Annotated in this window: 45 protein-coding genes (1 of these 45 running past the window's edge); 14 read left to right on the top strand and 31 right to left on the bottom strand. The window is 70.5% G+C overall.

Annotated features, from left to right (window positions below; translation table 11 throughout):
- Positions 1-389: 389 nt before the first annotated feature.
- Both AB0B94_RS32095 and AB0B94_RS32100 read right to left on the bottom strand, forming a co-directional pair.
- Positions 390-1,229 (bottom strand): DUF4081 domain-containing GNAT family N-acetyltransferase, encoded by an 840-nt coding sequence (locus AB0B94_RS32095; RefSeq protein WP_196921561.1) that lies wholly within the window; start codon positions 1,227-1,229, stop codon positions 390-392.
- Positions 1,230-1,234: 5 nt separating this feature from the next.
- Positions 1,235-2,488: an MFS transporter gene (locus AB0B94_RS32100; RefSeq protein ID WP_357289385.1), complete on the bottom strand. Its 1,254-nt coding sequence runs from the start codon at positions 2,486-2,488 to the stop codon at positions 1,235-1,237.
- A 112-nt stretch (positions 2,489-2,600) separates the two neighbouring features.
- Here AB0B94_RS32100 and AB0B94_RS32105 point away from each other — a divergent pair, with 112 nt between their 5' ends.
- Entirely contained in the window at positions 2,601-3,194 is a 594-nt protein-coding gene (locus AB0B94_RS32105) for a PadR family transcriptional regulator (protein WP_357289388.1), read from the top strand.
- A 178-nt stretch (positions 3,195-3,372) separates the two neighbouring features.
- Here the strand turns inward: AB0B94_RS32105 and ispG are convergent, their stop codons facing one another.
- The 6 genes from ispG to AB0B94_RS32135 form a co-directional block, all read right to left on the bottom strand.
- The gene (gene ispG / locus AB0B94_RS32110; RefSeq protein ID WP_112588507.1) at positions 3,373-4,545 is read right to left on the bottom strand and encodes a flavodoxin-dependent (E)-4-hydroxy-3-methylbut-2-enyl-diphosphate synthase; all 1,173 of its coding nucleotides are present in this window, start codon (positions 4,543-4,545) and stop codon (positions 3,373-3,375) included.
- A gap of 9 nt (positions 4,546-4,554) precedes the next feature.
- The gene (locus tag AB0B94_RS32115) at positions 4,555-5,805 is read right to left on the bottom strand and encodes a site-2 protease family protein (protein WP_357289392.1); all 1,251 of its coding nucleotides are present in this window, start codon (positions 5,803-5,805) and stop codon (positions 4,555-4,557) included.
- Positions 5,805-7,016 carry a 1-deoxy-D-xylulose-5-phosphate reductoisomerase gene (dxr, locus tag AB0B94_RS32120; RefSeq protein ID WP_357289395.1) on the bottom strand — a complete coding sequence of 404 codons (1,212 nt, stop codon included), beginning with the start codon at positions 7,014-7,016 and terminating at the stop codon, positions 5,805-5,807. Before dxr ends, AB0B94_RS32115 begins: the two co-directional genes overlap by 1 nt.
- 89 nt (positions 7,017-7,105) lie before the next feature.
- Positions 7,106-7,333: a hypothetical protein gene (locus tag AB0B94_RS32125; protein ID WP_357289398.1), complete on the bottom strand. Its 228-nt coding sequence runs from the start codon at positions 7,331-7,333 to the stop codon at positions 7,106-7,108.
- Between the two features lie 12 nt (positions 7,334-7,345).
- On the bottom strand, positions 7,346-7,918 hold the full coding sequence (locus AB0B94_RS32130; RefSeq protein WP_357289401.1) for a hypothetical protein: 573 nt from the start codon (positions 7,916-7,918) through the stop codon (positions 7,346-7,348).
- Positions 7,919-7,928: 10 nt separating this feature from the next.
- Complete coding sequence (locus AB0B94_RS32135) at positions 7,929-15,710, bottom strand: ricin-type beta-trefoil lectin domain protein (RefSeq protein WP_357289405.1); 7,782 nt, start codon at positions 15,708-15,710, stop codon at positions 7,929-7,931.
- 446 nt (positions 15,711-16,156) lie between these two features.
- Here AB0B94_RS32135 and AB0B94_RS32140 point away from each other — a divergent pair, with 446 nt between their 5' ends.
- Positions 16,157-19,270 carry a DNRLRE domain-containing protein gene (locus tag AB0B94_RS32140; RefSeq protein WP_357289408.1) on the top strand — a complete coding sequence of 1,038 codons (3,114 nt, stop codon included), beginning with the start codon at positions 16,157-16,159 and terminating at the stop codon, positions 19,268-19,270.
- 194 nt (positions 19,271-19,464) lie between these two features.
- Here AB0B94_RS32140 and AB0B94_RS32145 read toward each other — a convergent pair whose 3' ends face one another.
- Together AB0B94_RS32145 and AB0B94_RS32150 are read right to left on the bottom strand one after the other, a co-directional pair.
- Positions 19,465-23,436 carry a CARDB domain-containing protein gene (locus AB0B94_RS32145; RefSeq protein ID WP_357289411.1) on the bottom strand — a complete coding sequence of 1,324 codons (3,972 nt, stop codon included), beginning with the start codon at positions 23,434-23,436 and terminating at the stop codon, positions 19,465-19,467.
- Between the two features lie 449 nt (positions 23,437-23,885).
- Positions 23,886-24,437, bottom strand: coding sequence for a GNAT family N-acetyltransferase (locus AB0B94_RS32150; RefSeq protein WP_357289414.1), 552 nt, complete (start codon positions 24,435-24,437; stop codon positions 23,886-23,888).
- Between the two features lie 51 nt (positions 24,438-24,488).
- On the opposite strand from AB0B94_RS32150, the gene AB0B94_RS32155 reads away from it, so the two are divergent.
- Entirely contained in the window at positions 24,489-25,331 is an 843-nt protein-coding gene (locus tag AB0B94_RS32155) for a YhjD/YihY/BrkB family envelope integrity protein (RefSeq protein WP_357289417.1), read from the top strand.
- Positions 25,332-25,444: 113 nt separating this feature from the next.
- Here AB0B94_RS32155 and AB0B94_RS32160 read toward each other — a convergent pair whose 3' ends face one another.
- Genes AB0B94_RS32160 through AB0B94_RS32175 form a run of 4 tightly spaced genes read right to left on the bottom strand, consistent with a single transcriptional unit; the run spans position 25,445 to position 29,076 of the window.
- Positions 25,445-26,656, bottom strand: coding sequence for an ABC transporter permease (locus AB0B94_RS32160; protein WP_357289420.1), 1,212 nt, complete (start codon positions 26,654-26,656; stop codon positions 25,445-25,447).
- Positions 26,653-27,330: an ABC transporter ATP-binding protein gene (locus AB0B94_RS32165; protein ID WP_357289513.1), complete on the bottom strand. Its 678-nt coding sequence runs from the start codon at positions 27,328-27,330 to the stop codon at positions 26,653-26,655. Before AB0B94_RS32165 ends, AB0B94_RS32160 begins: the two co-directional genes overlap by 4 nt.
- Positions 27,331-27,341: 11 nt before the next feature.
- Positions 27,342-28,475, bottom strand: coding sequence for a hypothetical protein (locus AB0B94_RS32170; RefSeq protein ID WP_357289424.1), 1,134 nt, complete (start codon positions 28,473-28,475; stop codon positions 27,342-27,344).
- Positions 28,462-29,076 (bottom strand): hypothetical protein, encoded by a 615-nt coding sequence (locus tag AB0B94_RS32175; protein ID WP_357289427.1) that lies wholly within the window; start codon positions 29,074-29,076, stop codon positions 28,462-28,464. Before AB0B94_RS32175 ends, AB0B94_RS32170 begins: the two co-directional genes overlap by 14 nt.
- Before the next feature lie 113 nt (positions 29,077-29,189).
- Here AB0B94_RS32175 and AB0B94_RS32180 point away from each other — a divergent pair, with 113 nt between their 5' ends.
- From AB0B94_RS32180 to AB0B94_RS32190, 3 genes are all read left to right on the top strand, one after another.
- Positions 29,190-29,885, top strand: a complete 696-nt coding sequence (locus AB0B94_RS32180; protein ID WP_357289432.1) for a response regulator transcription factor — start codon at positions 29,190-29,192, stop codon at positions 29,883-29,885.
- Positions 29,875-31,833 carry a HAMP domain-containing sensor histidine kinase gene (locus AB0B94_RS32185; RefSeq protein ID WP_357289435.1) on the top strand — a complete coding sequence of 653 codons (1,959 nt, stop codon included), beginning with the start codon at positions 29,875-29,877 and terminating at the stop codon, positions 31,831-31,833. The genes AB0B94_RS32180 and AB0B94_RS32185 overlap by 11 nt, the downstream gene beginning before the upstream one ends.
- Positions 31,834-31,948: 115 nt before the next feature.
- Positions 31,949-33,544 (top strand): NAD(P)/FAD-dependent oxidoreductase, encoded by a 1,596-nt coding sequence (locus AB0B94_RS32190; RefSeq protein ID WP_357289438.1) that lies wholly within the window; start codon positions 31,949-31,951, stop codon positions 33,542-33,544.
- A 96-nt stretch (positions 33,545-33,640) separates the two neighbouring features.
- Here the strand turns inward: AB0B94_RS32190 and AB0B94_RS32195 are convergent, their stop codons facing one another.
- On the bottom strand, positions 33,641-35,221 hold the full coding sequence (locus AB0B94_RS32195) for a Rieske 2Fe-2S domain-containing protein (RefSeq protein WP_091400310.1): 1,581 nt from the start codon (positions 35,219-35,221) through the stop codon (positions 33,641-33,643).
- A gap of 198 nt (positions 35,222-35,419) precedes the next feature.
- On the opposite strand from AB0B94_RS32195, the gene AB0B94_RS32200 reads away from it, so the two are divergent.
- Positions 35,420-35,641: a DUF2631 domain-containing protein gene (locus tag AB0B94_RS32200; RefSeq protein ID WP_036412111.1), complete on the top strand. Its 222-nt coding sequence runs from the start codon at positions 35,420-35,422 to the stop codon at positions 35,639-35,641.
- An 88-nt stretch (positions 35,642-35,729) separates the two neighbouring features.
- Here AB0B94_RS32200 and AB0B94_RS32205 read toward each other — a convergent pair whose 3' ends face one another.
- From AB0B94_RS32205 to AB0B94_RS32215, 3 genes are all read right to left on the bottom strand, one after another.
- Complete coding sequence (locus tag AB0B94_RS32205) at positions 35,730-36,908, bottom strand: DivIVA domain-containing protein (RefSeq protein ID WP_357289442.1); 1,179 nt, start codon at positions 36,906-36,908, stop codon at positions 35,730-35,732.
- A gap of 31 nt (positions 36,909-36,939) precedes the next feature.
- On the bottom strand, positions 36,940-38,097 hold the full coding sequence (rlmN, locus tag AB0B94_RS32210; RefSeq protein WP_091400305.1) for a 23S rRNA (adenine(2503)-C(2))-methyltransferase RlmN: 1,158 nt from the start codon (positions 38,095-38,097) through the stop codon (positions 36,940-36,942).
- A gap of 104 nt (positions 38,098-38,201) precedes the next feature.
- The gene (locus AB0B94_RS32215) at positions 38,202-39,593 is read right to left on the bottom strand and encodes a phosphatidate cytidylyltransferase (RefSeq protein ID WP_357289447.1); all 1,392 of its coding nucleotides are present in this window, start codon (positions 39,591-39,593) and stop codon (positions 38,202-38,204) included.
- 382 nt (positions 39,594-39,975) lie between these two features.
- Between AB0B94_RS32215 and AB0B94_RS32220 the strand changes: the two genes are divergently transcribed.
- Positions 39,976-40,419: a hypothetical protein gene (locus AB0B94_RS32220; protein ID WP_357289451.1), complete on the top strand. Its 444-nt coding sequence runs from the start codon at positions 39,976-39,978 to the stop codon at positions 40,417-40,419.
- Between the two features lie 52 nt (positions 40,420-40,471).
- Here the strand turns inward: AB0B94_RS32220 and frr are convergent, their stop codons facing one another.
- From frr to AB0B94_RS32245, 5 genes are all read right to left on the bottom strand, one after another.
- Entirely contained in the window at positions 40,472-41,029 is a 558-nt protein-coding gene (gene frr, locus AB0B94_RS32225) for a ribosome recycling factor (RefSeq protein ID WP_088946658.1), read from the bottom strand.
- 83 nt (positions 41,030-41,112) lie between these two features.
- Entirely contained in the window at positions 41,113-41,880 is a 768-nt protein-coding gene (pyrH, locus tag AB0B94_RS32230) for a UMP kinase (RefSeq protein ID WP_030487501.1), read from the bottom strand.
- Between the two features lie 161 nt (positions 41,881-42,041).
- Positions 42,042-42,869 (bottom strand): translation elongation factor Ts, encoded by an 828-nt coding sequence (gene tsf / locus AB0B94_RS32235; protein WP_357289456.1) that lies wholly within the window; start codon positions 42,867-42,869, stop codon positions 42,042-42,044.
- A 134-nt stretch (positions 42,870-43,003) separates the two neighbouring features.
- Positions 43,004-43,906 carry a 30S ribosomal protein S2 gene (rpsB, locus tag AB0B94_RS32240; protein WP_357289459.1) on the bottom strand — a complete coding sequence of 301 codons (903 nt, stop codon included), beginning with the start codon at positions 43,904-43,906 and terminating at the stop codon, positions 43,004-43,006.
- A 409-nt stretch (positions 43,907-44,315) separates the two neighbouring features.
- The gene (locus tag AB0B94_RS32245; RefSeq protein ID WP_357289462.1) at positions 44,316-45,440 is read right to left on the bottom strand and encodes a hypothetical protein; all 1,125 of its coding nucleotides are present in this window, start codon (positions 45,438-45,440) and stop codon (positions 44,316-44,318) included.
- Between the two features lie 340 nt (positions 45,441-45,780).
- Between AB0B94_RS32245 and AB0B94_RS32250 the strand changes: the two genes are divergently transcribed.
- The 5 genes from AB0B94_RS32250 to AB0B94_RS32270 all read left to right on the top strand — a co-directional run bounded on the left by AB0B94_RS32250 (position 45,781) and on the right by AB0B94_RS32270 (position 51,573).
- Positions 45,781-46,140 (top strand): YraN family protein, encoded by a 360-nt coding sequence (locus AB0B94_RS32250; protein ID WP_357289465.1) that lies wholly within the window; start codon positions 45,781-45,783, stop codon positions 46,138-46,140.
- 30 nt (positions 46,141-46,170) lie between these two features.
- A complete protein-coding gene (locus AB0B94_RS32255; protein WP_357289468.1) occupies positions 46,171-47,691 on the top strand; it encodes a YifB family Mg chelatase-like AAA ATPase in 1,521 nt (506 codons plus the stop codon).
- On the top strand, positions 47,688-48,902 hold the full coding sequence (gene dprA / locus AB0B94_RS32260; protein WP_357289472.1) for a DNA-processing protein DprA: 1,215 nt from the start codon (positions 47,688-47,690) through the stop codon (positions 48,900-48,902). Before AB0B94_RS32255 ends, dprA begins: the two co-directional genes overlap by 4 nt.
- Before the next feature lie 339 nt (positions 48,903-49,241).
- Positions 49,242-50,324 (top strand): tyrosine recombinase XerC, encoded by a 1,083-nt coding sequence (locus AB0B94_RS32265; protein WP_357289475.1) that lies wholly within the window; start codon positions 49,242-49,244, stop codon positions 50,322-50,324.
- A gap of 67 nt (positions 50,325-50,391) precedes the next feature.
- Positions 50,392-51,573, top strand: a complete 1,182-nt coding sequence (locus AB0B94_RS32270; RefSeq protein ID WP_357289477.1) for an aminotransferase class V-fold PLP-dependent enzyme — start codon at positions 50,392-50,394, stop codon at positions 51,571-51,573.
- Here AB0B94_RS32270 and AB0B94_RS32275 read toward each other — a convergent pair.
- Positions 51,494-52,195 carry a M23 family metallopeptidase gene (locus AB0B94_RS32275; RefSeq protein WP_357289481.1) on the bottom strand — a complete coding sequence of 234 codons (702 nt, stop codon included), beginning with the start codon at positions 52,193-52,195 and terminating at the stop codon, positions 51,494-51,496. The genes AB0B94_RS32270 and AB0B94_RS32275 overlap by 80 nt on opposite strands.
- A 244-nt stretch (positions 52,196-52,439) precedes the next feature.
- On the opposite strand from AB0B94_RS32275, the gene AB0B94_RS32280 reads away from it, so the two are divergent.
- The gene (locus AB0B94_RS32280; RefSeq protein WP_357289484.1) at positions 52,440-53,582 is read left to right on the top strand and encodes a sulfite oxidase; all 1,143 of its coding nucleotides are present in this window, start codon (positions 52,440-52,442) and stop codon (positions 53,580-53,582) included.
- 62 nt (positions 53,583-53,644) lie between these two features.
- On the opposite strand, the gene AB0B94_RS32285 is transcribed toward AB0B94_RS32280, so the two are convergent.
- The 7 genes from AB0B94_RS32285 to trmD all read right to left on the bottom strand — a co-directional run.
- A complete protein-coding gene (locus AB0B94_RS32285; RefSeq protein ID WP_007075222.1) occupies positions 53,645-53,968 on the bottom strand; it encodes a DUF2469 domain-containing protein in 324 nt (107 codons plus the stop codon).
- The gene (locus tag AB0B94_RS32290; RefSeq protein WP_238671691.1) at positions 53,965-54,777 is read right to left on the bottom strand and encodes a ribonuclease HII; all 813 of its coding nucleotides are present in this window, start codon (positions 54,775-54,777) and stop codon (positions 53,965-53,967) included. The genes AB0B94_RS32285 and AB0B94_RS32290 overlap by 4 nt, the downstream gene beginning before the upstream one ends.
- Complete coding sequence (locus AB0B94_RS32295) at positions 54,771-55,256, bottom strand: NUDIX domain-containing protein (RefSeq protein ID WP_357289516.1); 486 nt, start codon at positions 55,254-55,256, stop codon at positions 54,771-54,773. The genes AB0B94_RS32290 and AB0B94_RS32295 overlap by 7 nt, the downstream gene beginning before the upstream one ends.
- A gap of 47 nt (positions 55,257-55,303) precedes the next feature.
- Entirely contained in the window at positions 55,304-55,939 is a 636-nt protein-coding gene (gene lepB, locus AB0B94_RS32300) for a signal peptidase I (protein ID WP_357289487.1), read from the bottom strand.
- 10 nt (positions 55,940-55,949) lie between these two features.
- Positions 55,950-56,819, bottom strand: coding sequence for a signal peptidase I (gene lepB, locus AB0B94_RS32305; RefSeq protein WP_357289492.1), 870 nt, complete (start codon positions 56,817-56,819; stop codon positions 55,950-55,952).
- Between the two features lie 182 nt (positions 56,820-57,001).
- On the bottom strand, positions 57,002-57,358 hold the full coding sequence (gene rplS / locus AB0B94_RS32310; protein WP_030335223.1) for a 50S ribosomal protein L19: 357 nt from the start codon (positions 57,356-57,358) through the stop codon (positions 57,002-57,004).
- Between the two features lie 143 nt (positions 57,359-57,501).
- Positions 57,502-57,671: the final stretch of a tRNA (guanosine(37)-N1)-methyltransferase TrmD gene (gene trmD / locus AB0B94_RS32315; protein ID WP_124817732.1), read on the bottom strand. The gene runs 604 nt beyond the window's last position; only the last 170 of its 774 coding nucleotides appear in the window; its start codon lies off the right edge, out of view; its stop codon occupies positions 57,502-57,504.

Genomic DNA, 57,671 nt, shown 5'->3' on the forward strand with positions numbered 1-57,671 from the left:
TTGAAGCAGGTCGACGGGTGGCAGGACATGCCCCTGACCGACGCCGCGCAGACCGTGCAGGTGTCGGCCTACCCGGACGCCTACGCCCAGTGGGAGCAGCAGGCCACCGACCTGGTTGGCCAGTACTGGAACAGCTGACCCGCACAACAGCACCACCGCGCGACACCGACCGCTGGCCGGCACCCGCAACCGGGGTGTCGGCCAGCGGTGTTTCCGTTACGTCCGACCGCCGGATCGTCGGGCCCGCAAGGCCGACGACCAGCCACCCACCGCCGGCCGCCGGTGCCGAGCGCCGGTCCCGAACGCCGGTCCCGAACGCCGGTGCCGAACGCCGGTGCCGGACTGGCGCGCGTCGGTAACGCGGACCGCCCGCAGCCAACCCGCAGCGGTCAGAAGAGGACGGTGGCCAGGGTGCCGATCGGCTGGAAGCCGCAGCGCTCGTAGACACGGCGGGCCGGGAGGTTGAAATCGTTGACGTACAGGCTGACGGTGGGGGCGACCCGTAGCAGCGCGTCGCGGACCACTGCTGCCATGGCGGCGGTGGCGATCCCCCGGCCTCGCCACTCCGGTGCCACCCAGACGCCCTGGATCTGCGCCGTCCGTTTGGTGACCACTGCCAGTTCGGCCTTGAACACGACCTTGCCGTCGATGATGCGGGCGTACGCGCGGCCGGTCCGGACCAGGTCGTTGACCCGCCGGCGGTAGCTGCGTCCGCCGTCCTCGGCCAGCGGGGAGACGCCGACTTCTTCGGTGTACATGGCCACCGCCGCCGGGAAGAGCCGGTCGACTTCGCCGGAGCGAACCTGGCGCACCTCCGGGTCGGCCGGTACGGGTGGCAGCGTGTCGGTGACCAGCAACGGCTGATTGGGGCGAACGTCTCGTGCTGGCCCCCACGTGTCGGAGAGGCGGTCCCACAGCCCGAGGACGGCATCGGCCCGGCCGACGATGGAGGAGCAGAGCCGCTCCTCGCCCGCGAGCAGGTCGGCGAAGGCAGCCACCGCTGCGTCACTGGCCAGCACGGGAGTGAGGTTGCCGCCGAGCCAGCAGAGTGACTCGAGGTTGCGGCGAGCCCCGTACCCCAGGATTCTGCCCTCGGCCCGCCACCACGAGAGTCCGCGCGCGGCGATCCGCTCGGCGACCTGCGCGCCCGCGAACGGGTCATGGTCGAGCAGTCGCTCGACCGCGCGCCGCTCCGATTCCCCCAGTTGGCGTACCGGCACCGTCAGCACGACTATCAGCCTGCCAGATCGGCACCCTGCTTCGCCGGTCGAGTGACAAGGCCGGCACCGGCTCCCTGCGGCCGGGTCCGTCCGGCCCACCGGACGACCGGGGGCACCAGGGCTCCGAGCAGGAGAAACAGGGCACCGAGTACGAGCCAGCCAGGTACGCCCCAGCCGAGCGCGAGGGTGGTCACCACCACCGGGGCGAGCATCTTGCCCAGTTCGTAGCCCATGCCGTACGCCCCCTGGTACTGCCCCTGGGCGTCCGCCGGTGCCAGCCCGAAGGAGATCCCCCAGCCGGCGGCGGAGTGCCACAACTCCCCGGTGACGTGCGCGAGCGACCCGAGGCCGAGCAGGCCCACCGCGCCGACGGTGGGCAGCGCACCGCTGGCGGCGAAGAGTACGCAGGCCAGGGCGATGGCCACGCCTGCTCGGCGGGCGGCGCGGGCGGCTCCGGGCAGGGTGGCGGCGGTACCCGCGGCGCGTACCTGAAGGAGCACCACCAGCACTGTGTTGACAAGCGTCAACGCGGAGATCATCCAGGCGGGTGCCCGGGTGTGGTCGGCGATCCACAGCGGCAGGGCGATGGTGAGCAGGCTGAAGTGCATCGACATCAGCCCGTCGACCAGTGTGAAGGCGAGGAACGGGCGGTCCCGTAGGGCGACCAGCCGGGGGCCGTGCGTCGGGGCGGCGACCGGGGCGACGGTGGGCAGTCGAAGGAAGAGCACCGCCGCGGCCAGTGATGTCGCCGCCGAGGCCAGGATCAGCGCGACGTACCCGGTTCGGGTGTCGGCCGCGATGGCGAAGCCGCCGAGGACTGCGCCGACGGAGATCCCGACGTTGGTGGTGGCTCGCAGGTAGGCGCGGGTGCGGACCCGCTGGTCGGCTGGGATCGCTCCGGCGATCAGCGCGCCGCGGGCACCTCGCTCGACCGCGTCGGCAAGCGCGGTGGCCGCTCCCACCAGCACGAACGTGGGGAACGACCGGACGGCGATCAGGCCGATGGTCAGGCTGCCGGCGACGAACAGCGCGCCTACCTGCACGCCGCGGGGGCCGACGCGGTCGGCCAGGTAGCCGCTCGGGGCGCTGGCCAGGACACCGACCAGGGCCGAGATGGTCAGCCCGATGCCGACCTGGGTGGCCGACAGGCCGACCGACCGGGTGAGGAAGAGCGCGCTGGCGACGAGCCAGAGACCCCGCCCGACGGTCTTGACCAGAGTGCCGAGGGTGAGGACCCGGGCTGGGCCCGGCGGGGGAAGCAGGCGCATGACCGACACCTTAGCAAGACGTACGTACGGTTTGGTAGATGCGGGTTGTCGGCGATGCATTGCCGATATATCGTTGATGCATCAGCGATAGTCCAAGGAAGGGAAGAACGCGATGAGGTTCCACCGACAGCACCACCCGATGCACGAGGCCCGGATGCGGGGATTCGGCTTCCCGCCGGTCCCGCCCGGTCCGCACGGTCATGGCCACGAGCACGGACACGGCGGCCCCTGGGGCGGCCGGGGCCGTGGACGGGGTCGGGGCCGACGCCCCAACGTCCGAGCCTCCGTGTTGGCCCTGCTCACCGAGCGGCCGATGCACGGCTACGAGATGATCCAGGAGATCGACTCGCGCACCGGCGGTGCGTGGCGGCCCAGCCCTGGTTCGATCTACCCCACCCTTCAGCTATTGGAGGACGAGGGCGTGATCGTCGCCAGCACCGAGGAGTCCGGTGGTGGGCGGAAGCGGTTCACTGTCACCGAGGCCGGTCAGGCCGAGGCCACCGAGGCCGCGCGGACCCCGCCGTGGGCGGACGTCGCCCAGGGCACGGTGAGCAGCTGGCACGACATCCGTGACTCCGGCGCGCAGGCGATGAACGCGCTGCGCCAGGTGATGATGAACGGCACCGACGACCAGCGTGAGCGGGCCGCCCAGGTGCTCGACGAGACCCGGCGCAAGCTGTACGCGATCCTCGCCGAATCCGAGTGACGCCAGCCGCACCACAGCGCACGTGCGCCAAAGCGCGCCAGGCCGCACCACAGCGCACGAGCACCAAGGGCGCCAGGCCGCACCAGCTACGGGCACCACATCGTACAAGCGCACGATCAGCACAAACGCACAGCGGCCGTTCCCCGCACGGGGAACGGCCGCTTTTCCAGATGGAAGGTCAGTGCACGGTGACGGTCGGGCCGGTGACCAGCCCGCGCAGCTCCTCGGGAAGCTCGGCACCCATCTCGTCGGCGATCCGCAGCGCCTCTTCGATCAGGGTCTCGACGATCTGGGCCTCGGGCACCGTCTTGACGACCTGCCCCTTGACGAAGATCTGGCCCTTGCCGTTGCCGGAGGCGACGCCGAGGTCGGCTTCCCGGGCCTCGCCCGGACCGTTCACCACGCAGCCCATGACGGCGACCCGCAGCGGCACCGGCAGCCCTTCCAGGCCGGCGGTGACCTCCTCGGCGAGCTTGTAGACGTCCACCTGGGCCCGGCCGCAGGACGGGCACGAGACGATCTCCAGGCCCCGCTCGCGCAGACCGAGGGACTCCAGGATCTGGTTGCCGACCTTGATCTCCTCGACCGGCGGGGCGGACAGCGACACCCGGATCGTGTCGCCGATCCCCTCGGCCAGCAGCGCGCCGAAGGCGACCGCCGACTTGATGGTGCCCTGGAACGCCGGGCCGGCCTCGGTGACGCCGAGGTGCAGCGGGTAGTCGCACTGCTCGGCGAGCTGCCGGTACGCCCGGATCATCACGACCGGGTCGTTGTGCTTGACCGAGATCTTGATGTCGCGGAAGCCGTGCTCCTCGAAGAGCGAGCACTCCCACAGCGCCGACTCGACAAGCGCTTCGGCGGTGGCCTTGCCGTACTTGCTCAGCAGGCGCTTGTCCAGCGACCCGGCGTTGACGCCGATCCGGATCGGCACGCCCGCCGCCCCCGCGGCGCGGGCGATCTCCTTGACCTTGTCGTCGAACTGCCGGATGTTGCCCGGGTTGACGCGGACCGCCGCGCAGCCGGCGTCGATCGCGGCGAAGACGTACTTGGGCTGGAAGTGGATGTCGGCGATCACCGGGATCTGCGACTTCTTGGCGATCGCGGGCAGCGCCTCGACGTCGTCCTGGGACGGCACCGCCACCCGGACGATCTGGCAGCCGGACGCGGTCAGCTCGGCGATCTGCTGAAGGGTCGCGTTGATGTCGGAGGTGAGGGTCGTGGTCATCGACTGCACTGACACCGGCGCACCGCCACCGACCGGAACCGAACCGACCATGATCTGGCGGCTGGCCCGACGGGGAGCGAGCGGCGGGGGCGGCACGGCGGGCATACCGAGACTGATAGCTGTCACTTCAGGCACTCACCTTGAGAAGAGCGTGATGGGGTTGACGACGTCCGCGGCGATGGTGAGCAGCGTGAACGCGCCACCGATCAGGATCACCACGTACGTGAAGGGCATCAGTTTGAGGTAGTCCACCCGGCCGGGGTCGGTCCGGCCGATCCGCGCGTAGACCCAGGAGCGGGCTCGTTCGAACCAGGCGATGGCGATGTGGCCGCCGTCCACCGGGAGCAGCGGCAGCAGGTTGAACACGCCGATGAAGAAGTTCAGCGACACGAAGAGCATGAAGAAGACCAGCCAGGCGTTGTTCTCCACCGCTTCCCCGCCGAGTCGGCTGGCGCCGACCACGCTGATCGGGGTGTCGACGTCCCGCTCGCCGCCGGTGAGGGCGGTCCACAGGGCGGGGACCTTCTGCGGGAGGCGCTGGAGCGCCTGGGCGGTGCCGACAGCCAGGTCGCCGGTGAAGTCGGCGGTGGCGCCGAAGGCGCCGACCGGGCCGTACGTCACGCGGGTGGGCGTGCTGGGGACGAGCCCGACGCCGAGCGCGGCCACCGGCACGGCGGTGCCGTTGGGGTCGTCGAGCGGCGGACGCTGGGTCTGCGCGAGCACGGTGCTGGTGGTGCCCGACTGCCCGTCGCGGACGTAGGCGATCTGCGCGGTGTCGCCCGGCTTGAGCCCGCGCAGCGTGGTGAGCAGGTCACCGTAGGAGTTGATCTGGGCGCCGTTGACCGAGGTGATCCGGTCGCCGTTCTTCAACTGCGCCTGGGCGGCCGGGCTGGCCGCGTCGGCGGGCGTGCATGCTCGCAGCGAGTTTTCCGGCACCACGCACTCACTGAGCCGGATGACGGCGGGCTCCTGGCGGGCCTGCGCGTCGGTGGTCGGGAAGTCGGGGTTGGGCAGGCCGGCGGAGACGGCGAGGATCCAGATCGTGACCAGGGCGAGCGCGAAGTGCGTGATCGACCCGGCGGCCATCACGATTGTCCGCTTCCAGACCGGGTAGCGCCACATCACCCGCGACTCGTCGCCCGGCTCGACGTCGTCGTCCTGCGGCGTCATCCCGACGATCTTGCAAAAACCGCCGAGCGGGATGCCCTTGAGGCCGTACTCGGTCTCGCCGCGCTTGAAAGACCAGATGGTGGGGCCGAAACCGACGAAGAACCTCGTGACCTTCATCCCGAACGCCTTGGCGGTCACCATGTGACCCGCCTCGTGCAGGCTCACCGAGATGAGAATGGCCAGGGCGAAGAGGACCACCCCGAGCAGGTACGACATCAAGCTCCTTCCACCGAACCCGCGATGATCTCCTGCGCGTGCGCGCGTGCCCACGACTCGGCCGCGAGCACGTCCTCGACGGTACCTGGTTCGTCGAAGTCCGGAGCCTCCTCCAACACCCGTTCGAGGGTGTCGACGATGCCGAGGAACGGCAGTCGGCCCGCCACGAACGCGGCCACGCACTCCTCGTTCGCCGCGTTGTAGATCGCCGGCCGGCAGCGCCCGGTCTCCCCGGCGGCCTTCGCGAGGGCGACGGCCGGGAACGCCTCGTCGTCGAGCGGCGCGAACTCCCAGCTGTGCGCGGCCGTCCAGTCCACCGCCGTGGCCGCCTCGGGCACCCGGTCCGGCCAGCCGATGCCGAGCGCGATCGGCAGCCGCATGTCCGGTGGGCTGGCCTGGGCGATCGTCGACCCGTCGACGAACTCGACCATCGAGTGGATCACCGACTGCGGGTGCACCATCACGGCGATGTCGGCGTAGGGCACGTCGAACAGCTCGTGCGCCTCGATCACCTCAAGCGCCTTGTTGACCATCGTGGCGGAGTTGATCGTGACGACCGGCCCCATGTTCCAGGTCGGATGCGCGAGCGCCTGATCGGGTGTGACCTGCGTCAACTCGTCGCGCCGCCGACCCCGGAACGGGCCGCCGCTGGCCGTGACGATCAGCCGACGCACCTCGCCGCGCGAACCGGAACGCAGACACTGGGCCAACGCCGAGTGCTCCGAGTCGACCGGGACGATCTGCCCCGGCCGCGTCACAGCGGCCTTGACCAGCGGGCCGCCAGCAACCAGCGACTCCTTGTTGGCAAGCGCGAGGGTACGACCACCGCGCAGCGCGGCCAGCGTAGGAGCGAGGCCCAGCGAGCCGACCACCCCGTTGAGCACGATGTCGCACTGCCACTGGGCCAGCTCGGTCATGGCGTCCGGCCCGGCCACGATCTTGGGAAGCTTGAAGTCACCGGTGGCCCACCCACGCCGGCTCGCCTCCGCGTAGAACGCGAGTTGCAGATCCTGCGCCGCGGACGCCTTGGCCACACCGACCGCCTCGACGCCCAGTTCGAGGGCCTGCGCGGCGAGCAGCTCGACGTTGCCACCGCCGGCACCCACGGCGACCACCCGGAACCGGTCCGGGTTGCGCCGGACGATGTCGATGGCCTGGGTGCCGATCGAGCCGGTGGATCCGAGCAGGACGAGGTCGCGGGGGGAAGTCACAGGCCCATTCTCCCCCACCCCCGCCGCACGCCCGCTGGGAGCCTCAGCCCACCCCCGCCGCTGCCGCCCGCCCTCGCTCCCGCCCTTGATCAACACCACCTCGCCGATCTGGCGGTGACACCGCTCCCCGATACCCCCACCTCGCCGACCTCGTGTCGATCAAGGGGTGACTCAGCCCTCCTCGCCCGGCTCCTCTCGTCCAGCAACTCGGCCGGGTCGATGGAGAACTCGAAGGGCTCCCGCATCGCGAAGGTGCTCCCCGCCGCAGCGGCGGCCAACGGCCGGTACTCGCCGTCGGACAGCTCGAGCAGGGCCATGGTCGGCAGTTTTCAGCGGGTTCCAAGAGCCTTCATGCCATTGCGGTAAAACATGGACTGCATTCCCGCCTCCTCTCGCACGTTGTCAATGAATTGAGGGCTGAAGCCTGCGGTCGACCCTGCCACAAGCTCAAAGACACGCGCTTGAGCGCGGAGCTCAAATGCGGCCCAAGATTGTTGGGAATCAGGCAAAGGCGCAGAGGCTCGATCCATCTCCATTGCAATCCGCAACGCCTGGCCGGCAATCGTGCAACACCGTTCGACATCGTCAACCGATCGATCAAGGAGGGTTGAAATTACATCGATGGCCGCCGCTGCTGCCTGAAACCCGGGGCGACTCGACGCTCGAATGCGTTCGGTGAACAGCCGGAAACTGTCCTTCAGGTGCATTTCTAGTGCACCGGACTGCGCAAACCCTGTCAACTCGCGCCATCTCAATTCCACCCCTTGCTTAGGGTCAAGGGTGTCAGTGGCGAATGGCCTGTCCAAACGCTCAAGAAAAATGGGAAGCAGAGAGGTGACCCTTGTAGCAGCCGCCACAGAAACAAGGAGCTCTTCGTTAGGTATAGACATAGCATCCCTCACGATCGTTCCTTCACCACCTAGCTCGAGTGGGGGTCACAATGCGCCCGCCAAGCCGTTCGATCAGCGGCGCACAGTAATCATCACAGAAGTCGCGACTGGCAATCAGAAGCTTCGGCTCGACTCCCAGATTCATCGCCTCAGTCAACAGCTTCCCTTCTGCATGATTACGGCCCAGCAGGTGAGGGTTGTCGCTCACTCGAGGCAGTCCTGGGTAGATACGGAACGCTTCATCTGCATCATCAAGTAAATCGATCTGACGATTGGAAATGTTGGATCTCGCCCCAACTGCGAAGAGGTCCACACCTTCGACGACGTGCAAGCCGCCTACAGTCCGGAACCCGGCTCCGGCTCCCATCTGTTCGGTGAGGGCATCGACCCTACCCTGCAGCGCGGCCGGGTCTTCGTCGCCTGAGGTGCCACAGTTGTGAACCAGGACCGGCATGGTCCCGGCGAGCACGTAGTACGTGTGGGTGTTGGCAACGGTGAGGTTGTGGACGGTGGCCGACGCGGTGCTCCAGCGCTCGATCGCCGTGATCTGCACGAGGGTTCCGGCGCTGGTTCGCAGCATCTGGCCGGATCGCAGGTCGGTGGCGTCGACCCACTCGTTCAGCTCCGGCACCCAGAACGGGTGCCCGTCGGTCGCGGTGACCTCGGCCGTGTCCGAACCCTGCTCACCGTCGGTGTCAATGGTGACCTTCACCAGGTGTTTGACACCCTCACCCTTGATCGAGGCGGCGACCGTCTCCACCTCGACCCGACCCGTCTCCGGATCAGTCACCTGGACCTTGTCGCCCGGCTTGACGTCCTCGACCGGCTTGGCCGACCCGTCGGCCATGAGCACCTTGGTACCGGGTACGAAGCTGTTTCCAGAAGTCTTGCAGGAGCCACCGCTGGAGCCGCCGTTACTACGTTCCGAGGCACCTGCTTTTCCGCCGGGCTTGGAGTCGCCCTTGCCGGCACCGGACTTCCCAGCACCGCTCGATTTGGCCGACGATCCCTTCGGGTTGCTCTTGGCCTGGGCCTGTTTCTGCGCCGGGTTGCCCGTCTTCTTCGAGGCGCTCGTCGCCTTGTTACTCGTCGTGTTGAGCTTGTCGGCGGCTTTTTTCTTTGCTGCCTGCGCGGCCTTCTTCGCCCGCTCGATCGCCAACTTCTTGGCGTTCAGCGCCGCTGTCTCCGCCGCTCGGACGGCCGCCAGAACCGCCTCAGCCGCCCGTTTCGCTGTCTTCCACGCCTGGATCGCCGCGATCGTCCGGTCGATCGCCCGGATCACGGCCGGGATCTTGCCGATCTTGCCCCAGGGGATCGCGCCGATGATCAGGCTGCCGCACGCCCACATGTCACCGCCGAAGCAGTTGATGGCGTCGTTGATCCCGATGAAGTCCTTCAGCATGTACCAGGCCGAATCGAGGATCACCGACATCAGCGACCGGCCCATGTTCGCCTGCGCCTGGGAGACCATCGCCGCCGACAGGCCCGCGCCAGCCAGCGCCGCAGCCGTCTCCGACGCGGTCAGCGCCACCGACAGACCCGACGGGTCCGAGTGGGTGACCGGGTTGTTGTGGGCGTACGCGTACCCGTTGGACTGGGCCGGGTCGGTCAGGTCCAGGACCGGGTCGGCGGAGAGGAACCGTCCCACTGTCGGGTCGTACAGGCGCGCGCCGAGCGGGGTGTAGCCGGAGGCGTCGTCGCGGACCGCACCGAGGAAGCCGGTGTTGCTCTGCATGTTGACGCTGAGCGGGGTGGTGCCACGCTGGTTGCCGAACGGGTCCTGCTTACGGATCCGCACCGGCATCGTCGTGTCGTGCATGCCGATCTCGGCGTACGTGCTGCCCTGGTGGTCGCCGGCGAGGGCCAGCAGGTTGGAGCCGGCGACGGCGCGGTTCGCGTAGCGGACCACGGTGCCACCCGGCGTGGCGTACGAGCGTTGGACGGAGATCTGCACCCCGCCCTGCTGCACGGTGAGCTGCGCGTCGCCCAGGTTCAGGGTCGCCTGGCGCTGTTGGATCGTCAGGAGACGGGTGCCGCCCGGCCCGTAGATGTGCCGGGTCTCGTCCTGCGCCTCCCACTGCTGGGCGGGCACGTTGGCACACGTGGCCAACACGATCGGCGTGCCATCGGCGGTCGCCGCGTCCTTGACGGCGACGCACAGCCCGGACGCGGTGTGCTTGAGCTGGCCGGTCGACAGGCGTTCCAGCTGCTGGCCCGCCGAGCTGTTGCAGGTCTGCACCGCGAGGACCGAGCCTGCGGTGGTGGCGGCCGGCTGGACACACCAGTTGTCGTACGCGGCCAGCGTGCCCAGGTTGGCGTTGCTCTGGTTCGGGGTAGCAGCGAACGCGAACTTCTGGGCGGGCGACTCGTTGCACGGGTAGAGCATGAGGGGCTGGTTGGGGGCGGCCAGTCCGTTGGTGAGGTCGAGGCACTTGTTGGCCAGACCGACGTACGGGCTCCTGCCCTTGGTGCCCGCACCGGCGATCCGATCGATCTGGCCGTCGTAGGTCCAGGACAGCGTCTGCTGGTCACCGTTCTGGATCGAGGTGACGGACTTCGTCTCGCCGGTCAGCTCGTACAGTCGCTCGGCCGCCGCGGTGACCGCGGCACCGGCCGGGGTGACGTAGTTCTTGGTCACCTTGGTGAGGGTCCGCGGCTGGCTGCCGTCGGTCTTGCCATAGGTGTACGAGGTGGTGGCGTCCTTGGCGGTGGCGCCGGTCAGGTCCTTCTCCACCAGCTTGGTGCGGTTACCGAGCAGGTCGTACTCGTACTCCTGCCAGTAGCCGGACTTGTCGGTGCCGACCGCGACGTTGAGGGTGCCGTCCGTGTTGATCGGGCCCGGCGAGCACTGCGCCTGGTTCTTGGCGGTCCAGGCCGTCTTCACCCGCCCGAGCGCGTACTGGAAGCACTGCCGTTCCTCGATGCCGGTCGCCTGCTCGCGGATCGCGAGGATGTTGCCCGCGTCGTCGTAGTTGTAGGAGCGGTTCGAGACGAGGTTCCCGCCGACGATGCTCTTGTCGCCGGTCTGCTCGCGGTAGACCTGCTGGCTGTTGAGGGCACCGCTGGCGTCGTCGTACGAGGCCATCGTCCACACCCGGTACGGCTGGGCGCCGAGGGTGGACCGCAGCACCTGCCCGTACGGCGAGTACACGGTCTCCGCGCCGTACCAGTCCTTACCGGACACCGAGAGGGGCAGACCGTCCTTGGTGTAGCGGACGAGAAGCTTCTCGGACGGGAGACTGCCGACGGCGGGGAGTGTGGTCGACTCGGGCAGACCGGTGTCGGTGTAGTTGTACTCGTAGGTGTAGGAGGTCCGCAGGCCCCACGTGTTGGCGACGGTCTGCGGCAGCGTGAGCGTCGTCGACGTGGGCTGGTAGTCGCTGCTGTAGCCGCCGACCGTCTGGGTGTACGGCAGACCGTCGGTGTAACGGGTGGCGCTGGCCGGCAGGCCCTTGCCGCCGGCGACGGTGTCGTAGGTGAACTCACCCAGGAGCGTGCCGGTGCTGCTGCCGAGCCGCTGAGACGTCGGGCGGGACAGCTGGTCGTACCCGTTCCAGACCGTGATGCCGCGAGCGTTGGTGGAGGTCAGCTGCCGGTCCCGGTGGTCGTACGTCATCCGGCTGGTGCCGGAGTCCGGGTCGGTGGAGGTCTCCATCCGGCCGCGCTGGTCGTAGGTCCAGGTCCACGGGCGGGTCGGGCTCGCGGAGTGCGTGGCCTGCGCGAGTTGGCCACGCGCATCGTGCTGGTAGCGCATCGTGGTGAACTCGGTGCGGGCGCTGTTGGTGAAGGTGTCGACCCGGGTGGTCCGGCCCAGGGCGTCGGTGAACAGCCGGTAGGAGGTCGCACCCGCCGGGTTGATCACCGTGGAGTGGTCGGCGCCGTACGCGTAGCGGGTGGCCCGGGTCGGCTGCTCGACCTCGGCCAGTACCGGCAGCTCCTGGGTCACCCGGCCGAGGCCGTCGTAGGTGTAGAGGGTGGCATTGGGTACGGGTGCCGGGTTGTCGGTATCCACGTACGGCGTGAACAGCTGGCCGTTCGGCGCTCCCTTGGCGAGGTAGGCGTTGTTGGTCCGCCACACCTCGCCGGAGCTGTTGTAGTGGGTGTCGGTGATCAGCCGGCCGCCGCCGGTGGCCTCCTCCTGGGTCTGCCGTTCGCGGCCCAGGCCGTCGTAGATGGCGACGGAGGTTTGGATGCGGTTCTCGTGCCCCCGGCTGAAGGTGGTGATGTACGGCGGCTTCCCGGCGGGCACTGTGTACTGGGCCCGGAAGTCCGGTACGGACGTGGACGACGGGGTGCGTCCAGGTCCCCACGCCTCGACGAGGCGGCCCAGCGCGTCGTACTTCGCCTCACTGACCCGGTCGTTCGGGTCGGTGGTCTTGACCGTGACGGCGCGGCCCGGATCCAACTCCCGGATCTGCCTGTGCCCGAGCGAGTTCTCCTCGGTGACGCTGGTGGCCTGGCCGGTGGCCGGAGTGTAAGTGATCTTGGAGGTCTTGCCGTCCGGGTCGGTGCTGCTGACGACGCGACCGATGGCGTCGAAGCCCGTGGTGCCGTCGTTCTGGAAGCCGGAACCGTCGCCCTTCAACGACCAGGTCTGGCTCGCCAGCCCGCGGGTCGAGGCGCCGAGCGCGACGTCGTACGCCTGCCCGTCGTAGGCGACCCGGCCCGCGGAGCTCAGCGTCTTCAGGTCGTCGAAGTTGGCCGCGGCGCAGGTCGTCGGGCTGGTGCGGATCTGCTTGGTCAACCCGATGAGGTTCTTGTCGTCGCGGTGCAGGTACTCCATGAAGGTGCAGGACTCGTCGCCGGTCTTGCCGGTGTCACCGAGGGACTCGATGTACGTGGGCAGGCCGTGGGTCGCCTCGTGGGTGGTCTTCGTCTCGACGGTGCGCAGGGTGCGAGTGTCGTCACCGGTGCCGGAGGACCTGGTGTACGAAGCCTGCCGGGGCTCGGTGACCCGCCATGCCTGCAGAGGGCTCAGGCCGTCGTCGCGCGAGCGCGTCGCGAGTTCCTGCGCGGCGGGGAACGTCACGCTGCGGGTGAGCCAGTCGCCGTCGGCGTCGGCCGCGTCGGCGTACGTCAACTCCTCGGCGACCCGGCCGGCGAACGCCTCATGGTCCTTGGCGATCTCGGAACCGGTGGAGTCCTTCACCGAGACGGTGTCGCCCAGGCCCCGGAAGTACCGGGTGACGGACTTGCTCCGCTTGCTGCCGATGTCGGGGTCGTCGGCACCGGTGATGACGGTGACCTTCTCGACGCCGGCGAACTGGGAGTACGTGCGGGTGGACTTCTTGGTGAACTCCTGCTCGGCGAGCCGCCATGCCGGCTTCTCGTACGCGTACCCGGTGATGGTGGTGTACGCGCCGTCCAGGTTGGGGAGTTCCTCGACGCTGTCGACGACGTACTTCTGGAACCAGTCGATCTCCTCGACCGCCGGGTCAGGATGCCAGAAGGCGGGGTAGCACAGCCTGTCGTTGGCCTTCAGCTCGGCGGTGTCGCCCTTGCCGGGCAGGCCGGTGCCGTCCTTGCAGTCACCCACCGGCGCCTTGTAGTTGATGACTGTCTCGCCGCCGTACTCGTTGATGACTCGAGCGATGCGCAGGCGGGAGAAGCCGGGGCGGTTGTCCCGCTTGACGCGGTTCGGCATCTCCTCGGTGTTGGACTCGAAGCGCACCGCGTTGAGCGCGATCTTGTCGCCGCTTCGGCCGTGTCCGGTACGGGTGATGGACTCCAGCCAGAGCGCGGTGTTGGGGCCGGTCTTGAGGATTGGGAACGACTGCTTGAGCTGGTACTCGTCCACGAGCTGGAGGGTCTTGGCCGACGTCCGCTGCGCCGACGTGGTGATCTTGTCGAGGCGCTTGCGGGTGAAGAAGGACGGCGAGGCGTTCCAGCACTTCTGGTCGGCGGCGCACCGCAGGTCCGCCGGAGTGTCGTACCAGATTCGGTACTTGTCGGGGTTGGTGCTGGCGAAGTTGCCGTCGGTGCAGGTGAGGGATCCCTCGGCGAAGCAGCGTTCCGCGACGCTGAAGGCGATTCGCGCCAGCGGCGCCTCGGAGAAGAGATTGTCCTTGCGCTGCCCGTAGTCGATGCGGGTCAGGTAGCCGCCACGGTCGTAGCTGACCGGGTCCTTGAAGTTGAAGTTCCGGGCGTAGTGGTTCGTCTCGCGTTCCCACCACAGGCTCATGGCGTTGCCGTGGATGTCCTCGACGTAGTCGAGGGACCACCGCCATGCCTCGGTGCAGACCGACCCGGCCCAGTTGCCCGCCTTGTAGCAGGGCTCATTCGCGTGGTTGCTGTACACCGGAACGGTGAGCACCGAGTTGGTGACCGGATCGTCCGCCGCGCTGCCCCGGTCGGACCAGCCCGGAAGGCGGTTGCGACCGAAGTGGTAGCGGGTGCCGTCCCGGGTCGTGACGATCCAGTACTCGCCGTCGGCGTCACCGTTCGCCAGGCTGGTGTCCTGCACCAACTGGACCTTGGAACCATCGCCGTTGGCAGTGAACCAGGCGTCCCTGCCCTCGTCCCAGACCAGTTCGGTCGTCATGCCGGCAAGTGACAGGGTGGCGTTCTTCGAGCCCCAGCAGAGGTCGGCGGTGCGGTGCGAGGAGTTGTTCGCACCCGGCTTCTTCGAGTCCTCGCGGCAGCTGGCGTAGCTGCGGGTGATCGCCCCCGCGCTGTAGTCCCAGCCGTCACCGATCCAGGAGGACTGGTTGTTGCTGGCGGAGGTGCGGCCGTCCACCGACTGCGAGGAGTACGACAGCGACACCTTCGGCATCAGGCCGGCGGCCGTCTCGGGGGTCTGTACCTGGTACGAGTAGGTGAAGGCGCCAGAGGACGAACCCGCGGCCCAGGAGCCCGAGGAGAGCAGCGGAGTGGCGGTGAAGTCGCCGGCCGCCGACGCTCCGGTGTCCAGCACGCCGACGACGCTTGAGCTTTCCGCCGCGGCGGCGCGTGCGCCCGCCGCACCTTGTGCGCCGAGCAACGCGCCCACGGGCACCTTGCCCGTGACGACCCGCTGCGTCGGCTCGTCCGCGGTGGCCGCGACGCGTGCCGAGGCCCGCTTGGTGGGCACCAGCTTCACCTCGCTGGACACCGCCTGGGCACTCGTCGCACCGGGTGCTGCCCACATCGTCCCGCTGTCGCCGGTGGCGCAGTCTCCACTGTCGGGGGCGTCGAAGACGCAGTCGGGCAACAGCATGACGCCGAAGCGGTCGGCCGCCTGCGGGCCGTACAGGTCGGCGAAGTCCGTGTAGTTGACGTCGAGAGCGACCTCGGCGGCCGGGTCGGCGGTGACCGGCGGGGTGATCTTCATGATCAGGCCCGACACGCTGGCCGCCTGGGACGCCTCGGGTGCGGCGAGATCGACGGTCCAGGTTCCGGCGAGGGCAGCCGGGTCACCACCCGCCGGCACGCCGAGGGCGACCGGCAGGTCGTCGACCTGCTTGGTCGCGCCGGCCTCGACGCCGGTCAGGTCCACGGCGCCGCTGTCCTGCTGCCACGGCGCGACGGACGTGGGCGCGTACGGAACGACCGGCACCTGGTCGGCGGTGAGCAGGTCCGAGTCGGCTTCCTGGTTCTGCAGGACCTGCTTGCTCTGCGGGATGTCCGGCAACTGGACCTGGGTGTCCTCGCGGCTCATGCCAGCGCCCGGCACCGCCCACGCCGGGGCGGGCACGGACGTCGCGACGAGTGTCGTGGACAGGAACAGCACCATCGCCGTACGGGCGCGGTGCCCCCGAGGGCGAAGCTGCTCCGTCGAGGTCCGTCGGCCATGCCACCGCCGGGACAGCAACCCGATACCACGCATACGTGTCGACTCCACCCAGGCGCAAAACGAACGAGGAGGCGCGGAAAACCGCGAAAAAGCACGTGCCGGATCGGCACGTGCGTGAGCACTCTGCGGTAGACGGAGTCATCACTCAAGGCCAGCCGAGCATCACCGGATCGACGTCGCGTGATCTGGGTCACGCCGCCATTGGTGATCAGTTAGTTGCGGATGGCAATAATCGGGCTTGCGGGAAAATCGCCCCAGCCGCCCCCGAATCGGGCTGGCAAAACGTACACAAGATCAAATTACGCATGAACCCCTGGCGACTTCAGGGCGTTGGGTAACGGATCGATAACGTTGCTCGGGCGGACGAAAAAGACTCACGTCATGCGATCGTGTGCTCGCGTTTTGCCCCGCGGCCCGCCGGACGGGGCTGCTTGTTGTGCCATCCCCCTGTTGTCGGCCCCCACGGGAGTAGAAGCGCCGTGACCGTGCCTCGCCTGCTCAGCCCGCTTGTGCGTACGCGCTTCAGGCTGACTCTCACCCTGGGCGTCCTGCTGGCCGCACTTGTCGCGACCCCACTGCCATTGCGGTGGACCGACCAACCGCGCGACACCGCCCTCGCGCCGGTGCCGGCCGCCCCGCGCGACGAGGCGACCGCGATGACCGACGCCCGGCGGACCGGCACGGACGTGCTGGTGGATACGGCCACCAGCGCCACCTCGCTCACCTGGGCCATGCCGAACGGCCAGTTGCGCACCACGGTCCACGCCATCCCCCAACGGTCGAAGAACACCGCCGGCCAGTGGGTGGCGGTCGACAACACGCTGACCCGCGGCGCAAGCACCGCCAGCGGACTGGACATCCGACCCGTCAACGCCGTCACGCCGGTCCGCTTCTCCGGCGGCAGCGCCAGTGGTCAGCCGGACGGCACCCCGACCGTACTGACCGAAATGGACGTCGAGGGCCACACCATCGCGTACACCTGGCCCGGCCGACTGCCGAAGCCGGTGCTCGACGGCCCGCGCGCCCTCTACCCCGAGGTCCACCCCGGAGTCGACCTGCTCGTCGTCGCCCGTGACGACGGCGGCGTCGGACAACTGCTGATCGTCAAGAACCGAGCAGCCGCCACGATCCAGGCCGTCAGCTCCCTGACCTACGGTCTGCGCTCCCAGACGGTCGTCTTCCGCCGCGACGCGACAACCGGCGGCGTCCTCGCCCTCGACAAGGTCAGCGGCGAGGAGGTCAGCTCGATCCCCAGCCCGTTCGCCTGGGACTCCGCCGGACGCGACCCGGAGGCGCCCGACAGCGCCCCCCGCACCTCCGTGGCCACGCCCGCCGACGTGCTGAAGCTCTCCGGCCTCGTCGGCAGTGAGCCGGGCGCACGCGAGGCCCAGATCCCCACCCGACTCGACGGCGACGGCACCGGCGACGTCCGACTGCACCTCGACGCCGCCGCCACCGGGCTGCTCACCGGCCCGGACGTGCTCTTTCCCGTCTTTGTGGACCCGACCCTCACCAGCGGCAAACAGGCCTGGGCCACCGTCTATTCGCAGCACCCCAACACGAACACCTACAACGGCACCAACTTCAACTCCGGAACCACTGACGCCCGGGTGGGCTACGAGGAGGACACGCCGCTGCGAGCCCGCTCGTTCTGGCGGATGGGCTTTGACGCCAAAATCAAGGGTGCAACGGTCACCTCGGCGAGCTTCAAGGTGCTGAACAACCACTCGTGGAACTGCACGTCCCGCGAGATGCAGCTCTGGCGCACCGGTTCCATCTCCAGCGGCAGCACCTGGAACAAGCAGCCGGCATGGGCGGACGAGCAGTCCCGACGGTCCTTCGCCTACGGCTACGGCAGCAACTGCGCCGACGACTACGTGAGCTTCGACGTGAAAAAGGGCGCCCAGGACGCCGCCAACGGCGGCTGGGCGAACCTCACCCTCGGCATGCGCGCCAGCAGCGAGTCCGACACGCTGACCTGGCGCAAGTTCAAGGTCACCTCCGCCGAGCTGTCCGTCACCTACAACCGGCCGCCGAACGAGCCGACGGGCGGCACCACCTCACCCGGCGGTAGTTGCGTGCCCGGCCCGGGCGGAGGCGTAACGGTGGCGAAGACAAACATCATCCTTTCCGCGTCCGCCTCGGACGGTGACGGCAACCTCAAGAGCCTGCGCTTCCGCTTCTGGAAGAACGGCACTACCACCCCGGCGGGCACCGTCGTCACCGCCACCGTCGACGGCAAGGCCACACTGACGATCCCCTCCGGCAACCTGGAGGACAAGGCGATCTACTCCTGGGAGGTGAGCGCCGAGGACGCGGTCGGCGCCACGTCCTCGTTCTTCCCACCCGGCAGCGAGCCGTGCCGCCTCACCATCGACGCCTCCGCACCCCCGGCACCGGACGTCGCCAGCGACGTCTTCAAGGAGGCCACCCCCGACGGCGCGACGTGGGCCACGATCAAGTTCGGCGAGACCGGTCCCATCACGTTCACCGCCTCTGGCGCCACGAGCTTCACCTACTCTTTCGAGAGCATCGGCGCCGTGGCCGTGGCAGCGACCAGCGGCAAAGCCACAGTGCCCAACCTGGCACCCCGGCACGCCGGCCCCACCACCCTGCACGTGTACGCGTACGACTCGGTCGGCAACCGCAGCGCCCGCACCGACTACACGTTCTACCTGCCGCCACGCTCGACCGCCGACGGGCCTGGCGACACGGGCGGTGACGGGATTCCCGACCTGCTCCTGGTGGACTCCTCAGGCAACCTGCGCAACTACGCCGGTGACACGGGCGGCGAGCTGTATGCCTGGCTCGTCGGCTCCTACAGCGACGGCAAGCTCAACCCGACGGGTCACTGGTTCGACCCGAACACCGGCAGGGCAGCGCTGCTCACCAAGCACACCGACACCTATCCCGGCGACGGCACGACCGACATGTTCGCCCGTACCCCGGACGGCGGCTTCTGGCTCTACCCGGGCGACGGGTATGGCACCTTCGACGTCGAACGTCGGCTGCGGGTCATCCTCCCGGCCACCGGTGTCGGCGGAACCGCGGTGCCTTCGCCGGACACCTGGACCCAGATCAAGGCCGTCGGTGACATCACCGGCGACAAGCTCCCGGACCTGATTCTGCGGGCCGGGCCCGCCTTCTGGGCGCTGAGCGGCTACACGGGTGGGAGCTTCCAGGAGGCGACCCTGATGGAGGGCACCGCCTGGGCGCGACGTGAGGTCGTCAACGTCGCCGACATCGACCTGGACGGCACACCGGACATGCTCTGGCGCAACCTGGACAACGGCAACATGTACGTCCGGCACGGCAAGCCCGGCTCGCTCCCGGGCAGCGTGAACCTTGATTCGCTCAAGTCGGCCGCCGGCTCGCGCAGCGGCGACGTCTCGTACGGGACGGGATGGTCCGAGGCCAACATCAGCGCCATGATCAGCATTCCGGACGTCAGCGGAGACCGGGTGCCTGATTTCTGGACCCGCTCGGGCACGGACGGCATGATGCGGATCTATCACCCGTCCACCACCAGCGCCGGTGGGCCGGTGAAGGTCGTCCTGGGTGACGACTGGCGCGGGGTCAAATCGTTCGGCTGACCCACTCTCGTGAGCGACACGCACAGGGCCTGAGTAGCTGTCTACTCAGGCCCTGTGCTTCCTGCTCGGCGGTGCCGGTGCTGCCGGCCCGATGCCCACGACAGAGCTTGCGCAGCGGTGCCCAGCACGAGAGTCGGGGTGTCCGCAGATACGGACACCCCGACTTGACTGGAACCGTGTGATCAAGCGGAGGGCTAGCCGCCGTTGATGACGAACTGCGAGCCCGGCTGGATGACGATGTTGCCGTCGGCCGAGTTGGTGATTGTCACGTTGGTCAGGTTGGCGTTACCGCGCGCGCCGCTCATCGCGAGGATGCCGGCCCCGTTGACGGACCTGTCGATCCGGACGTTGGTGATGGCGAGGTTCGGTATGTTGCCGCCACCGTTCTTGAACTGGATGCCGTCGTACGTGGAGTCGATGATGTCGGTGTCGCGGATCGTGACCCCGACGATGTCCCTGGTGGCCGGGAAGATCGTGATGGCACCGAACTCCTGGTCCTCGTTCCAGAAGGCGCCGCCGGTGCGGTAGAGCCCGTTGTTGGCGATCAGTGTCGTGCCGGAGAACGGCAGCGGGTCGTGGTCGGTCGCCAGCATGATGCCCGGGTAGTTGGCGGTGTCGTAGATCAGGTTGTTCTCGATCGAGTTGTCGTAGCCGCCGTAGATGGCGATGCCATTGGCCCGCCAGGGCAGCTGGATGGTGTTGTTGACGAAGTGGTTGTCGTGGGCGATGTCGACGTTGCGGTCCTTGACGTACGGGTTGGCCCACACGGCCAGCGCGTCGTCACCTGTGGTGCGGAAGGACGAGTTGAACACCCGCGAGTTACGCGTGCCGTTGCTGAAGTTGATGCCGTCGGCGTACGTGTTGCGGATCCGCATGCCGCTGAAGTCCAGCCCGTCGGCCGGCCCCCACAGGTCGGGGATGTTGTCGTAGTCGCGGCCCACCCAGACGCCCACGTTGGCGTGCTCGATCCAGACGTTGCTGATCTTCGTGCCGGTGCCGAAGCGACCGTTCAGACCGACGCCACCCTCGGCGTTGCCGTCACCGCCGCGGATCCGGCCCGAGCCGAAGATGGCGATGTCGGAGATCTGGGTGTTCTTGTCGATGTCGAAGCCGAAGTTGCCCTCGTGCGGGTGGTTGATGCCGCCCACCACGTTCTGCGGCTCGGTCAGCGTGTAGAGCTGCGAGTGCCACATCCCGGCGCCCCGGATCGTGACGTTGCTGATGCCGACCTGGTTGTGCGTACCCCGGTTCAGCGGGTCGTCGGTCAGGATCTTCTGCTCCTGCCGCCACTGCCCGGCGGGGATCCAGACGCAGCTGATGACACCGTTCTGGTCGTCGGTCACCGCCCGTTGGATGGCGGCGGTGTCGTCGAGCCCGTCGTTGGCGACCGCACCGTACGAGGTGATCGAGGTGCAACCGGCCGGTTGGCTCGCCGCCGGCGCCACCTGCTCCAGATCGATCATGTCGATGACGTAGAAGGAGGCGGTGTCACCCGAGTCGCGCTGCAACTTGAACCGGGTGCCGGCCGGGTACGACTGCGCCAACAGCGCGTTCGACTCGTCGAAGAGCCGCCGGGCGTCGGCCTGCGGGGTGTTGGTCAGCGCCTCCGGCCCGTCGGTGTTGCCGTAGAGCCAGCTGTGCTTCGACGACAGCGTCAACTTCCGGGAGAAGACGTCGTTGACGTAGAGGCTGATGGTCGCCTCGATGCCGCCACCACCGGGCGCGTCCGGGATGGAGTTGCGCACCACTATGGAGTTGGCCTGGTTGGCCGAGGTGAACTCGACGAACTGGCCGGTACTGGTGAGTCGGACCGACTTGCGACCCGAGGACTCGCTGGCGAAGTTGGTGTGCCCGAAGGTACGCAGCGGGTCGGCCTCCAGCAGCGTGCCCTGGTAACGGCCGGCCTCCGCCTCGTAGGAGACGTACGGGACGGCGGCCCCGCGACCGACCACTATCGACTGGCTGAACGCGTTGTTCGTCTCGTTGGTCTCGGTGACCACGTTGGTGGCGTCGGCGGTGGCGGTGATGGTGGCGCCGCCGCTGGTGGCGGTCCAGCTACCGCTGACGGCCACGGTGACCGTCGCGCCGGCGGCGATCGAGGCGGTGTTGGTGTTGAGCGTGGTGCTGCCCGCCACCAGCCGGGTGACAGTTGTCGCGCCGGTCGCTGTGGTGCCCCGGTTGCGAACCGTCACGGTGAAGGTGACGGACGCCCCGACGGCCGGGTTCGGCGGGTTCGAGGCGATGCTGAGCACCTGGAGGTCGGGGCCCGGGGCCTGCGTCACCACCAGCGGCGACGCCGCGGTGAAGCTGTTGTTGCCGTTGTTCTGCTCGACGATCGTGTTCGCCGGGTCGACCACCGCCGAGACGGCGTAGCTGCCCATCGGCCGCGTGCCGGCGTTGAACGACACTGTGGTCGAGGCGCCCGCGGCGAGCGTCCCCACGGTGGCGCTGCCGACGACCGTGCCGGCCAGGCTGAAGTTCACCGTGGTCGCGCCCGCGGCGGCCGACCCGATGTTCTGCACCACCGCCGAGAGGGTGACCGCAGAGACCTCGCTGGGCGACGTGGGCGACCAGGTCACCGAGCTGACGACCAGATCCGGGTTGGGTGCCGGCGTGCCGCACACCTCAAGCTCGGCCACCTGCCCGGATGGGGCACCGGTGTTGCCGGTGAACCGCAACTGCACGTCCGCTGTGGTCGCGCTGACCGGGATGGTCACCAGGTTGGTGCCCTGCACGAACTGGTAGGCCGCCGCCGACACCAGACTGGTGTACGTCGACGACGCCTGGTCGCGACCGAGGACCTGAATGGTCTGGGTACGGGTGCCCCAGGCCGGGTCCGGGTTGAGCTTCACTGTGACACCGGAGATGGAGTGGTTCGCGCCCAGCGCCACTGTCAGGTTCTGCGGGTAGCTGGCCGCCCCCTCCCAGTAGGTGCTGAGCTGCCCGTCGTTGGCCTTGTCCGGGGTGAAGCTGAAGGTGGAGCCGCTCGCCGTCATGCTCTTGCCCTGCGCCACGTTGGTGCAGGCCGGCGGGTTGCTGCCGGTCCGGGTGACGGTGTTGCTGTTGCCGGAGAGGTTGCCGGCGCCGTCACGGGCCCGGACGTGGTACGACACGGTGGCCGTCGCCGGTTGGGTGTCCTGGTAGGTGAGGACGGTGCCCAACGTGGCGATCAGGCTGCCGCCCCGGTAGACGTTGTAGCCGGCGAGCCCACTGCCCCCGGAGTCGGTGGAGGCACCCCAGGTCAGCGTGATTGTGCTGCCCGAGGTGCTCTGCGACAGGGTCCCCGGGACGCTCGGCGCTGTGGTGTCACCGCTGCCGGTCCGGGTCACCGTGTTGCTGTTGCCGGAGAGGTTGCCGGCGGCGTCGCGGGCCCGGACGAAGTACGACACGGTGGCCGTCGCCGGCTGGGTGTCGTTGAAGGTGGTGACGTTGCCGATGGACTGGAGGAACGCGCCGTTGCGGTAGACGTCGTAGCCGGCGATGCCGCTGCCGCCCGCGTTGTCGGTCGACGCGACCCAATTGAGACTGATGGTGGTGCCCGACTGGGTGTAGGAGAGGTTGCCGGGAACGCTCGGCGCTGTGGTGTCGGGGGTGGTGCCGCCGCTGCCGTACACCTCCAGCTCGGAGAGTTGCCCGGCCGGCCAGCCGCTGTTGGCGGTGATGGTGATCCGGACGTAGCGGGTGGCGGTCGAGCTGAAGTTGATCGTGGCGGTGCTGCCGCTCGCCGGGTTGAAGGTGTAGGTCTGCGAGCCGACCAGGTCGGTGAAGGACGAACCGTTGGTGCTGCCTCGCACGCTCAGCGTCTGGGTCCGGGTGCCCCAACCGGAGGTCGGCAGCTTCAGGACGACCTGGTTGACGCTCTGCGATGAGCCGAGATCGACCTGCACCCACTGCGGGAAGGCGTTGTTGACGCTCTCCCAGTAGCTGCCCGCGTTGCCGTCGACGACCTTCGACGAGTCGTAGACGTCGGCGTGGCCGCTCTCCTGGGTGGGACGGCCCTGGGCGAGGTTGGTGGCCGCCGGCGCGAAGCCGGTGCTCGGTGCGGCGGCCCGGTCGAACGGTCGGGCGGCGGCGGCCGGGCCGGTGAGGGCGGTCGCCCCGGCCGTCGCGATCAGCGCGGCGGCGGCCGTGGCCGCCACCATCCTGAACAGATTCGTTCGTCTCATCACTGTCCTTGTCGTCGGGGGACGGTTGCCGCGGTGGCTGGACCACGGGGTGGGGGTGCGGCGGTGCAGCGCCGGCCGACGCGAGCGGGCCGGTGTCGAGAGAGAGGGGATGGCACGGGCGGCGCGGGGGCGGCGCTCGTCCTGGAAACACCAGATGGGTACGACCATCAACGGACCCCCTGAGGAGGCCCGTTGAATCTTCCGGGAGCATGCACGGAATCGTGCATGCCTTTGTCGAAATCTTGCACTACTTTGGCCAAAGGTTACTGACGTGCTACGGGAGCGTCAACACTTCGACAGCAGTCACTATTGATGGGCTTCCCTGCCCTGGGGTCTGTCGACCGCACCGACCGGCAGATAAATTCGGGGAAGGTGTCGCCCCCCGACTACTGGAGGCCACACCTTCCCCGAAGTTACGCAGGATCTTGCGTCAGGTCGTACGGGAACGATCAGGCATCTGGTGCCGTCAGCACGAACGTCTCCAGCAGCTCCCCGCCGTACCAGTCGGTGCGCTGACCGACATGCCTCATGCCCAGCCTCCGAGCGACAGCCATCGACGCTTCGTTGCTCGGCGACACGACCGCGTAGATCTCCCGGGTGCCGGCGGCGAACTCCCGGGCCACCACCGCGCGGGCCGCCTCGGTGGCGTAGCCGTGACCCCACGCGTCCGGGTGCAGGTGCCAGCCCACCTCGATGTCGTCGGTCCGGCGCGACTCGTCGCGCCCCGGCAACGGCTTGAGCAACACGGTGCCCACCACCTGACCCGTCTCGTGTACCTCGACCGCCCAGGTGCCGTACCGGCCGCCGTCGTCGGCGTGCCGCTCCTGCCAGACCCGCAGCCGCTCGACGGCCTGGGCCGGGTTGGTCATCGGCAGACCCGACGCCATGCCCAGATATCGACTGACCTCGGGACGCGAGTAGACGTCGTAGATCCGGGCCAGATCGGCCGGATCGTCGGTCCAATCGCGCAGGATCAGGCGTTCGGTAGTGAGAACAGTCATGACCGGCGATCTTAAGGAGTGACGGCCTCGACGACAGGGAAGGAGGACCCGATGGGCAACGGATGGCAGCGCGCGAAACGGATCACCACAGCCGCGTTCCGTCCGGTGCGCGGCCGGGACCTGTCGCTGCACGCCGCCGCGATCACCTTCTACGGGGCGATCGCCGTGGTGCCGGTCGCCCTGCTGGCGATCTGGCTCACCGCGCTGGTGGCCGGGGCCGATCGGGTACGCCGGCTCACCACGTACGCCGTGGAGGCCCTGCCCACCGCGATCGGCGCGCCCCGGGCGGTGGAGGCACTGGTCGACGCCGGGGTGGGGTTGACCCCGCTGCTGGCGCTGGCCTCCCTGCTGCCCGCCTCGCTCTATGGCGAGGGCCTGCGCAGGGCGTTCGTCTCGGTGGCCGCGCCCCGCTCCGACGAGCACCTTGTCGGCTGGCGGGGCCGGCTCCTGCTGATGCCACTGCTCGCGCCGGCCCCCGCGCTGCTGCTGTCGATCCTGTTGGCGCTCCCGCTCACCACCCGCCTCGTACGCCAGGGCGGTTGGCTCGGTGTACTCGGCGTGGTGCTGTCGTTCCTGGCGGTCTGGCTGGTGCTCACGCCGGTGCTGGTGTGGGTGTTCCGGGTCGTCGGGCCGGCCTCACCGGACTGGCTCTCCACCCTCGGGATCGGGTCTTTCACCGCGGCGAACCTCTCCGGATTCCTGCACGGCTTCGTGCTCTTCGCCTCGCTCCCGCTGGACCTCGGCGTGCCCTTCGGCGGCTTCGACGACATCGGCGCCGGCGTGGCGGTCCTCCTCTGGCTCTACCTGTTCCATGTGATCGTCCTGGCCGGCTACTCCGCCACCCTGGCCCTCTCCCACTGGCGCACAACCCACCCCACCCACCCCACCCCGTGAGCCTGGTCGATCATGAAGTTGTTGCCACCCGACGCGGCGTGTCGGGGCAACAACTTCATGATCAACGTGGACTCCGGGGGTGGGGTGGGGTGGGTGGGTGGGTGGGTGGGGGGTTAGGGGGTGGCGAGGGCTTCGGTGGGGGTTAGGCGGGCGGCTCGGATCGAGGGGTAGACGCCGGCGATCACACCGACCAGGAGGGCACCGGTGATTCCGCCGAGCACCGCGGTCAGTGGGATCGTGGGCGGCCAGCCCTGGTAGCTGGCGTAGCCGACCGTCGCGAGCACCCCCAGGACGGCCCCGGCGGCACCGCCGAGCACGCTGAGCAGCACCGACTCGGTGAGGAACTGCACCCGGATCTGACCGCGGTTCGCGCCGAGCGCCCGGCGTAGGCCGATCTCCCGACGACGCTCCAGCACCGAGATGACCATCGTGTTGGCCACACCGATGCCGCCGACCAGCAGGGCGACCGCCGCCAACCCGAGGAACAGCGCGGAGAAGCTGCTCTCGGTGGCCCGTTTCGCGGCGAGCGCGTCGGAGGGGCGGCTGACCTGGACCAGTCCGGGCAACTGCGGGTTGAGGGTGGCCGGCAGCACGGCGCGGACGTCCTCCAACGCGTCCTCAGTGGCCCGCAGGTAGACGACAGTGGGGTGACCGTCGAAGTCGAGCATGGCCTTGGCGGCGTCCCACCCGACCAGCACCGAGCGGTCCAGATCCGGGGAGAGCGGCAACGGGTCCAGGATGCCGATCACAGTGAACCAGCGCTCGCCGATGAACACCTGGGGTGGTTGCCGCGGATCCACAGTGGCAAAGCCGAGCCGGCTCGCCGCTACGTACCCGAGGACTGCTGTCGGAAGCTGGGCCGAACCGGCGTCGAGGGCCCGCCCGCTGCGGATCCGGCCGTTGACAGTCCCCAACAGGTCCGGCCGGGACGCGAGCACTGTGAGCCCGGACGTGTCGTACCGGTCCAGCAGGTCGTTGCGGCGCACGGCGGTGTGCGTGTTCGCGACCGCGCTCGCCGTCTGGACCGGCCCGATCCGCGACACCATGGCAGCGGCGTCCTCGGGCAAAAGGACGGGCGGGTTCTGATCCGGTACGGGCTCGACCCGCAGCAGGTTGGTGCCGAGGGCGGAGAGCTGGTCCATCAGGTCGCGCTGGCTGGACGCGGGGATGCCCACCACGACCACCAACGTGGCGATGCCGATGGAGATGCCCAGGGCGGAGAGGACCGCCCGCATCCGGCGGGTGGTCAGGCCGAGCAGACCGAGCCGGAGTACGTCGGTCGGGGCGAGCCGGGTCGACCGGGTGTCACCCGGGGACGCGCTCACACCCCGCTCCCGGTGACGGTGTCGGCGACGATCCGGCCGTCGCGGATCTCCACCTGCCGAGGCGTACGGGCGGCGAGATCGCGGTCGTGGGTGATCACCGCGATGGTGGTGCCCTCCGCGTTGAGGTCTGTGAGCAGGGCAAGAACCGCCTCCCCGTTGACCGTGTCGAGGGCGCCGGTCGGCTCGTCGGCCAGCACCAGCGCGGGCTCGTTGACGAGTGCCCGCGCTATCGCCACCCGCTGCCGCTCCCCGCCGGAGAGCTGCTGCGGCAGGTGGTCGACACGGTGCGCCAGGCCGACCCGGGCCAGCGCCTCGATCGCCGTTCGGCGACGGCGGCGGCGGGGCACCCCGGCGTAGAGCAGGCCGGTGGCGACGTTCTCGGCGGCATCCAGCCCGTCGGTGAGGTGGAACTGCTGGAAGACGAAACCGAGCCAGCGGCCCCGCAGCGCGGAGAGCCGACGGTCGGACAGCGCGGTGACCTCCTGCCCGGCGACGCGTACCCGACCGCTGGTCGGCAGGTCGAGGGTGCCCATGATGTTCAGCAGCGTGGACTTGCCGGACCCGGACGGCCCGACGATGGCGAGCATCTCGCCCGCGCGCACCGTCAGTGAGACGTCGGCAAGCGCCGTCACCCCGCCGGGGTACGTCCTACTGACCGCCTCGACGCTCAGCACCGGTTCGGCGATCACGATGCCGTCATCACGTCGAGGCCCTCGGTCACACCGGTGCCGCTGATCTCGACCAGGCCCCGGGCGAACATCCCGGTCTCCACGGCCACCAGCCCACCGTCGGGCAGTTGCAGCGCATGCCCGCCCTCGCGGAGCGCCACCAGCGCGCCGACCGGCACCGCGAGCACGCCCTTGTGGACGGCGGTGGTGAAGCGGACCTGCACCGTTGCCGCGTCCAGCTTGGCCACGTCCGCCGCCCGGGTCGGTGCGACGAGGACGTCAACCGTCGGTGGGCTGCCCTGCCCGGTGCCGTCGTCCGAGCCACCGCCGCGCACCGTCTGCGAGATCGAGGCGACGGTGGCCCGGATCTCGGAGCTGTCCGGCAGGGCGACGACCACTGCGGCGCCCACAGTGATGGCGCCGACCTCGGTGGCCCCGACCGGCACTGTGACCAGCTTGACCTTCTCGGTGACGGCCAACAGCTCACCGGCGACCGGGTCACCGGGCAGCGCCTTCACCGCGCTGACCCGGGCCGGCCCGGTCAGCACAGCTGCCTGCCCGACCCCGATCGTGCCCGTGGGGTCCAGGCCGAGTGCCTGCTGCCACTTCTTGATCGCGCTGACCAGACTCTTGGTGAGCAGTGCCTGACCCGTGCCGATCTTCGTGCCGTCGGTGCTCCGGGACGGCTGCGTACCGGTCTGGTAGCCCATCGCCTTCAGGTTGTCCGACACGATCCGTACGTCGCTGCCCACCAGACCTGGCTTGTCGAGTGTGCGGAAGAGCGGTGTCCCGCCGAACAGCACCGGCACCGGTCGGTCGTTCACCCAGTAGAGCGCCTTGCCCCGGGCCACCGTGTCGCCCACCTTCGGCAGTCGGGTGACGACGCCCTCCCCCGCGCCCTTCACCAACCGCTCCGGGCCGAAGCCGAGTGTGCCGTTCAGCGAGCGGGTGTCCGACAGGTCGGCCCGGGTCACAGTCGTCGTGGCGACCGGCGGCGGGGCGCTCGGGACGGCACCGCCGGGGTGACGCCGCAGAGCCAACGCCCCGACGCCCGCACCCACGGCGACCACCACCGTCACCACCGCCACCACGATCGCGGTACGCCGGGTCCTCCGCCGACCAGGGCCGTCGGTCGGGTTACTGCCGGGCACCGAAGATCTCCATCGTGCATTCCTTGTCGAGCTTGGCCACGGCCTGACCGTCAAGTCCGTTGGTCGGGTCGGCGACCCCGTCGTCGTAGGTCCAGCCGGAGCCGTCCGGCAGCGAGTGGATCTTCATTCCGCGTCCACGCAGGCACTGGACGTAGTCGTTCCACTGACTCACGTAGTTCGGGTTCTTCTTCGGGTCCAGCTCCGGTGGCTGGAGCGGCAGCTTGTTCGCGCACGCCACGTAGGCCGCCTTCGGCTCCCCGCTCTGGTCGAGGGACAGGCCCGTACCGTCCCCCACCGGGCCGGGTTGTGACCGGCCGTCGTTCAGCTTCACGCCGTTGTCGTGCAGGCAGATGTTGTACGTCCCCCAGAGCCGCTCCTGCTCCTCGTCGGTCATGTCCAGGCGGAGCTGCGGTCGACCGTTGGCGGCGCCACCGGCCGGGGTGGCGCTCGCCCGGGCGGACGGGGTGACGAGCGACGCGACATCGCCGCTGGCGGTGCCCTTGTCGGCGCTGGACGCACCGCCGCCGCAGCCGGTGAGGGCGACGGCGAGCACCGTGACCGCGGCGAGCCCGGCCGCGACCCGATGGGTTGAGTTGGTCATGGCGTGCAGCTTCACGCCCGGGTGTCAGAGACCTGTAAGGAACCGGTCGTCATCCGATAGTCCCAGCTCAGCGGCAGTGCTGGAACCGGTCGGGGCCACGTACAGTCGCTGCCGTGTGTGCGTACGTGCTGGTGGCCGAGGACGACCAGAAGCAGGCGGAGCTGGCGCGCCGGTATCTGGAACGCGAAGGGCACGAGGTGGTCGTGGTGGCCGACGGGCGGGCCGCGCTGGAGCAGATCCGGCAGCGGCCCCCGGATCTGCTGGTCCTCGACGTGATGATGCCGAAGGTCGACGGCCTGGACGTCTGTCGCATCCTGCGCCGGGAGTCCGACCTGCCGGTGCTCATGCTGACCGCCCGGTCGACCGAGGACGACCTGCTGCTCGGCCTCGACCTGGGCGCCGACGACTACATGACCAAGCCGTACAGCCCGCGTGAACTGGTCGCCCGGGCCCGCAGCCTGCTGCGCCGGGGCCAACGGACGCAGGCGGACCCGGTGCTGCGGGTGGGCGCGGTGCACGTCGACCCGGTGCGCCACGAGGTACGCAGCGACGGCCGCCTCGTCGACTGCACACCTGGTGAGTTCCAACTGCTTCAGGCGATGGCCGCCCAGCCCGCCCGGGCGTTCACCAGGGATCAGCTCCTGGGCTACCTGCACGGGTTCGACAGGTACATCACCAACCGGACCGTGGACGTGCACGTGATGAACCTCCGCCGGAAGATCGAGCCGAACCCGCGCAAGCCGGCCCGGTTGGTGACCGTGTACGGCATCGGATACAAGTTGGTCGAAGAGTCACCCCGTGTCGGTTGAGGTCCCGCTGCGCCGCAGCCTGCTGCTCCGACTGCTGGCGCTGGCCGTCCTCATCGCCATCGGCTCGATCGCGGCGACCGCGTGGCTGGCCGTCCGCACCACCACCGGAGCGATCCGGCAGGAGCAGGGGCAGGCGCTGGCCGACGACGCGCGCATCTACGACACAGTGCTCGCGTACGCGGCGACCCACCCGAGCTGGGACGGGGTCGACGCGGCAGTTCGGCCGCTCGCCCAGGACGTCGGCCGGCGGATCGCCCTGACCACCGAGACGGGTGCGCCGATCGCGGACTCGGCACCCGGCGCGGGCCCGTTGCCGACGACGTCCTCCGCGACCGTCGACGCGCTTGCCGTCGACACCGCTTTGATGCCCGGCACCACAATGCCGGGCGGCGGGGACGGCGGCGCCAGCCGTATCGACCCGCGCGCCACCGGGCCGTACCAGCTCCCGCCGGAGGAGCGCGCCGCGCTGCGCGACGAGGCGGCCCAGGCGGTCCAGTGTCTGCGGCTCCGGGCGCAGATCGACGCCACCGTCGTGGACGGGCCCACCGGCCGCCCCCGCATCGACACCCCCGGCACCGACCTCGCCGACAGTGCCGTCTGCAGCCAGGCGAGAGAGGATCTCGCGACCCGTACGGCCACCGAGGGCAAGGCGCTCGCCCAGCTCAACGCCCTGGTGAACACCTGCCTGGCGCGGCGACGCCTGCCCGCCGTGCAGGTGGACCTGAACTGGACCTGGACGAGGCAGCCGGCGGCCAGCGCACCCGATTCCCGCAGCGCGGCCGGCGTCGACCAGGAGCACAACCGGGCGGTCAGTGCCTGCGTCGGCACCAGTCGACGCGAACAACTCCTCCCGTACGTCGCTCCGGCCGCTACCCTCTTCGTCACCGACCCGGGCGGTCGCCCCTCGACCACCTTCGACCTCTCCCCCGCCAACCAGACCCGCATCGTCGCTGTCGCCGGTCTCGTCCTGCTGGTGACGATCGGCTTCACAGTCCTCGCCGGCATCCGGCTGACCCGCCCGCTGCACGCGCTGACCGGGGCCGCCCAGCGCATGCGCGACGGCGACGGCGCCGCCCGGGTCCGGGTGACCGGCCGCGACGAGATCGCCCGGCTGGCCGAGGCCTTCAACGACATGGCCGAGCGGCGGGAACGGCTGGAGCAGTTACGCCGGGCCATGGTCAGCGACATCGCCCACGAGATGCGTACGCCGGTGAGCAACATCCGGGGTTGGCTCGAAGCTGTCGAGGATGGCGTCGCGGCCCCCGACCGCCGGCTGCTCTCCTCACTGCTGGAGGAGGCGACAGTGCTCCAGCACGTGATCACCGACCTGCAGGATCTGGCCGAGGCCGACGCGGGCGCGCTGCGGCTGCACCCTGAGGAGGTCTACCTCGCCGACCTGCTCGCCCAGGTCGCTGAGGCGCACCGGGTCCAGGCCGACCGGGTCGGCGTCACCATCACGGTACGCACCGAGGCCGACCCGCAGGTGCACGCCGACCCGGTGCGACTCCGCCAGGCCGTCGGCAACCTGGTCGCCAACGCGGTACGGCACACCCCGTCGGGCGGGCGCGTGACGATCAGCGCCAGCGCGACCGAGGCCGAGGTCGTCGTGTCGGTGGCCGACACCGGCAGCGGTATCAGCGCCGAGGACCTGCCCCGGGTCTTCGACCGCTTCTGGCGGGCCGAGAAGTCCCGTAGCCGGCTGACCGGCGGCAGCGGCCTGGGCCTCGCCATCGTGCGCAAGCTCACCGAGGCCCACGGCGGCACAGTCAGCGCCACCAGCACCCCCACCCGAGGCTCCACCTTCACCCTCCACCTACCCCCACCCCTACCTCCCCCACCCTTACCTCCCCCACCCCTTCCTCCCGCCTCCTCCCAACCCCACCCCCCACCCGCCGGCCCGGTTGATCATGAAGTTATTGCCACTCGGCGCGGCGTGTCGTGGCAATAACTTCATGATCAACGGACGACGGGGTAGGTGGGCAGGTGGGGCGGGGTAAGGGGCGGGGCAAGGGTGGGGTGGAAGGGGTGACCTGGTTGGGCAGGGCGGACTAGGCTGCCGCGGCATGAGCAGTGAGATTCCGGCCCGCGCCGACGTCGTGATCGTCGGTGCCGGGCACAACGGTCTGGTCTCCGCAGTCCTGCTGGCCCGGGCCGGCCTGGACGTCCTCGTGCTGGAAGCCGCCGACGTGATCGGCGGCGCGACCCGCACCGAGAACCCGTTCCCGAAGGTGCCGGGGCTGCGCCACTCCACCGGGTCGTACCTGCTCGGGCTGATGCCCCCGGAGCTGCTCGCCACCCTCGACGTACGGATTCCGGTGCTGCGCCGCGACCCGCACTACTTCCTCCCCACCCCGGGCGGCCTCGGCTCGCCGTACCTGCTCTTCGGCAGTGACACCGCTGCCACCCGGGCGCAACTCGCCGACTTCTTCTCCCCCGGCGACGTGGCCGCCGACGACGCCATGCAGGCCGAGTTGGCCGCGCTGCGGGAGGACCTCGCCCCGGCCTGGCTGGCCGAGCCGCTGAGCGTCCAGGAGACCGCCGAGCGGCACGTCCGCCCCGCGTTGCGCCAGGTCTTCGTCGACCTCGTGCAGGGTTCGGTCGCCGACTACCTGGCCCGGTTCGAGTTCCGCTCCGAACTGCTGGTCAGCATGTACGCGGTGACCGACGGCCTGTCCGGGCTCAACGCCGGTCCGGACGACCCCGGCACCGGCCACAACTTCCTCGTGCACAACATGTGCCGGCTGCCCGGCTCCGGTGGCACCTGGATGATCGCCGAGGGCGGGATGGGCACCGTCTCCCGGACCTTCGCCGAGGCCGCGCGCGCCGCCGGGGCCAGGATCCTGACCGGTACGCCGGTGCACGCGGTGACGCTGGACGGCGGCGCGGCGAGCGGAGTGGTGCTGGCCGACGGTCGGGAGGTCGGCGCCCGGGTGGTGCTCGGCGCGTGTGACCCGTACCGGTTGATAAACCTGTTGCCCGACGGCGCGCTCCCGGCGCGGCTTGGCGAACGGATGGCGGCGGTCCGCCGGCCCGGCACCACCCTCAAGCTCAACCTGGCGCTCACCGGGCTGCCGCGGTTCTCCTGCCTGCCGGACGGCACACCGAGCCCGTTCGGCTCGACCATCCACCTGCTGCCCGGGTCGGCATCGCTGGTCGGCGGGGCGGAGGCGTCGCCGATGACCGCGCTGCGCGCCATGTGGGCGGACGTGCAGGCCGGGCTGCTGCCGGCGGAGCCCACCATCGAGTGGTACCTGCACACCACAGTCGACCCGTCGCTCTCCGACGCCGCCGGGCACCACTCGTCGGCGCTCTTCGTCCAGTCCGTCCCCTACGAGTTGGCCGGCACCACCTGGGACGCGGAGCTGCCCGGTTACGTCGACCGGCTGCTCGGGATCGTCGAGCGGTACGCCCCCGGCACCGCCGACCTGATCGCCGACGCGGTGCCGCTGCCGCCGCCCGGCATCGAGGAGCACTTCGGCATCACCGGTGGGCACATCCACCACGTCGACAACACCGCCTCGTTCACCGACCGGATGCCCTACGCCACCGGCGTCGACGGTGTGTACGCCGGCAGCGCCGGCTGCCACCCGGCCGGCAGCGTCATCGGCGCGGCCGGCCACAACGCCGCCCGCCGCATCCTCACCGACCTGGGCCGCTGACCCAGACTCCCGCGATCTTGCACTTTCGGACGCCGATACGGGTGGTATGCCCCGCTCAGGCGCGACAGCAAGTGCAAGATCGCGGTGGTGAGGGGGTCAGATCACTGCCTCGCCCGCCGGGGCGGGGGTTTCCGCGTCCACCCGGTGGGCTCGCACCTTGTGGCCGACGCTGGTCAGGCAGCGGCCGCTGGGCAGGTCGAAGCGCCAGCCGTGCAACTGGCAGGTGAGCTGGTCGCCGTCGACAATGCCGAAGCGGGTCAGATCCGCCTTCAGGTGCGGGCACCGCCGCTGCACCACCCAGTCGCCCAACGTGATGTCCTCGGCGTCGGTGCTGCGCTCGTGCTCGTCGTACCAGCCCTCGGCGTACTGGAGCCGCTCCTCGGAGAGGCACTTGAAGAACGCGTAGACGAACTCGTTGTACTGGCCGATCCGGGCCGCCGAGAACCGGCAGGACAGGAAGAGCGAGTTGACCCAGTCCACCTCGTCGATGAAGAGCAGGTGCTCGATCAGCGACCGCTCGGTCCGGAACCGGTAGCGCACCTTCTCGTCCGCGTACGGCCGGACCTCCTTGCCGGGGAAGTCCACCACGATCGACTCGACGCTCTCGCCGTCATACCCCACCAGGTCGAAACGGACCGGACCGCCGACCCCCTTGGCCAGGTAGATCGACTCGTCGAGCAGCGGCTCGATCCGACGCTTCATCTCGCCGAGCACGTCCACCTCGGGGTGCCGCCAGGACGCCTTCTCCGCCTCGATGATCGGGCGCTTACGCTCCCGCATCTCCTCCAGGTGCGCGACCTTGTTGGCGAAGAACTCCTGCACCGGCACTGGGTGGGTGGTGCTCGCTCCCTCGGTGGTGACCTCGGCGACGCTGCCCGGCAGCAGCACGATCCCGTTGGTGCCACCGACCTTGGCGTACTCCGACAGGAAGACGGACTGGTCGGGGAAGATGTTGCCCTCGTCGCCATGGATGTCGTTGAACTGCCACAGGGCGTCGTCGAGGAAACACGGCGGGCCGGCGATCGGGAAGACGTGCGACGCCTTCAGGTCGTCGATGTACCGCCAGGTCCGGTCGAACTGCCGGTCACGCTTCTGCTTACCGAACGCGGTCTTCGCCGCCTGCGGCAGTTCGTAGACCATCGGGTACCAGATCGCACCGGAGAACTGGAGCAGGTGCGCGTGCACGTGCCCCAGCTCGGCGAAGACGCTCAGGTCGGTGGGGCGGGCGTCGTTCTGGTTGAGCAGCCGCACGCCCTCGTACTCGACCCAGAGCGAGGAGTCGCCGATCGGCCCGTCGGTCGGGCTGGTCAACGCCTGAATCATGATCTTCAGGCCGCCGGGCAGCTCCACCACCTGCTCGTTGGGCGCCTTCAGGAACTTGGTGAAGCCCAGCGCCCGGAACTCGTCCTCCATCTCCGAGGTGGGGAACTCGGGCAGCAGGACGGTGGCGTCCTTGGAGACGAAATCGCGCAGGTGCTTCGCGTCGAAGTGGTCCCGGTGCAGGTGGGAGACGTACAGGTAGTCGACCTGGCCCAGGCTCTCCCAGTCCAGCAGAGAATTGTCAGGGAACGGGAACCACGACGCGAAGTAGGCCGGATTCACCCACGGGTCGCACAGGATGCTGCCCGCGGCCGTGTCGATCCGCATGCTGGCGTGCCCGGTTCCGGTCACTCGCACCGCACAGTCCCCCTCAAACAGACAATCAGGTGTACGCCAAACGCTACCGGAGCGAGTCTGACCGCCGCCCCGCGACGCCGGTAGTGCCATCCAGCCCAGGTGGGGCAGGGCCGATGGCCAGGAAACCCCCACCCCACCGCACCGCGTACGAGGCGTGCCAGACTAACCAAAGATCCGATCGCGAGGGAAGGACCGACAGTGGCAGGAAGCGAGCCGGTAACGTCGCCAGACCAGCACAAGCCCGGGCACCGCAAGGCCGGGCAGATCGGCGCCGTGCTGTCCGCACTGGCGCTGCTGGCGATGATCTGCGGCAACCACGAGGGCAGGGTCGAGGACATCTGGCTGATCGGCCTGGCCGCGCTGCTGCTGATCATCGTGATCGGCGACATCGTGTTGCGGCGCAGCGGTCTGCGCTCCTGACCCCGCCCCACCGCCGGACGACCGGCCGACGTACGCCGAGGGCCCGCCCCCACCCGGGGGACGGGCCCTCGTCCGTATCGCGTCGGGGTCAGCGCCCGAAGAGGATGTCCTGCACGTCCTTGAGCGCGGCGTCGACCTCGGCCTCGAAGTAGCCACCCGGCACCAGGCCGAACCGGAGCGTGTCCAGGTCCTTCGGGTCGACAGGCATCGGGTTGCGGCGCTGCATGCCACCGAGCAGGGTGTCGAAGAACCGGTCCACCTGGTCGGGGTCGTACCCGCTGCCGAACCGGCGCACCTGGAAGCTACGACGGATCTGGTCGACCCGGTACAGGTCGCTGCCGGGCGGACCGGCCATCGGCGGACCACCCATCGGCGGACCACCCATCGGCGGGCCGCCCATCGGGGGGCCGGCCACCGCGGGCGGACCGGCCATCGGGGGGCCACCCATGCCCTGCTGCGGCAGCGGAGGCGGACCGGCCGGACCACGGCGCATGTCGCGCAGATCCCGCTCCGGCATCCGGATCTCGGCCGTCATGTCGGCGCGACCGTGCCGCCCGGCCTCGAAGCCGTCGAAGCGCGGCTCCTCCGGCGGCGGCGGATAACCACCGGGCGCGCGCTGGTCGTCGGCGCCGTACCCGCCGCGCTGATCATCCGGACCGTAGCCACCGGGTGAGCGCTGGTCGTCCGGCGGGCCGTACCCGCTGGGACCGGCGGGCAGGCCGCGCTGCGGCATGCCGTGGCCACCCATCGGGCCGGGGCCCATCTGGCCACCGGGGCCCATCGGGGGGCCGGCCGGGCCACGTGGCGCGTCGTAACCACCGCCGCGGGGGGCGTCGTACCCACCGGCGAAGGCACCGGTCGGCTCGTCGTAGCGCCCGTAGGGCGGGCCGGCCTGCGCGGGCATCGGCCGGGGCGGCATCGGCTGCGGGACCATGCCCCGGTCATCACGCATCGGCGGACCCATCCGGTCCGGTGGGCCCATCCGGTCACCCATCCGGGGGTCGCCACCGCGCCCGGCGCTGTTGCGCTCCTCCAGCTCGGCCAGCTGCCGCTCGACCCGGTCCAGGTGCAGGTCGACCTGCCACTCGTCGTAGCCGTTGAAGCGGACCCGGAAGACGACGTCATGAACCTCCTGGGAGGCCACCGGGGCACCGACCTGTCGGCCGTCGAGCGTCGCCTCGACCCGGTCGAGGAAGGCATCCACCTCGTCGACCTTGTATCCCCGGCGGAGCGCCTTGCGCCGGAAACGCTGACCCTGACTCGCCACTATGTCTCCTGGTCTCGTTCGCCACGCCCGGTCACGCCGGTGCCTCTCCGGCGCGGTCGGTGTTGGTGTCGTTGTCTTCGGCGGCGGCAAGCTGGCCACACGCGCCGTCGATCTCGCGACCTCGGGTGTCCCGAACTGTGGTGGACACCCCGGCGTCGCGCAACCGCCGGACGAACTCCCGCTCGACCGGCTTCGGGCTCGCGTCCCAGCGGCTGCCCGGCGTCGGATTGAGCGGAATGAGGTTCACGTGGGCCAATTTGCCGGCCAGCAGCCGCCCGAGCAGGTCGGCTCGCCACGGCTGGTCGTTCACGTCCTTGATCATCGCGTACTCGATCGACACGCGGCGGCCCGTCCGGGCGGCGTAGTCCCACGCTGCGTCCAGCACCTCGGCTACCTTCCAGCGCTGGTTTACCGGCACGAGTTCGTCGCGCAGATCATCATCGGGCGCGTGCAACGACAACGCAAGGGTCACTGAGAGGTCTTCGCTGGCCAGTCGGTGGATAGCCGGAACCAGGCCGACAGTGGAAACGGTGATGTGCCGCTGGGACAGACCGAGCCCCTCCGGTGCCGGGCTGACCAGCCGACGGATCGCCGCGATCACCCGGTTGTAGTTGGCCAGCGGCTCGCCCATGCCCATGAAGACGACGCGCGACAGCCTCGGCGGGGAACCGGCGACCACGCCGGAGGCCGCCACCCCGGCCATGTACACCGCCTGGTCGACGATCTCCGCCGTCGACAGGTTGCGGGTCAACCCGGCCTGGCCGGTCGCGCAGAACGGACAGGCCATGCCGCAACCCGCCTGGCTGGAGATGCAGACGGTCACCCGGTCCGGATAACCCATCAGCACGCTCTCCACCAGCGCACCGTCGTGCAGCCGCCAGAGCGCCTTGCGGGTCGCGCCGTCATCGCAGGCCAGCTCGCGCACCGGGTTGAGCAACGTCGGCAGCAACTGGTCGGCCAGCCGCTCCCGGGTCGCCGCTGGCAGATCGGTCATCGCCTGCGGGTCGCGGACCAACCGCCCGAAGTAGTGGTTGGAGACCTGCTTGGCGCGGAAGGCCGGCTCCCCCAGCCCGGTGACCAACGCCTGGCGGCCGGCCAGGTCCAGGTCAGCGAGGTGCTGAGGGGGCATGGAGGCCCGGCGCGCGGCGGGGGCGACCGAGATGGCGGGGATCAAGGGCAGGCTCGTCATGGCTGGTCCAGTGTGTCACGCCGCCGGCGGCGGCTGCCGCTCCGGAGGTGTCGAACGGGCCGCGACCACCACAGCCGGATGACCAGGTCGCCGTGATTCATACCTCAGCCCACCACCGGCACGAAGACCGCCAACAGCAGGTAGGCCGTGGGCACGGCGAACAGGATCGAGTCCAGCCGGTCCATCAGACCGCCGTGGCCGGGCAACAGGTTGCTCATGTCCTTCACGCCGAGATCCCGCTTGATCATCGACTCGGCCAGGTCGCCGAGGACCGCCGCGCAGGAGACGGCCACCCCGAACAGCGCGCCCCACCAGGGCGCCACCTCGAACATCAGCCACAGCAGCAACGCCCCACCCAGGGCCGCCGCGGTGACCGAGCCGGCGAAGCCCTCCCAGGACTTCTTCGGGCTGATCGACGGGGCCATCGGGTGACGGCCGAAGGAGACCCCGGCCGCGTACCCACCGGTGTCGGAGAGGACCACCCCGATCAGCGTGGCCAGGATGCGCAGGTGACCGTCGCCGGGGGCCGCCGCCAGCAACGCCGCGAAACCGGCGAGGAACGGCACGTAGACGGCGATCAGGGTGGCCGCGGTGAGATCCCGCTGGAAGCCGGCCGGCCCGTCACCCAACCGCCAGATCATGGTGCCCAGCACTGTGACCAGCAGCCCCAGGCTGAGCGCGTCCGGGCCGGCGTACCAGGCCAAACCCACTGTCAACACGCCGCCGGCGATCAGTGGCACCAGCGGCGGATGCGCACCGCTGCGTCGTACCGCGCGGGCCATCTCCCAGATGCCGACGGCGACCGCGGCGGCGATCACCGGCAGGAACGCCAACGGATAGAAGACCAGCGGCACCACGATCAACGCGCCGAGGCCGAGCCCGACCCCGATCGCCGCGGGAAGGTTGCGCCCGGCCCGCCCGGTGCCCACCTGCTGGGTGGCCGGTCGGTCGAGGCTGGCCCGACGTCGCCCCTTCGACCGTCGACCGGTGGTCGGCTCCGGCTCGGCCGTCGGCTCCAACTCCGGCCCGATCTCGGCCCCGATGGGCGCCAGCTGCGCGGTCGGGTAATCGGTGTCGTCAGGGCGGACCGGCCGGTCGAACGGTCCCGGGCCGCCGTACCTGCCAGGCTCGTCGAAACGCGGGACACCGCCGCGCGGCGGGGCACCCTCCGGACCGGTGGACGTGCGGTCGCCGTACCGGTCACCGCGCCCCCGGTCGTCGTACCGGTCGGGCTGGTTGCGGTCGTCGACGCGCCGGTCACGGTCGTCGAAGCGGTCGTCCGGGCGGACCGGGCGGCCACGCTCGTCGTACGGGTCCGCAGGGTGCGGGTCGGCGTACGGCCGGGCGTGCGGGTCGGCGTACAGCTCAGGGCCGGCGGCCGGACGGCGGCTCCACTGGCCGGCCTCCAGCTCCTGGTCCGGCCAGGGCAGCGCCACCGGGCGCTCCGGCCGGTCCCAGCCGCGAGGCTCGCTGCCGTAGGGGTCGGGGTGGGACATCACGCACCGCGAAGCGGCACGAGAACCACCACATGACGCAAGACCACAAGCATCCCCTACACGTGCGATGTTCCTCCGATTGACCGCCCCGACGGTCGGTCGATCCCCGGTGTTCACCACCCGGTGGCCGGGAATCCTGCCGAGCCTACTGCACACGCCGGATCGGCACGGCGGACGAGGCACGCCCACGGACGGCACCCGGCGCCGCCGGCCCGCCGGCCAGCGACGCACACCCATCCGGTACGGCAGACCGCGGGCGATCCGCAGCCGTCGATCCGACTCGTCCGGTGCGCGATCGAGTACTGAGCGCACCCGCCCGGCGTGGCCCGCTGGTGCCGCGCCGGCGCCAGCCCGCGCTCCGCAACGGGGGAAGGGCACTCACATGTACACGTTCGGTCTCGCGGTGCTGACGGTGGCCGCCATGGTCCTGGGGGCAGGGTCACCGGCCGCCGCCACCACGGCACTGACCAGGATCACCATCGACCGCCACACCAGCGAGCTGTACCCGTTCGAGCCGCCCGTCGGCGAACCGGGAGTGACGTACCCGGCGGCAGCGGTCACCGCCACCGCCAGTAACTGCCCGGCCGGCATCGTCCTCATGTCGGCCTCGCTGGTGCAGGACGGCCTGCCGACCCTCTGGGCCACCGGGGGCCACGGCGCCGGCGAGATCCTCTGCGACGGCGGCGCCGTCGAACTCGGGATGGCGTTCGCCCGGATCGCTCCGGCGCTGCACCCCGGCCGGGCCACCGCCCACTTCTCGCTGCGCGACCCGGACACCGGCGAGCAGTTCGCCGAGAGCACCAGGACCGTCTGGATCCCCTGCTGACCTATGCAACGAGGCCCGCTCCCGACGTCGGGAACGGGCCTCGGAGCACGGGTCACACCTCGAGCAGCTCGGTTTCCTTGTGCTTCACCAGGTCGTCGATGCTGGCCACGTACCGCTGGGTCAGGTCGTCGAGTTCCTTCTCGGCGCGGCGACCGTCGTCCTCGCCGGCCTCGCCGTCCTTGACGATCCGGTCCAGCTCTTCCTTGCCACGGCGGCGGACGTTGCGGATCGCCACCTTGGCCTCCTCGCCCTTGTGCCGAGCCACCTTGATCATGTCGCGGCGGCGTTCCTCGGTCATCTGCGGGAGCAGGATGCGCAGCTGGTTGCCCTCGTTGTTCGGGTTGACCCCGAGGTCCGAGTCGCGGATCGCCTTCTCCATCGCGTTGATCTGCGAGTTGTCGTACGGCTTGATGATGGCCATCCGCGGTTCGGGAACCGCGATGGACGCCATCTGCGTCAGCGGCGTGGGCGTGCCGTAGTAGTCGATGATGACCTTGGAGAACATGGCGGCGTTGGCGCGACCGGTACGGATGGCGCCGAACTCCTCCTTGGCGTGCTCAACCGCACGCTCCATCTTCTCCTCGGCCTCGAGGAGGGTGTCGTCGATCACCGGTCTCCTCGCCTCCTTCTGTGCTCGTGGTGGGCTCTGCTGAAAGTCGTCAGACCGCTGTCGTCGCCGCCGGTCGGCGGGGTTCAGGCGGTGATCAGGGTGCCGATCTTGTCGCCACCCACCGCGCGGATGATGGTGTCGTCACCCTGCGCGCCAAAGACCAGCATCGGCAGGCCGTTCTCCATGCAGAGGCTGAACGCCGCCGCGTCGGCCACCCGCAGGTTGCGGCGCAGCGCCTCGGAGAAGGTGATCGAGTCGAGCTTGCTGGCGGTGGGATCGATCCGCGGGTCGGCGGTGTAGACGCCGTCCACGCCGTTCTTGCTCATCAGCACCACGTCGGCCCGGATCTCCAGCGCCCGCTGGGCGGCCACCGTGTCAGTGGAGAAGTACGGCATCCCGGCGCCGGCGCCGAAGATGACCACGCGGCCCTTCTCCAGGTGCCGGATGGCCCGCAGCGGGATGTACGGCTCGGCGACCTGGGCCATCGTGATGGCGCTCTGCACCCGGGTCTCGATGCCCTCCTTCTCCAGGAAGTCCTGGAGCGCGAGGCAGTTCATCACGGTGCCGAGCATGCCCATGTAGTCGGCGCGGGCCCGGTCCATCCCACGCTTCTGCAGCTCCGCGCCGCGGAAGAAGTTGCCTCCGCCGACCACCACGGAGACCTGCACGCCGCGGCGGACCACTGTGGCGATCTGCCGGGCGATGGCCTGGACGACGTCCGGGTCGACGCCGATCGCGCCGCCACCGAAGACCTCACCGGAGAGCTTCAGCACCACCCGGCGGGCACGCCCCGGCGGCGGTGCCGTCGGATCGTCCAGCTCCAGCGTCCGGTCACTCACAACCTGCGTCATCCGCCCCGCCCTTCCCCACGCGCACGCCCCGTGCGGCGCGTACCGCGAACCTGCCGCTGCCGACCCTATGTGACGAGGAGGCCGCGGTGCCTGTCACGTACACCGGCGGCCTCCTCGTTGACGTCTTCTGCCCACGGGCGCGCGTGGCGCCCGGTGGCGGCTCAGGCCTGGCCGACCTCGAACCGCACGAAGCGGGTGACCTCGATGCCGGCCTCGGCCAGCAGCTGCTTCACCGACTTCTTGTTGTCAGAGACGGACGACTGCTCGATCAGGACGAAGTCCTTGAAGAAGGAGTTGACCCGACCCTCGATGATCTTCGGCAGCGCCGCCTCGGGCTTGTTCTCCTCACGGGCGGTCTGCTCGGCGATGCGCCGCTCGGACTCGACGACCTCAGCCGGAACCTCGTCCCGGGTGAGGTACTTCGGCCGCATCGCGGCGATCTGCATCGCCACACCACGGGCGTCGGCGTCGCCGGCCTCGTCGGTCTTGCCGGTGTACGACACCAGCACACCGACCGCCGGCGGCAGGTCCTGGGCCTTGCGGTGCAGGTAGACGGCGGTGGTGCCCTCGACCCGGGCGAACCGGTTGAGGACCAGCTTCTCGCCGATCTTGGCGGACTGCTCCTGGATCAGGTCCGCGACGACCTTGCCGTCGAGCTCGGTGGCGAGCAGCTCCTCGGCGGTGTTCACGCCAGCGCGCTCACCGTGCTCGACCAGCTGCTGGCCCAGCGCGATGAACGACTCGGTCTTGGCGACGAAGTCGGTCTCGCAGTTGAGCTCGAGCAGCGCCTTGCCGGCGTGGGCGATCAGGCCGTTCGCGGCCGTACGGCCGGCCCGCTTGCCGACGTCCTTGGCGCCCTTGACGCGCAGGATCTCGACGGCCTTGTCGAAGTCGCCCTCGGCCTCGGTCAGCGCCTTCTTGCTGTCCATCATGCCGGCGCCGGTGAGGTCGCGGAGCTTCTTGACGTCCGCGGCGGTGATTTGGGACATGGCTCTCTCTTCGGTGTTGAGACGGCGTGTGGATGGTCAGAGGTGCCGGTTACCCGGATCCGGGCGGATCGTGCCCGGCGTACCGTCGCTGCCCGCCGTTCGCGAAAACGGACGGCGGGGCAGCGACGGTGCGATCACTCCGCGGTCGCGGCCGCCGGCTGCTCGGTGGCGGCCTGCGCCGGCTGCTCCGGGGTGGCGGGCTGCTCGGTGGCGGCAGCGGCGGGCTGCTCGGCCGGGGCGGCCGACTCGTCGGCCTTCTTCGGCTCAAGCAGCTCGCGCTCCCACTCGGTCAGCGGCTCGTCGCTCGCGACACCCTCGGGCTTCTCGTCGTTGCCCCGGCGACGGCCGGAGCGCGCGATCAGACCATCCGCGACGGCGGCGGCGACGACCTTGGTCAGCAGCTCCGCCGACCGGATCGCGTCGTCGTTACCCGGGATCGGGAAGTCGACCTCGTCCGGGTCACAGTTGGTGTCCAGCACCGCGATCACCGGGATGCCCAGCTTGCGGGCCTCGTCGACGGCGATGTGCTCCTTCTTGGTGTCGACGATCCAGACCGCGGCGGGAAGCTTCTGCATGTCCCGCAGGCCACCGAGGGTGCGGGTCAGCTTGATCTTCTCGCGGGAGAGCTGCAGGGTCTCCTTCTTGGTGTAACCGGCGGCGGTGCCGCTGAGGTCACCCAGGCCCTCCAGCTCCTTCATCCGCTGGAGCCGCTTGTAAACGGTCTGGAAGTTGGTCAGCATGCCACCGAGCCAGCGGTGGTTGACGTACGGCTGGCCGACCCGGGTCGCCTGCTCGGCAATCGCCTCCTGGGCCTGCTTCTTGGTGCCGACGAACAGGATGCTGCCACCCTCGGCGACGGTCCCACGCACGAACTCGTACGCCTTCTCGATGTACTCGAGGGTCTGGCGCAGGTCGATGATGTAGATGCCGTTGCGCTCGGTCATGATGAAGCGCTTCATCTTCGGGTTCCAGCGCCGGGTCTGGTGCCCGAAGTGGACACCGCTCTCCAGCAGCTGACGCATGGTCACGACGGCCATGGTTGGGGTACTCCTCAAGGTCCCTGGTTGTCACGCCCGGCCGGTGGCCGGGCGTCCTGGCGCCTGGTCGCCGACCCATGGTGGACCCGATCAAGATCGGGACCAGGGAGGCCGTCGCTCCACGACGATTCGTGAAGAGGGCGCGCGAGGTCGACCGCACGAGGCGGTCGCCAGTTGGCCAGTGTACGCCCCTCACCCGTTCAGCCGCCCCGGGGTGCGCGTGGCGTGCAGCTCCGCCGCTCGCTCGCGCGAGTTGCTTGCTCGCTCGCGCGCCGGCGCGATCGCGGGCGCTGCCGGGAAGATCGCGCTGGTTCGTGGAAATAGTGGCCTCCGCGTCGTCGGAGGCCACTATTTCCTGGTTGTTGTCCGAATCATCAGCGCGCACCCGGCCGCTGGCGGGCCGGTCGGGTCAGCCGGCGGCGAGCGCGGCGGTCACGAACAGCACCAGGCCGACGGTCAGGTAGGCCGTCGGTGGGCGCAGCCAGCCCCGACCGTTGTCGGAGAGCGCCAGACCTCCGGTGCGGAGCCCGTACAGCCCGGTCGCGAAGATCGGCAGTCCGGCGACCAGGGCGATACCCGCCACCACGTTCCCGGCGTCCACCGGGTCGCCGGTCACGCCGGCCAGCAGCACCCGCAACGCGGGAACCTCGAAGACCAACACCAACAGAGCGAAGAGTACGGCCAGCACCGGTCGGCGGGTCCGATAGACGCCGTCGGCGGCCGGCGGATACACCGGCGGCTCACCTGCGGGCAGGTCGGGTCGCGGGCCGATCCCGGGCATCGGGCCGGTGGGCATCTCCAGCGGGTGGGGCGTGTCGCCGCCACCCCGGGTCGGCTCAATGATCGGGTAACCGGCGAGCGGAGCGGGACGAACCTGGTCAGCGAGCACTCCGGCCGGCTCTGTCGCCGTGCTGTCGCGGGTGGTGTCAGGTGCCGCGCCGGTCACCGGAGATCCCGCAGTGCTCGTCTCGCGGGCGGCCCGGCGTCCGGGCAGCTCACCAGAGGTCTCCGAGGGGTCCCGGTCCGCCCGCCGCGATCGGGTGGCCCGGTAACCGTCCACCTCCGGCCGGGTGGCACCCAACGGGTCGACAGCGCCGAAACGCCCCGAATCAGCCTCACTCGCCCCGAACCGACCGGTCTGATCGTCCAGGACGCCGAAGCGACCGGAGTCCGACTCCGGCGTACCGAAACGGCCCACGTCCACCGCGCTCAGGCGACCCGAGTCGGACTCGGGCGTACCGCCGAAGCGGCCCGCGTCCGCCGCACTCAGTCGACCCGAGTCGGACTCGGGCGTACCGCCGAAGCGGCTCGCGTCGACGGCGCCGAAGCGTCCCGAGTCCGGCTCGCGGCGGCGGCCGACTCCGGTGTCCTCGACGGAACGGCCGTCTTCCGCGCCACGCTGCTCGGGGATCTCGCTGTCCCGGTACCGCGATTCGCCCGCGCCGCGCCACTCCGACTCGCCGTAACCGCGACCCCGCTCGTCGGGGTACCAGCGCGACTCCTGATCTTCCGGAAAACTCCGTCGTCCGTCCACGTCAGGCACCGTATGCGACCGGCCACGCCCGCGCCATTTCAGCCCGGCCGGCATGCGCCACCGGTCCCCGCTCGCGGGGCAGGAGTCGCGTCGAGGTAGCGCGGGCGCGCACCGTGATCAAGTGATGAAGAGTAGGTCAGCGGTGGCTCTGACACCTACTTCTCATCACCTGATCATGATGGCCCCCCGGTTGGTGGAGCGCGGCCGGCGCGCTACCGACCTCGAACGCCGCTAGCACACCGTGGGCATGATCGTCCGACTGTCCACAGCACGCCCGTTGTCCACAGTTGGGCCGCCGGCGGGTCGCGGCGATCACCCTCCGGCGGGCACCGTGCCGGCCATGACGAAGCGGAACCAGGCGGTTGGCGCGTACGGCGAGCAATGTGCGGCCCGGCACCTGACCGAGGCGGGGCTGCGCCCTATCGCCCGAAACTGGCGCTGCCCGGCCGGGGAGATCGACATCATCGCGTGGGACGGGCCCGTGCTCGCCTTCTGCGAGGTGAAGACCCGACGGGGTGAGGCCTTCGGCACCCCGGCCGAGGCGGTGGTGCCGGCCAAGGCCCGCCGTCTGCGCGGGCTCGCCGCGAGGTGGCTGACCGAGACCGGTACGACCGCCCAGGAGGTGCGCTTCGACGTGCTGTCGGTGCGGCTGCCGGATGCCGGTCCGGCGCAGGTCGACCACCTCAAGGGCGCGTTCTGACATGCGTACCCGGAGGATCGGTGACGCGCCGTGAGCTACGCCAAGGTGCTCTGCGTGGGGCTGGTCGGGGTGACCGGCCACCTCGTCGAGGTGGAGGCCGACCTGGCCGCCGGCCTGCCGGCGGTGGTGATCTCCGGCCTGCCGGACACCGCCCTGCACGAGGCCCGCGACCGGGTCCGCGCCGCAGTGGTCAACTCCGGCCAGCGCTGGCCCAACCGGCGGATCACCCTCAACCTGCTGCCCGCCACGCTGCCGAAGTTCGGGTCGGCCTTCGATCTGGCCATCGCCGCGGCGCTGCTGGGCGGCTCGGGTGAGTTGCCGCTGCTCCCGCTGGAGGGGGTGGTGGTCCTCGGCGAGCTGGGGCTCGACGGGACGGTCCGGCCGGTGCGCGGCGTACTCCCGATGGTCGCCGCCGCAGCCCAGGCCGGCGTCGCTCGGGTGATCGTCCCGGTCGGCAACGCCGCCGAGGCCGCCGTCATCCCTGGGGTACGGGTGCGTGCGGTGGACACCCTGCACCGGCTCGTCGCCTTCGTTCGGGACGGGACCCCGCTCATCGAACCACCGGCGGACATCCCGGAGCCGCCGGCCGGTGGCCCGGATCTCGCCGACGTCGCCGGGCAGCAGCTGGGTCGGCGCGCCTTGGAGGTCGCCGCTGCCGGCGGGCACCACGTGGCGCTGCTCGGCCCACCGGGCGCCGGCAAGACGATGCTCGCCGAACGGCTGCCGTCGATTCTGCCCGAGCTGGACGACGACGCGGCGCTGGAGGTCACCGCGCTGCACTCGGTCGCCGGGCTGCTGCCGCCGGGTGGTCGGCTGCTGCGTCGCCCGCCGTTCCAGGCGCCGCACCACACCGCGACAGTGCCGTCGCTGGTCGGGGGCGGCTCGGGGCTGGCCCGACCCGGCGCGGTGTCGCTGGCGCATCGCGGGGTCCTCTTCCTGGATGAGGCTCCCGAGTTCAGCAAGGGTGCGCTGGAGGCGCTGCGCCAGCCGCTGGAGCACGGCCGCATCCAGCTGAGCCGCAGCGGGGGCGGCACCGTGTACCCGGCCCGGACCCAGTTGGTGCTGGCGGCCAACCCCTGTCCGTGCGCGAAACCGGCTGGCGACGCGCACTGCGAGTGTTCGCCACTGGTGCGCCGCCGCTACCTGGGAAGGCTCTCCGGGCCACTGCTCGACCGGATCGACGTCCAGGTGCGGCTGATGCCGGTCCGGGCGGCTGAGCTGATGGCGACCGACGGCGATGTCGAGCCCTCGGCGACTGTCGCCGCCCGGGTGGCGGCGGCCCGGCAGGCAGCCGCCGCCCGCTGGGCCGACCTCGGCCGACGGCTCAACGCCGAGGTGGACGGTCCCCACCTGCGCCGACCGCCGTGGCGGCTGCCGGCCCGGGTCACCGTGGAGTTGCGTGGCCGGCTCGACTCCGGCTCGCTGTCGGCGCGCGGCTTCGACCGGGTGATCCGGATGGCCTGGACCATCGCTGATCTGGACGGTCGGGACCGACCTGACCAGGACGACGTCCGGGAAGCGCTTCAACTGCGGACGGGGGAGGCGGCGTGAGCGCCGAGGAGGAACGAAGGCTGGCCCGGGTCGCCCTGACCTGGTTGGCGGAGCCGGGCACGCGCGCTGTGCATCACCTTGTCGAACGACACGGTCCGGTGGAGACCCTGGCTCTGCTGCTCGACGGCGGCAGTCCGGACGGCTGGCTGCACACCACTGTCGCCGCACGCTCGGCGGCCGGCGACGCCCGGGCGGTGGCCGCGGAGGCCCTGGAGCGGGCGGACCGACTGGGTGCCCGGCTGGTCACGCCGGACGACGAGGAGTGGCCGGCCCAGGTCGCCAGCCTGGCCACGATGCGGCTGCCGGACGTCAGCCGCCGGGTGGACTGTGAGACCGCCCCGCCGCTCTGCTTCTGGGTACGCGGCGGGTGGCCGCTCGGCGAGGCTCTGGACCGTTCGGTGGCAGTGGTCGGGGCGCGGGCGGCCACCGCCTATGGGCAGCACGTCGCGACCGAGTTGGGGTACGGCTTGGCGGAGCGGGACTGGACTGTCGTGTCCGGTGGCGCGTTCGGCATCGACGCCGCCGCCCACCGGGGCGCGCTCACCGCTGGCGGTCTGACAGTCGCGGTGCTCGCCTGCGGGCTCGACCGTCCGTACCCGATGGGCAACGCCGCGCTCTTCGACCGGATCGCCGAGACGGGGCTGCTGCTCAGCGAGTGGCCGCCCGGAGCCGAGCCGCTGCGGCCCCGGTTCCTGATCCGCAATCGGGTGATCGCCGCAGGCACCCGGGGCACCGTAGTGGTGGAGGCGTCGGCGCGCAGTGGCGCGACGCAGACCGCGCGGCGAGCCATCCACGCCAGTCGGGTGGCCATGGTGGTGCCGGGGCCGGTGACCTCGGCGATGTCCGTCGGCGCCCACGAGTTCCTGCGCGAGCAGTCCAAGGCCCGACTGGTCACCGGGGTCGCGCACGTGTTGGAGGAGGTAGGTCGGATCGGCGCGGACCTGGCCCCGCTGGCACGTGGACCGCAGCGGGCCACCGACGCGCTGGACGACGACGCGCTGTCGCTGCTGGAGGCCCTGCCCCGCCGGGGCGCGATGGGAGTGGACCGGCTGTCCGCGCGCGCCGGCGTCGACGTCCGGACCGCGTTGCGCAAGCTGTCGCTGCTGGAGGAGCTGTCCATGGTGGTCCGTCGCGGCGACGGCTACGCACTCGCCGCACCCGCCAAACAGAAGCGTGCGGCGGCGGAGACGTCCGGTCGACCTGTTGCCTGAGCGGGTGCGTCACCGCCGCCCGGCCGAGTGGTCGTCCGGATGCCGGTGCCCTCTCGCGGTCGGGATCCCAGCCAGCCGATACTGCCGGTACCGTGCCCGGTCATGGGTGCAATCAAGCCGTGGCACATCAGCGTGCTCTGCTGTCTCGTCGTGACCGCCGTGCTCGTTGTCGGCTTGGTCGTGTTCCTGGTCAAGAAGGACAACCGCCGGTAGTCGGGGGTGGACACCGGTGCCGTCGTGTCCGGTGGCGGAGGCGGGCCGGCCGTAGGCTGGTGCCGTGTCAGCCGTCAGTGAGGGTGCCGGGGCCGAGGAACCGGCCGGCACGTCGGCGCGGCCACGATGAGCCGTCCGGACCGGGGCACCCGGGCCATGCACCAGGCGCTCCCGCCAGCGTTGCGCGACGCTGTCGACGACTTCGCCGAACACCTGTCCCGGGTCCGTAACCGCTCGGCGCACACCGTCCGCGCGTACGTCACCGATCTGGTCTCGCTGCTCGACCACGCCGTCCGGATGGGCTGCGTCGACCTCGCCGAGCTGGACCTGTCGGTGCTGCGCAGTTGGCTGGCGCGGCAGCGCACCACTGGTGCGGCCCGCACGTCGTTGGCCCGCCGGGCCGCGTCGGCGCGGGCGTTCAGCGCCTGGGCACACCGGGCCGGGCTGCTCCCCGCCGACGTGGGCGCCGCGCTGGCCAGCCCTCGCGCCCACCGGGAGCTGCCCACCGTGCTGCGCGCGGACCAGGCCGCCGCCCTGGTCGAGGCACCGAACCGGCAGGCACCGCCCCTCAGCACGGCAGACCCGAACCCGGCTCGCACGGACCCAACGCACACGGATCAGGCGCGCACGCACGGAGCCCACCGGGACACCGAGCCCACCGACCCAGCCGCCGGGCCCGCCCCGAGCGCGACGGAGGAGACCGAGGCGGTGCCGCTACGCGACCGGGTGCTGCTGGAGCTGCTCTACGCCACCGGCGTACGGGTCAGCGAGGCGTGTGGGTTGGACGTCGGGGATGTCGACCACGGCCGGCGGGTGATCCGGGTGTTCGGCAAGGGCGGGCGGGAGCGCTCGGTGCCGTACGGGGTGCCCGCCCAGCGGGCGTTGGACGACTGGCTGCGCCGGGGCCGCCCGGCGATGGCGGGACCCCGCTCCGGCGACGCGTTGCTGCTGGGCGCCCGGGGTGGTCGGCTCAACCCGACGACCGCGCGTCAGATCGTCGGTGCGTACGCGGAGACCGCCGGGCTGCCCCGGACCAGCCCGCACGATCTGCGCCACTCCGCCGCCACCCACCTGCTGGAGGGCGGCGCGGACCTGCGCGCCGTGCAGGAGCTGCTCGGCCACTCGTCGCTGGCGAGCACCCAGATCTACACCCACGTCTCGGTCGAGCGGCTGCGGGCCGCGTACCGGCAGGCCCACCCGCGCGCCTGACCACAGCGCGCATCCGCGCCTGATCAAGGGCCCGGGGGCGTACGAGCACGGCGGTTACGATCATCGCGTGAGCGCCCCGAATCCTCCCGAGCCGATTCCGGGCGCCCGCCTGCTCTTCTCCCTGGACCCGGCGGTCAGCCACCTCAACCATGGCTCGTTCGGCGCGGTGCCGATCGGCGTGCAGCGCGCCCAGCAGCGGCTGCGCGACGAGATGGAGAGCAACCCGCTGCGCTTCTTCACCCAGGGGCTGGTCGACCGGATCGCGCACACCCGCCGGCACCTCGCCGGGTTCCTGGGCGCCGACCCGGACGGCAGCGCCCTGGTGGGCAACACCACCACCGGTGTCGCAGTGGTGCTCCAGTCGGTTGGCCTCAAGGCCGGCGACGAGGTGCTGAGCACCGACCACGGGTACGGGGCGGTGAGCCTGGCGATCCAGCGCGAGTGCCGCCGCACCGGCGCTGTCAGCCGGGTCCTGCCGATCCCCCTGACCGCCACCGATGAGCAGATCGTGCAGAGCATCCGCGCCGGCCTGCGCCCCGGGCGGACCCGGTTGCTCGTCGTCGACCAGCTCACCTCGGCCACCGCCAAGCTCTTTCCGACCGCCGCCATCGTCGGGGTGGCCCGCGAACACGGCGTGTCGGTCCTGGTGGACGCCGCACACGCCCCGGGCATGCTGCCCACGGCGGTGGCCAGCATCGGCGCGGACTTCTGGGTGGGCAACCTGCACAAGTGGGCGTACGCCCCGCGCGGGACCGCCCTGCTGGCGGTGGCGCCGCAGTGGCGGGACCGGATCGAGCCGCTGGTGGTGTCGTGGGAGCAGGAGTCAGGTTTCCCGGCCCGGCTCGAGTGGCAGGCGACGCTCGACTACACGCCCTGGCTGGCCGCCCCGGCGGGCCTGTTCACCATGCGCAGTCTCGGCGTCGACCGGGTACGGGCGCACAACGCCGCGCTCGCCGCGTACGGCCAGCGGGTGGTGGGGGATGCCCTGGGGGTGGCCCACGCCGACCTGCCGGAGCCCGGCGGACCGGGGGTGGCGCTGCGCCTCATCCCACTGCCGGCCGGCACGGGCACCACGATCGACGCGGCGCGGGCGTTGCAGGCGCGCATCGGTGAGCGGCTCGCCGCCGAGGTGGCGGTGATGAGTTGGAACGGCCGGGGGTGGCTTCGGCTCACCGGCCAGGTCTACAACGCCGCCGACGAGTACGAACGGCTGGCCGCACGGCTGCCGGCACTGCTCGCCCAGCGCTGACCGGACGCCCGGGAGCGGACAGCGGGACCGGACTCACCGGGAGCAGCCGCACCGGGCCGAGGCCGAGCAGGGCCAGTGGGTCGAGATATTCCTCGCCCCGGCGCAGGCCCCAGTGCAGGCACGCCTCGGCCGGGCACCCCGGATGCCCGGGCAGCAGCTCGCCCAGCGGCGCGCCGGCGGTGACCGGCTGGCCGGGGCGTACGGCGGGTTGGACCGGCTCGTGGGTGGTCCGCAGCCCGTCGGCGTGCCCCACGGTGACCACCGGTCGACCGGCCACCAGACCGGCGAAGAGCACTGTGCCCGGCCCGGCGCTGCGGACCACCGCTCCGGCGGGAGCGGCCAGGTCGACGCCGCGATGGCCAGGCAGCCACTGTCGCGGCGGCGGGTCGAACCGGCGGACCGGCTGGGGTGGCCCGTCGACAGGCCAGCGGAACCGCCCGGCGGGCGCCGGGTCGACGACCGGCACGGCCAGGGCCGCTACCGGCACGGTGGGGGTCGGTGGTTGACCGGGCACCGCCGCTACCAGCACCGCAAGCCCGCAGAGCTGGGCGGTCAGTGCGAGCGGGAGCGCGGCGCAGAGCAGCACGGTGCGGCGGATCGAACGGACGGATGGCTGTCGCATGCCGGCAGCCTCCGGCCGAGCTCGGGTCGTCCGCCAGCCCGCCCGACGGGTCTGTGGACGACCGGAGGTGCTGTGGACGACCACCCGACGCCCTCGATGATCTGCTATGCCCGGGACGGCGGGAGGCTGTGCACAGCCCGCCGCGCGAACGCCGTCGTACCTCCGGCGCCGTTTCCGGGCCGTCACGGAGGGCCTAGGCTGGGCCGCGTACGGCAGGTGCCGCCGTCTGTACCGGGGAGGCCGCATGACCACTCTCGATGACCGGACGTCGTCCCCCACCGGGCCCACCGTGGCCGAGGTGAGCGGCCCGTCCCGGCTCGCGGAGCCGGACGAGACGATCAGCGCCGAGGAGTTGCAGCTCGCGGCCCGCAACCACGGCATCCCGTTGGAGGCGCTGCGCTACGACGTCACCCCGGCCGGGCTGCACTACCTGCTGATCCACTACGACATCCCGGAGCTCGACCCGGCGACGCACACGTTGACCATCGGCGGGGCGGTGGACCGTCCGTTGACGGTCACCCTCGCCGACCTGCGCGAACGGCCTCGTGTCAGCCGGCAGGTGACACTGGAGTGCGCAGGCAACGGGCGGGCCCTGCTGCACCCCCGGCCGGTCAGCCAGCCCTGGCTGGTCGAGGCGGTCGGCAACGCGGAGTGGACCGGGACTCCCCTCGCTCCGCTGCTGCGGGAGGCGGGCGTCGGCCCGGACGCGGTGGACGTGGTCTTCACCGGCGCCGATCACGGTGTGGAGCGCGGGATCGAGCAGGACTACCAGCGGGCGCTTCCGGTCGCCGACGCGCTGCGCGAGGAGGTGCTGCTGGCGTACGAGATGAACGGCGCTCCCCTGCTGCCGCAGCACGGCGCGCCGCTGCGGCTGATCGTGCCGGGCTGGTACGGGATGGCGCACGTGAAGTGGGTCCACTCGATCGAGCTGCGGACCGAGCCGTTCGAGGGGTACCAGAACGCGGTGGCCTACCGGTTACGCCGAGACGCGGACGACCCGGGCGTGCCGGTCACCCGGATCGAGCCGCGGGCGCTGGTCCGTCCGCCCGGCTTCCCCGACTTCATGTCCCGCCGTCGGGTGCTGCGACAGGGCCCGTGCACGCTGGATGGTCGGGCCTGGTCGGGGCACGCCCCGGTGGTCGCCGTGGAGGTGACCACCGACGGCGGGCAGAGCTGGGCGCCGGCCGTGCTGGACCCGGCGGACGCGGGGGACTTCGCCTGGCGGCGCTGGCGGTACGAGTGGGTCGCCGCCCCCGGCCGGTACGTACTCGGCGCGCGGGCGACCGACGCGTCCGGGCGGACCCAGCCGGTCGAGCAACAGTGGAACCGTGGCGGCTTCGCCAACAACATGGTGCAGCGGGTCGAGGTGGTGGTGCCGGCCGAGTGATCGGCGGCGGGTGTCACGCCACGGGTGGGGGCCCGTGGCACGGCCCGGCGGCTCGGGTGCGCTCAGCCGCCGAAGCCGGAGTCGGCGGGCAGTGAGATGTCGGGCTTCTCCAGCTCCTCGACGTTGACGTCCTTGAAGGTCATCACCCGGACGTTCTTCACGAAGCGGGCAGGACGGTACATGTCCCATACCCAGGCGTCGTGCATCTCGACCTCGAAGTAGACCTCGCCGTCGGAGTTACGCACGTGCAGGTCGACCTGGTTGGCCAGGTAGAACCGACGCTCAGTCTCCACCACGTAGGAGAATTGGCGGACAATGTCGCGGTACTCCCGGTAGAGCTGCAGCTCCATCTCGGTCTCGTACTTCTCGAGATCTTCCGCGCTCATCGCACTCCGCCTTCCATGGCCACATCTTCCCCCACCGGCGTCGGAGGCCGAGGCTGCTCGCCCAACGCCACGCCGACGGTACCCCCTGACGCCCACGAGCGCTCCATCGGCTCATCCGGGCCGTGGCCGCCGGGCCGTCGGGCGCGCGGCGGCCGGCCGTCGCGGCCGGAGACCGCGGCGACATTGACGTACGAGAACCGGTGCTCCCGGCACGGCCCGTGCTCCCGCAGCGCCGCCGAGTGCTCCGGGGTGATGTAGCCCTTGTGCTCGGCGAAGCCGTACGCCGGGAACACCCCGTCCAGCTCCACCATGAGGCGGTCCCGGGTGACCTTCGCCAGCACACTGGCCGCCGCCACACACGCGGCCACCCGGTCGCCCTTCCACACCGCCAACCCGGGCACACCCAGGCCGTCCACGCCGAACCCGTCGGTCAGCACGTACTCCGGGCGGGTGGTGAGCGAGGCGAGCGCCCGGCGCATCGCGGCCAGGTTGCACACGTGCAGACCCCGGGCGTCGACCTCCTCGGCCGGGATGACCACCACGGCGTACGCGAGCGCGGTGTCCACGACCTCCGCGTACACCCGTTCCCGGCTGGCCGGGGTGAGCAGCTTCGAGTCGGCCAGCCCTTCGATCTCGCCGCGCCGCCCCTCGGGCAGCACCGCCGCGGCGGCGACCAGCGGGCCGGCACACGCCCCGCGGCCCGCCTCGTCGGCCCCGGCGACGTGCCGGAAGCCACGCCGCTGCAACGCCCGCTCCAGGGCGTACAGGCCGGCCTCGCGACGCACCACGGTGCGCGGCGGGGTCAGCACGACGCCTCGCCGTGGCCGGCGGTGGTCGACAGCCCCAGCCGGGCCAGCAGGGCGGGCAGTTCGGGCGGGTAGAACCGGTCGCCGCTGGCCGCCAGCTCGTCCGGAACCCACCAGCGGTGGTCGGCGATGCTGCGTCGCTCGATGTCGTTGAAGCCCGTGGTGTCCACCTGCCAGGAGTCCACCCGGAAGCTGAAGAAATCCTGCTCCTGGCGGTACCAGATGCCGTCGAAGGAGAAGTCGGTCGCGTCGGACCAGACCGGCTCGCCCAACTGGGCCGGGTCGAGTCGCAGACCGGTCTCCTCGGCCAACTCCCGGGCGGCGCCCACTGCCGGCGCCTCCCCCGGATCGAGCCCACCGCCTGGGGTGAACCAGTAGCGGTGCCCAGGTCGGGCCGGGTCGAAGCCCTCGAACAGCAGGACCCGGCCGGCCGCGTCGACGAGCAGCACGCGGGCCGCGCGTCGAGGGGTGTAGACGGTCACCGCACCAGCCTGCCAGACCGACTGCAGATCGCCCACGCCCCGTCGGCCTACGGCTTGGGAATGCCGTCGAAGCCGTCAGGCACCGTCAGCCAGGTGGCCCGGTTGAACGGCCAGAAGACGGTGAACGCCCGCCCGACCACGTCGTCCTCGGGGATGGTGGCCTCGGTGATGTTCTGCTGGGACTGCTGCCAGTGCTCCAGTGAGTCGCCGGAGGCGGAGCGGTGGTCGCCCATCACCCACAGCCGACCCTTCGGCACGGTGATGTCGAACTCCTGGTCGGCGGCCTTGTCGCGGATCCCGTCCATGGAGAAGATGTACGGCTCGTCCAGCGACTTGCCGTTGATCATCAGCCGTTCCTCGGGGTCGCAGCAGACCACGTGGTCGCCGGGGATGCCGATCACCCGCTTGATGAAGTCCTCACCGTCGGGGTTACCGCTCCACGCGGTCGGTGCCTTGAACACGATCACCTCGCCGCGGTGCGGTGACCGGAAGTCGTAGACCAGCTTGTTGACCAGCACCCGGTCATCGATCTTGAGAGTGTTTTCCATGGACGGGGAGGGGATGAAGAAGGTCTGCAGCACGAAGGCGCGGACCAGCACCGCGACCAGGATCGCCACACCCAGCAGGATCGGCAGTTCCTTCCAGAAGGAACTGCGCGGCTTGTCGGTCTGCTCGTCAATCACGCCAAGGAGCCTACGTTGCCTGGCTGGACGGCACCGTCCGGAACGCGCGGGAACCCCGTAGTGCGACTGCCAACGGAAGCATCAGCAGCACACCGCCCTGCGGAGTCGGTCGCGCCGGAGCCGCACCGGGGGACGCCGTGGCCGGCCCGGAGACATCCTCGAACGTGGACGGCACCGACAGTGCGCTCCACCGCGACGACGGCCAGACCACCATGAAGGCCCGGCCGACCACGTTGTCGATCGGCACCGGCCCCTGGCAACGCGCGTCCTGGGAGACCTCACGGTGATCACCCATCACGAAGATCTGACCGGGTGGCACGACGATCTCGTCGAAGCGCCGGGAGCGACACTCCGCCGGGTTGGGTGGCAGGTCCAGGGGTGAGTCCCGCAGGACGTACGACTCGTTGAGCGGGATGCCGTTGACTGTCACCCGGCCCTGACTGTCGCAGCACCTGACCCGGTCACCGGGGAGACCGATCACCCGCTTGATGAAGTCCTTCTCACCGGGGCGGCTCACCCCGACCAGGTCGCCGACGGTGCGGGCGAGCCGGCCGCCGACACCGGGCTCCGGCTGCTCGTCGACCTGTGGCGCCCAGCGGTCGGTGCCCCGGAAGACCACCACCTCGCCGCGCAGCGGGTCACGAACGTCGTAGACGACCTTGTTGACCAGCACCCGGTCACCGACGAGGAGGGTGTCCTCCATCGAGCCGGACGGAATGAAGAACGCCTGGAGCAGGAAGGTGCGGATCAGCACCGCGAGGCAGAACGCGACCACCAGCAGCAGCGGCAACTCCTGCCAGAGAGGCATCTGCCGGCGGGTGCGGCGAGCCCGTCGGCGCCACGGATCGACGGTGCCGTCCTCGTCAAGCGTCTGCACCACGCCACTCCCCGGTCCGCAGAAACACCACCGCCCGGGAGCCTCGTCGAGGCTCCACGGGCGGTAGTGGACAACTGCCCGCCACCTGGGCGGGCCCGCCGCCTCGCTGCGCCCGTACCGACCAGGGTAGTGCGCTCTGGTCGTTACGGCATACGCGCAGCTCGGGCGGCGTGGCGAGCGGGAAGTCAGCTGGGCTGCTTCTCCCGCTTCTCCTTGATCTTGGCCTTCTTGCCGCGCAGCTCGCGCAGGTAGTAGAGCTTGGCGCGACGCACGTCACCGCGGGTCACGACCTCGATCCGGTCGATGCCCGGGCCGTTGAGCGGGTAGGTCCGCTCGACGCCGACACCGAAGCTGACCTTGCGGACCGAGAAGGTCTCGCGCAGACCGTCACCCTGGCGGCGGATCACGACGCCCTGGAAGATCTGGACACGGGACCGGTTGCCCTCGACGACGCGGGCGTGCACCTTGACGGTGTCACCGGCCCGGAAGTCGGGAAGGTCGGTCCGCTTCGACTGGGCGTCAAGGGCGTCCAGGATGTTCATCGCTGCGTCCTCGTAAGGCTCACGGCGCACCGTCACTCGGTGCGCGGGTGGGTGATTCTGATTCCCGGGTGGTGATCGGCGGACCGACCCCGGTCGGGGATCCTCGCAGCCGACCGCGGGCGCGGACGGATGCGGCAACCCCCCTACTTTGCCACATCCCCCGGTGGAGGTTGAAATCCGGCCTGGTCCAGGGCCGCGATGTCGCGTTTGTCGAGCCGATCGGCAGGCAACGCGGCCAGCAGGTCCGGCCGGCGGGCGGCGGTGCGCAGCAGGCCCTCCTCACGCCGCCAGCGGGCGATCTTGCCGTGGTCAC

The sequence above is a fragment of the Micromonospora sp. NPDC048986 genome, from assembly GCF_040649335.1.
GTDB classification, from domain to species: domain Bacteria; phylum Actinomycetota; class Actinomycetes; order Mycobacteriales; family Micromonosporaceae; genus Micromonospora; species Micromonospora alfalfae.

Coding starts and splice junctions, on each gene's coding strand:
- AB0B94_RS32285 (WP_007075222.1), bottom strand. CDS start 53,968: ATGAGCGCGGAAGATCTCGAGAAGTACGAGACCGAGATGGAGCTGCAG.
- pyrH (WP_030487501.1), bottom strand. CDS start 41,880: ATGACGCAGGTTGTGAGTGACCGGACGCTGGAGCTGGACGATCCGACG.
- AB0B94_RS32280 (WP_357289484.1), top strand. CDS start 52,440: ATGACCACTCTCGATGACCGGACGTCGTCCCCCACCGGGCCCACCGTG.
- AB0B94_RS32150 (WP_357289414.1), bottom strand. CDS start 24,437: ATGACTGTTCTCACTACCGAACGCCTGATCCTGCGCGATTGGACCGAC.
- AB0B94_RS32220 (WP_357289451.1), top strand. CDS start 39,976: ATGTACACGTTCGGTCTCGCGGTGCTGACGGTGGCCGCCATGGTCCTG.
- AB0B94_RS32145 (WP_357289411.1), bottom strand. CDS start 23,436: ATGAGACGAACGAATCTGTTCAGGATGGTGGCGGCCACGGCCGCCGCC.
- AB0B94_RS32155 (WP_357289417.1), top strand. CDS start 24,489: ATGGGCAACGGATGGCAGCGCGCGAAACGGATCACCACAGCCGCGTTC.
- tsf (WP_357289456.1), bottom strand. CDS start 42,869: ATGTCCCAAATCACCGCCGCGGACGTCAAGAAGCTCCGCGACCTCACC.
- rlmN (WP_091400305.1), bottom strand. CDS start 38,097: ATGACGAGCCTGCCCTTGATCCCCGCCATCTCGGTCGCCCCCGCCGCG.
- AB0B94_RS32105 (WP_357289388.1), top strand. CDS start 2,601: ATGAGGTTCCACCGACAGCACCACCCGATGCACGAGGCCCGGATGCGG.
- rpsB (WP_357289459.1), bottom strand. CDS start 43,906: ATGGCCGTCGTGACCATGCGTCAGCTGCTGGAGAGCGGTGTCCACTTC.
- AB0B94_RS32175 (WP_357289427.1), bottom strand. CDS start 29,076: ATGACCAACTCAACCCATCGGGTCGCGGCCGGGCTCGCCGCGGTCACG.
- AB0B94_RS32265 (WP_357289475.1), top strand. CDS start 49,242: ATGAGCCGTCCGGACCGGGGCACCCGGGCCATGCACCAGGCGCTCCCG.
- AB0B94_RS32125 (WP_357289398.1), bottom strand. CDS start 7,333: ATGGCCCTGCTCGAGCTGTCCGACGGCGAGTACCGGCCGTTGGCCGCC.
- AB0B94_RS32100 (WP_357289385.1), bottom strand. CDS start 2,488: ATGCGCCTGCTTCCCCCGCCGGGCCCAGCCCGGGTCCTCACCCTCGGC.
- AB0B94_RS32250 (WP_357289465.1), top strand. CDS start 45,781: ATGACGAAGCGGAACCAGGCGGTTGGCGCGTACGGCGAGCAATGTGCG.
- rplS (WP_030335223.1), bottom strand. CDS start 57,358: ATGAACATCCTGGACGCCCTTGACGCCCAGTCGAAGCGGACCGACCTT.
- AB0B94_RS32115 (WP_357289392.1), bottom strand. CDS start 5,805: ATGTCGTACCTGCTCGGGGTGGTCCTCTTCGCCCTGGCCATTCTCATC.
- AB0B94_RS32215 (WP_357289447.1), bottom strand. CDS start 39,593: ATGTCCCACCCCGACCCCTACGGCAGCGAGCCTCGCGGCTGGGACCGG.
- AB0B94_RS32275 (WP_357289481.1), bottom strand. CDS start 52,195: ATGCGACAGCCATCCGTCCGTTCGATCCGCCGCACCGTGCTGCTCTGC.
- AB0B94_RS32135 (WP_357289405.1), bottom strand. CDS start 15,710: ATGCGTGGTATCGGGTTGCTGTCCCGGCGGTGGCATGGCCGACGGACC.
- AB0B94_RS32190 (WP_357289438.1), top strand. CDS start 31,949: ATGAGCAGTGAGATTCCGGCCCGCGCCGACGTCGTGATCGTCGGTGCC.